At 37.4% G+C, this 57,671-nt stretch carries 57 protein-coding genes, 1 tRNA gene and 2 pseudogenes (2 of these 60 only partly in view); 39 read left to right on the plus strand and 21 right to left on the minus strand.

Annotated elements, in window-relative coordinates:
- The 6 genes in view from tsaD to ABYK18_RS05580 are tightly spaced (at most 53 nt apart) and all read right to left on the minus strand, a layout consistent with a single transcriptional unit that may run on beyond the window.
- On the minus strand, window positions 1–936 hold the 5' portion of the coding sequence (tsaD, locus tag ABYK18_RS05555) for a tRNA (adenosine(37)-N6)-threonylcarbamoyltransferase complex transferase subunit TsaD (protein WP_373035659.1). The gene continues 42 nt to the left of window position 1, outside the view; the window shows 936 of its 978 coding nt (coding positions 1–936); the start codon lies at window positions 934–936; the stop codon falls past the left edge of the window.
- Window positions 937–938: 2 nt separating this feature from the next.
- Window positions 939–1,064 (minus strand): hypothetical protein, encoded by a 126-nt coding sequence (locus ABYK18_RS05560; RefSeq protein ID WP_373035660.1) that lies wholly within the window; start codon window positions 1,062–1,064, stop codon window positions 939–941.
- Complete coding sequence (dxr, locus tag ABYK18_RS05565) at window positions 1,065–2,135, minus strand: 1-deoxy-D-xylulose-5-phosphate reductoisomerase (RefSeq protein WP_373035661.1); 1,071 nt, start codon at window positions 2,133–2,135, stop codon at window positions 1,065–1,067. It abuts the gene before it with no gap.
- Window positions 2,136–2,900, minus strand: coding sequence for a phosphatidate cytidylyltransferase (locus ABYK18_RS05570; protein WP_373035662.1), 765 nt, complete (start codon window positions 2,898–2,900; stop codon window positions 2,136–2,138).
- 28 nt (window positions 2,901–2,928) lie between these two features.
- Window positions 2,929–3,240 (minus strand): hypothetical protein, encoded by a 312-nt coding sequence (locus ABYK18_RS05575; protein WP_373035663.1) that lies wholly within the window; start codon window positions 3,238–3,240, stop codon window positions 2,929–2,931.
- Window positions 3,241–3,293: 53 nt separating this feature from the next.
- On the minus strand, window positions 3,294–4,619 hold the full coding sequence (locus ABYK18_RS05580) for an NFACT family protein (protein WP_373035664.1): 1,326 nt from the start codon (window positions 4,617–4,619) through the stop codon (window positions 3,294–3,296).
- Window positions 4,620–4,688: 69 nt separating this feature from the next.
- On the opposite strand from ABYK18_RS05580, the gene ABYK18_RS05585 reads away from it, so the two are divergent.
- Window positions 4,689–6,599 carry a PAS domain S-box protein gene (locus ABYK18_RS05585; protein ID WP_373035665.1) on the plus strand — a complete coding sequence of 637 codons (1,911 nt, stop codon included), beginning with the start codon at window positions 4,689–4,691 and terminating at the stop codon, window positions 6,597–6,599.
- Here the strand turns inward: ABYK18_RS05585 and ABYK18_RS05590 are convergent.
- Window positions 6,588–8,285: an EAL domain-containing protein gene (locus ABYK18_RS05590; protein WP_373035666.1), complete on the minus strand. Its 1,698-nt coding sequence runs from the start codon at window positions 8,283–8,285 to the stop codon at window positions 6,588–6,590. The genes ABYK18_RS05585 and ABYK18_RS05590 overlap by 12 nt on opposite strands.
- A 104-nt stretch (window positions 8,286–8,389) precedes the next feature.
- Here ABYK18_RS05590 and ABYK18_RS05595 point away from each other — a divergent pair, with 104 nt between their 5' ends.
- The 14 genes from ABYK18_RS05595 to cbiB are packed head-to-tail and all read left to right on the plus strand — an operon-like array spanning window position 8,390 to window position 20,539.
- A complete protein-coding gene (locus ABYK18_RS05595) occupies window positions 8,390–8,542 on the plus strand; it encodes a hypothetical protein (protein ID WP_373035667.1) in 153 nt (50 codons plus the stop codon).
- Window positions 8,543–8,590: 48 nt separating this feature from the next.
- Window positions 8,591–10,489, plus strand: a complete 1,899-nt coding sequence (locus tag ABYK18_RS05600) for a TonB-dependent receptor (RefSeq protein ID WP_373035668.1) — start codon at window positions 8,591–8,593, stop codon at window positions 10,487–10,489.
- Between the two features lie 8 nt (window positions 10,490–10,497).
- Window positions 10,498–11,337, plus strand: coding sequence for an ABC transporter substrate-binding protein (locus ABYK18_RS05605; RefSeq protein WP_373035669.1), 840 nt, complete (start codon window positions 10,498–10,500; stop codon window positions 11,335–11,337).
- Entirely contained in the window at window positions 11,334–12,389 is a 1,056-nt protein-coding gene (locus ABYK18_RS05610) for a nicotinate-nucleotide--dimethylbenzimidazole phosphoribosyltransferase (RefSeq protein ID WP_373035670.1), read from the plus strand. Before ABYK18_RS05605 ends, ABYK18_RS05610 begins: the two co-directional genes overlap by 4 nt.
- Before the next feature lie 15 nt (window positions 12,390–12,404).
- Window positions 12,405–12,899: a bifunctional adenosylcobinamide kinase/adenosylcobinamide-phosphate guanylyltransferase gene (locus ABYK18_RS05615; protein ID WP_373035671.1), complete on the plus strand. Its 495-nt coding sequence runs from the start codon at window positions 12,405–12,407 to the stop codon at window positions 12,897–12,899.
- Window positions 12,896–13,618: an adenosylcobinamide-GDP ribazoletransferase gene (locus ABYK18_RS05620; protein ID WP_373035672.1), complete on the plus strand. Its 723-nt coding sequence runs from the start codon at window positions 12,896–12,898 to the stop codon at window positions 13,616–13,618. The genes ABYK18_RS05615 and ABYK18_RS05620 overlap by 4 nt, the downstream gene beginning before the upstream one ends.
- Window positions 13,615–14,178: a histidine phosphatase family protein gene (locus ABYK18_RS05625; protein WP_373035673.1), complete on the plus strand. Its 564-nt coding sequence runs from the start codon at window positions 13,615–13,617 to the stop codon at window positions 14,176–14,178. Before ABYK18_RS05620 ends, ABYK18_RS05625 begins: the two co-directional genes overlap by 4 nt.
- Window positions 14,171–14,902 carry an ABC transporter ATP-binding protein gene (locus ABYK18_RS05630; RefSeq protein ID WP_373035674.1) on the plus strand — a complete coding sequence of 244 codons (732 nt, stop codon included), beginning with the start codon at window positions 14,171–14,173 and terminating at the stop codon, window positions 14,900–14,902. Before ABYK18_RS05625 ends, ABYK18_RS05630 begins: the two co-directional genes overlap by 8 nt.
- Window positions 14,895–15,860: a FecCD family ABC transporter permease gene (locus ABYK18_RS05635; RefSeq protein WP_373035675.1), complete on the plus strand. Its 966-nt coding sequence runs from the start codon at window positions 14,895–14,897 to the stop codon at window positions 15,858–15,860. Before ABYK18_RS05630 ends, ABYK18_RS05635 begins: the two co-directional genes overlap by 8 nt.
- Complete coding sequence (gene bluB / locus ABYK18_RS05640) at window positions 15,857–16,489, plus strand: 5,6-dimethylbenzimidazole synthase (protein ID WP_373035676.1); 633 nt, start codon at window positions 15,857–15,859, stop codon at window positions 16,487–16,489. Before ABYK18_RS05635 ends, bluB begins: the two co-directional genes overlap by 4 nt.
- Complete coding sequence (locus tag ABYK18_RS05645; protein WP_373035677.1) at window positions 16,435–17,277, plus strand: phosphotransferase; 843 nt, start codon at window positions 16,435–16,437, stop codon at window positions 17,275–17,277. Before bluB ends, ABYK18_RS05645 begins: the two co-directional genes overlap by 55 nt.
- A complete protein-coding gene (locus ABYK18_RS05650) occupies window positions 17,274–18,269 on the plus strand; it encodes an aminotransferase class I/II-fold pyridoxal phosphate-dependent enzyme (protein ID WP_373035678.1) in 996 nt (331 codons plus the stop codon). Before ABYK18_RS05645 ends, ABYK18_RS05650 begins: the two co-directional genes overlap by 4 nt.
- A complete protein-coding gene (locus tag ABYK18_RS05655; RefSeq protein ID WP_373035679.1) occupies window positions 18,256–19,641 on the plus strand; it encodes a cobyric acid synthase in 1,386 nt (461 codons plus the stop codon). The genes ABYK18_RS05650 and ABYK18_RS05655 overlap by 14 nt, the downstream gene beginning before the upstream one ends.
- Window positions 19,634–20,539: an adenosylcobinamide-phosphate synthase CbiB gene (cbiB, locus tag ABYK18_RS05660; RefSeq protein ID WP_373035680.1), complete on the plus strand. Its 906-nt coding sequence runs from the start codon at window positions 19,634–19,636 to the stop codon at window positions 20,537–20,539. The genes ABYK18_RS05655 and cbiB overlap by 8 nt, the downstream gene beginning before the upstream one ends.
- Here cbiB and ABYK18_RS05665 read toward each other — a convergent pair.
- Together ABYK18_RS05665 and ald are read right to left on the minus strand one after the other, a co-directional pair.
- Complete coding sequence (locus tag ABYK18_RS05665) at window positions 20,504–21,331, minus strand: alpha/beta hydrolase (protein ID WP_373035681.1); 828 nt, start codon at window positions 21,329–21,331, stop codon at window positions 20,504–20,506. The genes cbiB and ABYK18_RS05665 overlap by 36 nt on opposite strands.
- A 12-nt stretch (window positions 21,332–21,343) precedes the next feature.
- Entirely contained in the window at window positions 21,344–22,447 is a 1,104-nt protein-coding gene (ald, locus tag ABYK18_RS05670; RefSeq protein ID WP_373035682.1) for an alanine dehydrogenase, read from the minus strand.
- Window positions 22,448–22,545: 98 nt separating this feature from the next.
- On the opposite strand from ald, the gene ABYK18_RS05675 reads away from it, so the two are divergent.
- Both ABYK18_RS05675 and ABYK18_RS05680 read left to right on the plus strand, forming a co-directional pair.
- Complete coding sequence (locus ABYK18_RS05675) at window positions 22,546–23,541, plus strand: MBL fold metallo-hydrolase (protein WP_373035683.1); 996 nt, start codon at window positions 22,546–22,548, stop codon at window positions 23,539–23,541.
- Between the two features lie 22 nt (window positions 23,542–23,563).
- On the plus strand, window positions 23,564–25,153 hold the full coding sequence (locus tag ABYK18_RS05680) for a methyl-accepting chemotaxis protein (protein ID WP_373035684.1): 1,590 nt from the start codon (window positions 23,564–23,566) through the stop codon (window positions 25,151–25,153).
- A gap of 6 nt (window positions 25,154–25,159) precedes the next feature.
- Here the strand turns inward: ABYK18_RS05680 and ABYK18_RS05685 are convergent, their stop codons facing one another.
- Window positions 25,160–27,952, minus strand: a complete 2,793-nt coding sequence (locus ABYK18_RS05685) for an SUV3 C-terminal domain-containing protein (RefSeq protein WP_373035685.1) — start codon at window positions 27,950–27,952, stop codon at window positions 25,160–25,162.
- Between the two features lie 105 nt (window positions 27,953–28,057).
- Here ABYK18_RS05685 and ABYK18_RS05690 point away from each other — a divergent pair, with 105 nt between their 5' ends.
- A complete protein-coding gene (locus tag ABYK18_RS05690; RefSeq protein ID WP_373035686.1) occupies window positions 28,058–28,324 on the plus strand; it encodes a hypothetical protein in 267 nt (88 codons plus the stop codon).
- A gap of 10 nt (window positions 28,325–28,334) precedes the next feature.
- Here ABYK18_RS05690 and ABYK18_RS05695 read toward each other — a convergent pair whose 3' ends face one another.
- On the minus strand, window positions 28,335–29,522 hold the full coding sequence (locus ABYK18_RS05695) for a SpoIIE family protein phosphatase (RefSeq protein ID WP_373035687.1): 1,188 nt from the start codon (window positions 29,520–29,522) through the stop codon (window positions 28,335–28,337).
- Between the two features lie 139 nt (window positions 29,523–29,661).
- Here ABYK18_RS05695 and ppsA point away from each other — a divergent pair, with 139 nt between their 5' ends.
- The 3 genes from ppsA to ABYK18_RS05710 all read left to right on the plus strand — a co-directional run bounded on the left by ppsA (window position 29,662) and on the right by ABYK18_RS05710 (window position 32,842).
- Window positions 29,662–32,049: a pyruvate, water dikinase gene (gene ppsA / locus ABYK18_RS05700; RefSeq protein WP_373035688.1), complete on the plus strand. Its 2,388-nt coding sequence runs from the start codon at window positions 29,662–29,664 to the stop codon at window positions 32,047–32,049.
- An 85-nt stretch (window positions 32,050–32,134) separates the two neighbouring features.
- Complete coding sequence (locus tag ABYK18_RS05705; protein WP_373035689.1) at window positions 32,135–32,632, plus strand: rubrerythrin family protein; 498 nt, start codon at window positions 32,135–32,137, stop codon at window positions 32,630–32,632.
- A 15-nt stretch (window positions 32,633–32,647) separates the two neighbouring features.
- Entirely contained in the window at window positions 32,648–32,842 is a 195-nt protein-coding gene (locus ABYK18_RS05710; protein ID WP_373035690.1) for a (2Fe-2S)-binding protein, read from the plus strand.
- 279 nt (window positions 32,843–33,121) lie between these two features.
- Here ABYK18_RS05710 and ABYK18_RS05715 read toward each other — a convergent pair whose 3' ends face one another.
- The 3 genes from ABYK18_RS05715 to ABYK18_RS05725 all read right to left on the minus strand — a co-directional run bounded on the left by ABYK18_RS05715 (window position 33,122) and on the right by ABYK18_RS05725 (window position 36,367).
- Complete coding sequence (locus tag ABYK18_RS05715; RefSeq protein WP_373035691.1) at window positions 33,122–35,686, minus strand: cation-translocating P-type ATPase; 2,565 nt, start codon at window positions 35,684–35,686, stop codon at window positions 33,122–33,124.
- A 20-nt stretch (window positions 35,687–35,706) separates the two neighbouring features.
- The gene (locus tag ABYK18_RS05720) at window positions 35,707–35,850 is read right to left on the minus strand and encodes a hypothetical protein (RefSeq protein WP_373035692.1); all 144 of its coding nucleotides are present in this window, start codon (window positions 35,848–35,850) and stop codon (window positions 35,707–35,709) included.
- Window positions 35,851–35,923: 73 nt separating this feature from the next.
- Window positions 35,924–36,367: a Mut7-C RNAse domain-containing protein gene (locus ABYK18_RS05725; protein ID WP_373035693.1), complete on the minus strand. Its 444-nt coding sequence runs from the start codon at window positions 36,365–36,367 to the stop codon at window positions 35,924–35,926.
- A 99-nt stretch (window positions 36,368–36,466) separates the two neighbouring features.
- Between ABYK18_RS05725 and ABYK18_RS05730 the strand changes: the two genes are divergently transcribed.
- The 6 genes from ABYK18_RS05730 to ABYK18_RS05755 are packed head-to-tail and all read left to right on the plus strand — an operon-like array spanning window position 36,467 to window position 41,635.
- On the plus strand, window positions 36,467–38,077 hold the full coding sequence (locus tag ABYK18_RS05730) for a Na/Pi cotransporter family protein (protein WP_373035694.1): 1,611 nt from the start codon (window positions 36,467–36,469) through the stop codon (window positions 38,075–38,077).
- A 42-nt stretch (window positions 38,078–38,119) separates the two neighbouring features.
- Window positions 38,120–38,389 carry a hypothetical protein gene (locus tag ABYK18_RS05735; protein ID WP_373035695.1) on the plus strand — a complete coding sequence of 90 codons (270 nt, stop codon included), beginning with the start codon at window positions 38,120–38,122 and terminating at the stop codon, window positions 38,387–38,389.
- Window positions 38,390–38,446: 57 nt separating this feature from the next.
- Complete coding sequence (locus ABYK18_RS05740; RefSeq protein ID WP_373035696.1) at window positions 38,447–39,709, plus strand: TonB-dependent receptor; 1,263 nt, start codon at window positions 38,447–38,449, stop codon at window positions 39,707–39,709.
- 8 nt (window positions 39,710–39,717) lie between these two features.
- Window positions 39,718–40,587 (plus strand): metal ABC transporter substrate-binding protein, encoded by an 870-nt coding sequence (locus ABYK18_RS05745; RefSeq protein ID WP_373035697.1) that lies wholly within the window; start codon window positions 39,718–39,720, stop codon window positions 40,585–40,587.
- Window positions 40,584–41,327: a metal ABC transporter permease gene (locus ABYK18_RS05750; RefSeq protein ID WP_373035698.1), complete on the plus strand. Its 744-nt coding sequence runs from the start codon at window positions 40,584–40,586 to the stop codon at window positions 41,325–41,327. Before ABYK18_RS05745 ends, ABYK18_RS05750 begins: the two co-directional genes overlap by 4 nt.
- A gap of 2 nt (window positions 41,328–41,329) precedes the next feature.
- Complete coding sequence (locus ABYK18_RS05755) at window positions 41,330–41,635, plus strand: hypothetical protein (protein WP_373035699.1); 306 nt, start codon at window positions 41,330–41,332, stop codon at window positions 41,633–41,635.
- Here ABYK18_RS05755 and ABYK18_RS05760 read toward each other — a convergent pair.
- Window positions 41,632–42,657 (minus strand): diguanylate cyclase, encoded by a 1,026-nt coding sequence (locus tag ABYK18_RS05760; protein WP_373035700.1) that lies wholly within the window; start codon window positions 42,655–42,657, stop codon window positions 41,632–41,634. The genes ABYK18_RS05755 and ABYK18_RS05760 overlap by 4 nt on opposite strands.
- A 96-nt stretch (window positions 42,658–42,753) precedes the next feature.
- Here ABYK18_RS05760 and ABYK18_RS05765 point away from each other — a divergent pair, with 96 nt between their 5' ends.
- Genes ABYK18_RS05765 through ABYK18_RS05775 form a run of 3 tightly spaced genes read left to right on the plus strand, consistent with a single transcriptional unit; the run spans window position 42,754 to window position 44,709 of the window.
- A complete protein-coding gene (locus ABYK18_RS05765) occupies window positions 42,754–43,080 on the plus strand; it encodes a DUF309 domain-containing protein (RefSeq protein WP_373035701.1) in 327 nt (108 codons plus the stop codon).
- 52 nt (window positions 43,081–43,132) lie between these two features.
- On the plus strand, window positions 43,133–43,957 hold the full coding sequence (locus tag ABYK18_RS05770; protein WP_373035702.1) for a mechanosensitive ion channel family protein: 825 nt from the start codon (window positions 43,133–43,135) through the stop codon (window positions 43,955–43,957).
- Complete coding sequence (locus ABYK18_RS05775; protein WP_373035703.1) at window positions 43,954–44,709, plus strand: YdiY family protein; 756 nt, start codon at window positions 43,954–43,956, stop codon at window positions 44,707–44,709. The genes ABYK18_RS05770 and ABYK18_RS05775 overlap by 4 nt, the downstream gene beginning before the upstream one ends.
- Here the strand turns inward: ABYK18_RS05775 and ABYK18_RS05780 are convergent.
- Window positions 44,679–45,791 carry an MFS transporter gene (locus ABYK18_RS05780; RefSeq protein ID WP_373035704.1) on the minus strand — a complete coding sequence of 371 codons (1,113 nt, stop codon included), beginning with the start codon at window positions 45,789–45,791 and terminating at the stop codon, window positions 44,679–44,681. The genes ABYK18_RS05775 and ABYK18_RS05780 overlap by 31 nt on opposite strands.
- 93 nt (window positions 45,792–45,884) lie before the next feature.
- Here ABYK18_RS05780 and ABYK18_RS05785 point away from each other — a divergent pair, with 93 nt between their 5' ends.
- From ABYK18_RS05785 to ABYK18_RS05795, 3 genes are all read left to right on the plus strand, one after another.
- Window positions 45,885–46,370: a PAS domain-containing protein gene (locus ABYK18_RS05785; protein WP_373035705.1), complete on the plus strand. Its 486-nt coding sequence runs from the start codon at window positions 45,885–45,887 to the stop codon at window positions 46,368–46,370.
- Complete coding sequence (locus ABYK18_RS05790) at window positions 46,342–47,778, plus strand: methyl-accepting chemotaxis protein (RefSeq protein WP_373035706.1); 1,437 nt, start codon at window positions 46,342–46,344, stop codon at window positions 47,776–47,778. The genes ABYK18_RS05785 and ABYK18_RS05790 overlap by 29 nt, the downstream gene beginning before the upstream one ends.
- 176 nt (window positions 47,779–47,954) lie before the next feature.
- Window positions 47,955–49,454, plus strand: coding sequence for a DUF4080 domain-containing protein (locus ABYK18_RS05795; RefSeq protein ID WP_373035707.1), 1,500 nt, complete (start codon window positions 47,955–47,957; stop codon window positions 49,452–49,454).
- On the opposite strand, the gene ABYK18_RS05800 is transcribed toward ABYK18_RS05795, so the two are convergent.
- Together ABYK18_RS05800 and ABYK18_RS05805 are read right to left on the minus strand one after the other, a co-directional pair.
- On the minus strand, window positions 49,451–49,897 hold the full coding sequence (locus tag ABYK18_RS05800; RefSeq protein WP_373035797.1) for a CZB domain-containing protein: 447 nt from the start codon (window positions 49,895–49,897) through the stop codon (window positions 49,451–49,453). The genes ABYK18_RS05795 and ABYK18_RS05800 overlap by 4 nt on opposite strands.
- Window positions 49,874–50,563 (minus strand): annotated as a pseudogene (locus ABYK18_RS05805) (methyl-accepting chemotaxis protein); the annotation flags it as partial. The pseudogene ABYK18_RS05805 and the gene ABYK18_RS05800, both read right to left, overlap by 24 nt.
- Before the next feature lie 105 nt (window positions 50,564–50,668).
- Between ABYK18_RS05805 and ABYK18_RS05810 the strand changes: the two are divergent.
- The 5 genes and pseudogenes from ABYK18_RS05810 to ABYK18_RS05830 all read left to right on the plus strand — a co-directional run bounded on the left by ABYK18_RS05810 (window position 50,669) and on the right by ABYK18_RS05830 (window position 54,911).
- On the plus strand, window positions 50,669–51,307 hold the full coding sequence (locus ABYK18_RS05810) for a transglutaminase-like cysteine peptidase (RefSeq protein WP_373035708.1): 639 nt from the start codon (window positions 50,669–50,671) through the stop codon (window positions 51,305–51,307).
- On the plus strand, window positions 51,304–53,229 hold the full coding sequence (locus tag ABYK18_RS05815; RefSeq protein ID WP_373035709.1) for a LapD/MoxY N-terminal periplasmic domain-containing protein: 1,926 nt from the start codon (window positions 51,304–51,306) through the stop codon (window positions 53,227–53,229). Before ABYK18_RS05810 ends, ABYK18_RS05815 begins: the two co-directional genes overlap by 4 nt.
- Window positions 53,230–53,652: 423 nt before the next feature.
- Window positions 53,653–54,003: pseudogene (locus ABYK18_RS05820) on the plus strand (methyl-accepting chemotaxis protein); the annotation flags it as partial.
- A gap of 75 nt (window positions 54,004–54,078) precedes the next feature.
- Window positions 54,079–54,441 carry a CZB domain-containing protein gene (locus ABYK18_RS05825; protein WP_373035798.1) on the plus strand — a complete coding sequence of 121 codons (363 nt, stop codon included), beginning with the start codon at window positions 54,079–54,081 and terminating at the stop codon, window positions 54,439–54,441.
- Between the two features lie 86 nt (window positions 54,442–54,527).
- Window positions 54,528–54,911 (plus strand): DUF302 domain-containing protein, encoded by a 384-nt coding sequence (locus ABYK18_RS05830; RefSeq protein WP_373035710.1) that lies wholly within the window; start codon window positions 54,528–54,530, stop codon window positions 54,909–54,911.
- An 18-nt stretch (window positions 54,912–54,929) separates the two neighbouring features.
- Here ABYK18_RS05830 and ABYK18_RS05835 read toward each other — a convergent pair whose 3' ends face one another.
- Entirely contained in the window at window positions 54,930–55,382 is a 453-nt protein-coding gene (locus ABYK18_RS05835; RefSeq protein ID WP_373035711.1) for a hypothetical protein, read from the minus strand.
- A gap of 62 nt (window positions 55,383–55,444) precedes the next feature.
- Window positions 55,445–55,532 (minus strand) — tRNA-Ser (locus ABYK18_RS05840).
- Between the two features lie 132 nt (window positions 55,533–55,664).
- On the opposite strand from ABYK18_RS05840, the gene ABYK18_RS05845 reads away from it, so the two are divergent.
- Window positions 55,665–57,602: a DUF1538 domain-containing protein gene (locus tag ABYK18_RS05845; RefSeq protein WP_373035712.1), complete on the plus strand. Its 1,938-nt coding sequence runs from the start codon at window positions 55,665–55,667 to the stop codon at window positions 57,600–57,602.
- A gap of 13 nt (window positions 57,603–57,615) precedes the next feature.
- On the opposite strand, the gene ABYK18_RS05850 is transcribed toward ABYK18_RS05845, so the two are convergent.
- Window positions 57,616–57,671, minus strand: partial view of a DNA-binding protein gene (locus tag ABYK18_RS05850; RefSeq protein WP_373035713.1) — the 3' end only. 601 nt of this gene lie beyond the right edge of the window; 56 of the gene's 657 nt are visible here — the last part of the coding sequence; its start codon lies off the right edge, out of view — the gene reads right to left on this strand; its stop codon occupies window positions 57,616–57,618.

The raw sequence follows: 57,671 nt of genomic DNA on the forward strand, positions 1-57,671 counted from the left end.
ACTGAATATTTCTTTCTCGTACATCTCCACTGCTACTCTGCCTATCATAGCCGCATTGTCAGAACAATATTTCAGTTCACTTAAAAGCAGTTGTGCGTCAAATGGTTTTAAAAGTTCTTCTATCTGTGAACGGAGATAAAGATTTGCACTTGCTCCACCGACTATGGCAAAAGTTTTAGGCTGTTTTATTTTAAAGTATTTTTTTAGCTTCTGAATCAAATGCTTCGTTGCTATATGCTCAAACGAAGCGGCTATATCTTTGTAATCATCTTCGTTTGATTTTTCAACAGCAAGTCTAACCGCATTTTTTAATCCGGAATATGAAAATGATATTAAAGGAGATTGTGAAAGCGGAATAGTAAAGTTGTACTTTTTTCTATCACCAGTCTTTGCCAGCTCTTGAATCAGTGGTCCACCGGGATAACCAAGTCCCATCATCTTAGCCACTTTGTCAAAACTCTCACCGAAGCTGTCATCCATACTTTTGGCAACCGTCTCTATGTCTTGCAGTGATTTTACTTCCATCACCTGCGTATGTCCGCCTGACACTAAAAGAACAGTGATAGGAAACTGGGTTTCTTTATCTATAAAAAGAGAATATATATGCCCCACCAGATGATTGACTCCAATAATAGGAATACCAAGAGCTACTGCTACAGCCTTGGCCATAGTCACACCTTCTACGAGTGTTACAGCCAAGCCTGGAGTCGATGTAACTGCCACGGCTTTTAACTCTTTAAAGTATGGTTCACATTGTTCTAAAATTTTTGGCAATGCTTCAGCATGAAGTCTTGCCGCTAGTTCTGGAACAACTCCGCCATAAACAGAATGCTCTAACTCCTGAGATATTTTTTTATGAAAAAGAAGTTTTTTGGTTTTTATATCTGTAATAGCGATTGCACTGTCATCACAACTACTTTCTATGCTCAGTATCATCTTTATTCCTTACGACTCTTTATATCCCAATAAGCCAAGCCTCCGGCCACAATGATAAGAACACCAAACATTATACCCCATGTAAGCAAGTCTGCGCTACTTGCAGCTTTCTCTATGCTCTCACCCATTTACAGCTCTCTCCACAGTCTATCTCGAATATCTGCATCTATCTCAAAGACATCATCAACATTTTTTGGCAGATACGTAAATCTTTCAAAAGCTTCTATGATTGTTCTGCTTATATCCATAAAGCCTATCTCTTTACTTATAAATTTCTCAATGGCAACTTCATTTGCGGCATTCATAACAACTCCGCGAGATGGATTTTTTAAAAGTTCTTCTTTGATCTCCCAAACAGGATATCTGTCAGTCGTTATCTCACGAAATTCCAATGAACCGACTTTAAGCAGATCAACATGCTCCAAAATATTTTCATTCATCTTTTTATCAAGAGCATATGCGATTGGAAGCTGCATAGATGCATGAGCAAAGTGTGCGGTTGTTGAACCGTCTTTAAAATCAACCAACGCATGAATAAGTGACTTTGTCTCGATGATGGCATCGTATTTACCCTCACCAAAAAGCCATCTGGCTTCTAGCAGTTCAAACATCTTGTTTACCATCGTCGCAGAGTCTATAGTTATCTTTTGTCCCATCGACCAGTTTGGATGTTTTTGTGTATCTGCCAAAGTGGCATTTTGTAATCTGGCAATATCCCAGTCACGAAATGCTCCACCTGAAGCCGTGATAATCATCTTCTCGACTGCTCTGTCTTGCATCAGATACCAAAGACCGAAGTGCTCAGAATCAATGGGCTGGATTTGGCTTACATCTATAAAGTCACCGCAAGCAACCAAAGATTCCTTATTTGCCAAAGCTACTTTCTTACCGCACTCCAGTGCTTTGAGAGTCGGACGAAGACCCAAGAAACCAACCAGTGCATTTACCACCAACTCGGACTCCGAATCTTCTATGACTTTAAGTATAGCATCTGAGCCTGAGAGCACATTTGAGTGATTTACTTTATGCGCATCATCAGCATCTGCGATGACCACGACTTTAGGAGAGTGTTCTAATATCTGTCTGTTTAAGAGTTCTATATTGTTACCGCAAACCAAGACTTCAACACCTATGTTGAACTTCTTAGCCACTTCGAGTGTATTTACACCTATAGAACCTGTTGAGCCTAGTAATACCAATTACACCAGACCTCTTAAAAGCACAAGCATAACGATAGCGCCAAAAAGGTAGCCGTCTATTCTATCAAGAGCTCCACCGTGTCCCGGAAGTATATCTCCACTGTCTTTTACACCGGCAGCTCTTTTTAGGCTACTCTCAAAAAGATCTCCAAAGATAGAACTAGTTGCCACCATGAAAGAGATGATAAAAGAGACACCTAAATCAACTATACTAAGACCGACAAACATACCACTAAAAGTTGCAACGACGATACCGCCTACAACACCCTCCATAGTCTTGTTCGGACTGGTTGCACAAAAAGGTGTTTTACCGATGCTCTTACCTACTGCATAAGCTCCGACATCAGTCATCGCTACTACTACCAAAAGCCATAAAAGTGAAAGCACTCCGTACTCTTGGTACATGGTAAAGATAAACAGCATCCCGGCTGTCGGATAAATAAACGGAAAAAAGTTGTTCCAGGTAAGTTCTTTGTTAAAAGCCACGGCACTTGCATAAGCAACACCTGCTAAAACAAAAAGATCATCACCGTATGGGTAGATGCCGGCTATAATCCAAATGCCCGCAGCATATATCATAAGCGAATCATTTTTTAGTTCAAAAAGCTTCATCGCTTCTTTAAATGCTACAAGGTAAACAGCTCCAAGCACTGCCCACATTAGAAAAAAATTATCAACAAAACCAATAATTAAGACGACCGCAATAAGCGAAAGACCGGTAACGGTTCTCTCTTTACTTGAGTTAAGAGCTTTTAAAAATCCCATGAGTTTCCTTTAGAGGGATTATACCAAATCACACTTTAATATCTAGTTTGTGTATCGGATACTCTTCATCTTTTGTTTCTTCTTTATCCTCACGCTCTTCATGTTCACTTCTTGCCGTCTCTTGGTCGGCTTCATTTTTTTGATGTTCACGATCTGGGTCTACTGCCTGATTTTCTTCAGTTGGGCGAACCTCTAAAACTTTTTCATCTTTTTCATTTGCCGCTGCTTGAGCCACCATATTTTGAAACTCTACACGGTTATTATGAGCATTTTGTATAGAGGACGCATTAGCAGTCATCTGATTTACAAAAATCGCATTTCCTATAGCACCGATTGCCATAATAACCTCCTTAATTTTATTTCATAAAATGAGAGTAAAGACTATTTAACTTTCTATCTTGTGTCTATCTCAATGGTTTTGTACTTGTTGTAGAGCACATTCGCACCGTTTTGAATAGTTACCTCTCGCCTAGGAGTATAATCGACCAAAAACTTATCTTTTTGAGGAGTTGTAAAATCTACGCACAATCTTGCGGCTCCTTCAATGATGTTCAAGGGTATGTTTTGCTTATCGGTTGTGATTATCACATGGGCGGAGGGTCTCTCTTTCATATGAATCCAGATATCTTTTGCGCGTGCATTTTTTAGGACTTCAATATTACCTTTTTCATTTTTTCCAAGCTGGACTTTGTAGCCTTCAAGCCAAAAGGTTTCTATGGAATCATTTTGCTTTATCTTTTTGGCCTGAAGCTGTTTTGGAAAAAGTAGCTGTATTTTTGCGATATCTTTAGCCTCTTGTACTGCAGACATAAAAAGTTTTATATGCTCTATCTTGGAACTGAGTGACTCTTTTTCTATATGCAGATGCGAAACTTTTTGTTTTGCTTTTTTACTTCTGCTAAATAGTGAATTTGCCATAGAAGAAGGGCTAGAGAGCTCTTTATGAAGCTCTATCTTAACAGAGTTCCCGTCATAATCATTTAGAGTGAGAGTTTTTTGGTAAGGTTTTATATTATGAATGTTTGACAAGACCAGGTTTCCAAAATGCTGACACTCCTGCGCCTCATCTTGCAGTTTTTTTTCATCATCAAGAGAGTTATACAACTTTTGTAGTTTTTTGAGTTTTTTATTCAAAAAAGAGAGTTTTTGTTTTTTTAGCGATTCAAGCTTACTCTCCACATCTTTTGCATACTCATCATACAAAAACTTCTTCACATCTTCTATGGGATACTCTTTTGCTACAAAAGGAGCAGATGGTACATTTAGAAGTTTCTGCCCTACTCTTACTTCACGAAAAGATGAAAACAAATCAACATGGCGCAGAGCTTCAAGCACGATTTCGTTTTCGTCCAAAATAACGACATTTGTATATTTACCCGTAAACTCAAATTGTAAAAGTGTGACTTCTTCTTTATACGCAGAACTGATTGATGTCTTAAACCTTAGGATTTTATCTTCATTTATAAGCTCTACGCTGAGTATATTTGCACGATTAAACCGTTTTGCCAAGACAACATCGAACGGTGCATTGTAAACTTTTGAACGGGCATATGATTGGCATCTGAAGATTTTAGAGTTTGAGCGCTGCATCTCAAAAAAGACTTCATCATCTTTATCGAATGCAATTTTTATTATTGTGTCGCTCACTCTGTATATTGCTGATATTTTTTGAAATTTTTGTAAATAATTTTTTATTTGTTTTAAGTGTGAGAGTTTCATAGTTATGATTGTATCAAATATAAAATAATTTTAAGTACAACATATATATAATGTTTCCAAGGCTAGGTAATGAAAAATAAAATTCAATCTATTATAAATACTCTTCATGCCAGCACAATCATAACGCCTATTCTTTTTGCGGCTGTTATTATTTTTACAACACTCTTCTTTTATATCCCCTATATTACAGAAAAAAACGCTATTGAGATGGCCACTAAAAACTCTATAATATCTCTTGAGCAGATAAAGCTTACACGTGCTTACTATGTAGATGCCGTAGTAAAAGACGTTAAAGTATATGCACCGAATCTGAAATTTTCTTACAATCACAAAGGAGTAAACGGTACTCTTCCGCTTCCAACTACGACTATCCACAACCTAAGCAGGATTTTTAGCAAGAACAGCGGTGTCAAATACAATCTATACAGTGCTTACCCGTTTGCTTTTAAAAAAGAAAGAAAACTAAACCAATTTCAAAAAGAAGCATTAAAACATACTAAAGAAAGTAATGACGGTATGTATATTAAAAAAGACTTTGTAGACAATAAACCTGTTTTGCGAGTTGCCATAACTGACTTTATGACAGACCAGGCATGTGTAGATTGTCACAACACACACCCAGAGAGAACGTGGGAAAAAGGATTTTGGAAACTAGGTGATAAAAGAGGTGTTTTAGAGGTTATTACTCCTCTTGATGAGGTTCTAAGGTCTAACATAAAAGCCAGAAACAATATACTTATCTTCATCTCCATAATCGGCATATTTCTGGTCGCTTACCTAAGCTATATCTTAGTCAAACGAGAGAAGCAACTACTAGACGCAAATAATGAACTCCAAGAAGAGTTAAAAAATATACTTAAAGACTTTGATACAAACGTCATAGCCTCTACAACAGATGCCGAAGGTAACATTATCTATGCCAGTGATCTTTTTTGTAAGATATCAGGCTATACAAGAGATGAGCTAGTCGGAGCAAACCATAATATAGTCAGACATAAAGATACGCCTAAAGAACTCTACAGAGATATGTGGGAAACCATACAAAACAAAAAAGTCTGGAGAGGTGAAATAAAAAATGCTACAAAAGACGGCGGCTTTTACTGGGTAGATGCTATGATATCTCCTGTTATCAACGATAAAGGGGAGATTATTGAATACAACTCCATCAGACATGATATCACGAGTAAAAAAGAACTTGAAAGTCTAAATAAATCTCTAAAATACAGAATTTCAGAGGCCATTACACAAGCAAAAGAAAAAGAACAACATATGCTAAACCAAAGCAAAATGGCTCAGATGGGCGAGATGCTCAGCATGATTGCCCATCAGTGGAGACAGCCTCTTACGGCTATTTCTTCAACTGCATCTGCATTAGAGTTAAAAATTCTCATGGATGATTACGACAAAAAAAACCTTACTTCCAGCATTAAAGACATTCAAGCTTACTCTCAGCATCTCAGCTTGACTATCAATGATTTTAGAAACTTTTTTAGAGACTCCAAAGTCGTTACACAGACTACTTTCGAAGCCATTATAGATAACACGGTTCAAATAGTCAAAACATCTCTCGAAGCTCAAGACATCATTCTTAGCATAGAGAACAACTTCACAGAGCAACTCTATATCTATGAGAATGAGTTTAAACAAGTTACCCTGAACCTCATTAAAAATGCTGAAGATGCAATCATAGAAAGTGGTGTGAGCGATGGTTTTATATCTATAAAAACTTACAAACTGGATAATAATGCTATATTTGAAGTCAGTGACAATGGAAGAGGAATCAATAATGAGATCATGGAAAAGATTTTTGACCCTTACTTTTCAACAAAAGATAAAAAAAGCGGTACTGGACTTGGCCTTTACATGAGTAAGACTATCATAGAAAATCATTGCTTAGGCTCTATTGAGTGTTTTAACACGGAAGAAGGGGCTATGTTTAGAATCATCATTGACCCAAACAAGCTTTCACTAGAGAACTAATCCGGCTTTTGGTTTACCGATATAATATCCTTGAGCATAGTCAATACCGCACTCTTTGATAATGTTATAGATATCTTCATCTTCCACATACTCTGCTATTGTTTTTATCCCTAAAGTTTTAGACAGATTTACTATGGCTTTTGTAATGGTTCTGTTTTTATTGTTTTTCTTTAGATTTTTAATAAAAATTCCGTCTATTTTTATGAAATCAAGGTTGATTTCCAAAAGTCTGCTGAAGTTTGAATTCTCTATTCCAAAATCATCTATAGCTATTTTAAACCCCATCTCTCTTAAAAGATTTAGCTGCTGAGTTATTTTTGCATTATTCTTAGCTAACGTGATATTCTCAAGTATTTCAAACGTAACTCTTGATGGAGCTATATTGTACTGTTTTGTCTTCTCATTTAAAAAATCAAACATATATTCTTCAAGCAAGTCTCTTTCTGTAATGTTTATAGAAAACTGATATGTCTTATCTTTAAAAAAATTAAAACTTTTGTTTATCATCATCCTTGTTACGGACGTAATTAGTCCAAGCTTTTCAGCAGGATGTATGAAATAAATCGGCGCTATTATCTTATCACCCAGGATTCCGCGGGCAAGGACTTCATACTTCAATATCTCGTTTTTTGCAACATCTTTTATTGGCTGAAAATACGGTTCTATCTTTTCTTCTAAAATCATAGTCCTTGTTGTTCTCAGCCATCTGACTGCTTCTTTTTCATCCCTAAAACAGTTTATCTCATTATCAAATATCTCATAATGTCTGCTTCCGAGATATTTAGACTTATCTAGTGCATATTCGCAGTTTATAAGTGTCTCGGACATATCATCTTGTACTTTTGCCACACCAATATTAAATGTTATATGTATCTCGGCATCATCGACTTTTACATTTCTGGTATCAAAAAAAGAAACTATCTGGTCACAATAATCATGCACATTTTCAAGTGAAGCGTCTTTAAGAGCAATAATAAATCTATCTGATTCAATCTTATAAAGTTTAGCTTTTTTGTGTATGTGAAATTCCAAAGCATTTGCAGTTTTTACCATTACATGATTTGCAAAAACTTTACCGTATTCTTTATTTATTGTAGAAAAATTGGAAATATCCAAAAGCAATATGTAGTTAAAATCTTTTTCAAGAATATCCGCTTGAAGTTTTTTAGAATTTGGAAGATCGGTATAAGCCTCATGATAATATCTGTGTCGGAGTTCTCTGGTTTTTTCTTCCACTTTTGCTTCTAAATTGTTTTGATACTCAAAAATAGATTTTTCCAAATCTATTCTTTTTACGACTTTTGAGATAATTGTAAAAAACTGCTCTAACTCTATAGGTTTTAATATATAACCATCAACTCCATATTTAATACTTTGAACAAAGTATTCTCTGTCATCATGTGCAGAAAGGATTAAAATGGGAGTAGATGCATCTTCTAAACGAATTCTTTCTATAAGTTCTATGCCGTTTAACTTGGGCATATTGATATCTGTAAGGATTATGTCGTATTTGGCATTTTTATATTTTAAGTAACCCTCTTCACCATCTCTGGCCGTATCTATCTTTGAGAAAAGAGTTTCTAAAAACTTCAGAGTGGACTCTCTGGCACCCTTATCATCTTCTATGTATAAGATGCTAAGTTTTTTAGTACTTTGCATCAGAGTGCCTAGATCCTCTTTATTCATTTTTCATACCTGCTGTTATTGTTAGTGTCTCGATTTTATCCCAAAAAGACTAAATTAACTATTATTTAACTACAATTTCAAAAAATAAAAGAGATGCCCGTATCATGATGCCTAAAGGTTTTGGTAAAAACTACTTTTCACTAGCAGCAATACAAGCCCATGTTTCACAACAAAAGATTGTGGCATTGTATGCATCTACTTCGACTCTAAGCGGAAAACCTCTTACTATAAAAATAACTTCACCTCCCGCAGCCTAATCTTTAAAATAACAAAAACAAAAACTATACAAAAGATTAAGGTCAACCATGAAAAATATAAGATTATCAATAATATTAGTTGCTTTTTTAAGCTCACTTTACGCCCAAGATGCAAAGACAGTGGTTCTTGAACCACTTAGCATCACATCAACCGCCATCAAGACAGACGAGTTAAAATCTACGGATGCAGTTGAAATATATACACAAAAAGACATAGAAGAAGCTCATGCCCAAAACATATATGAGTTCTTAAACTCTCAAACTTCAATGATAGCAACTCCGAGTTACGGGAACCAGTTTAACCAAAAGGTTGATATGAGAGGTTACGGAAATGACGGTTATCAAAACATAGTGGTAACTATCAACGGTCGTAAGATGAACAACGTAGATATGGTTCCCTCAATGCTCTCTTCCATCTCTCCTTCTTCTGTTAAAAAGATAGAAATCATAAAATCAAGCGGTATCGTTGTCGGTGGCGACGGTGCAAATGCCGGTGTAATTAACATTGTGACAAAACAGAGCAATGACAAGGAAATCTCTTTTTATCTGGGAACTTACGGCACGGCAGATGCTTCATTTTATCTAGGTCATAAAGATGAGAAACTCTCCGTCTCTGCAAGCGGTGAAGCACAAAAAAATTCAGGAATCAGAGATATTGACACAGCAGGAAATAAAGATGAAAACAAATTTTCAACAGGATCTTTCAACCTCTCATATCTTGCTACAGATGCGCTGGAACTTAGCTTTGGTGCTTCATTTGCAAGAACCGATGTCATCTACGGAAGTAGTCTTACAAAAGATGAGTATGAAAGTAACCCGATGCAAAAAGGCTCAGGTTCTGCAACTCACCAGACATATGACAGCGATGTTCTAAGCGGCGGAGTCAAATACTACATAAACGATGATCTCTCTATAAACGCAAATGTCAATCAAGAGAAGAAAAAATCAAACTATATCACTTACTCTTCTGTGACTGATTACAACTACAAATCACTATCTGCATCTGTGGATTATGCAACAGATGCATTATCTATAAAAGTAGGGATTGATGGATTTAACGGAGAACTTACGAGACCGACTCTTGAACTATCAAAGAAAAATCAAGCCGGATATATCATGTCTCAGATTAGGCTTGATGAACTTACCCTAAAAGCAGGATACAGATATGAAACTGTAGAGTTTGACAAACAAGGCGGCGAAAATGTTCGCGATATCCTGCACGGTGTAGAGTTTGGTCTAAATCAGACACTAAGTAAAAACAGCTCAGTTTTTTTCAACTATGCCCGCTCATACCAGTCAGCTTCTCTTGATAGACTATTTAGCTTTTTTACAGGTACTTACAAAGGTTATGTTAACCCTGCAAAAGCCCACAACTACACACTTGGATATAACCACATCACTAAAACAAACAAGTTCAAAGCTGCTATTTACTATGTAGACTTAGTCAATGAAATCTACTACAATGCTCTTACATTTAAGAACACAAACATAGACAAATCGCACAAATACGGTCTTGATCTGTCTGACAAACTTTTAATCACCGACGAGTTCAATGTTGTGCTTAACTACAACTACGTTCAGGCTATTATGGATGATGAAATAGATGGAGCAAGTAATTATTCGGGTAATTATCTTCCAGGTGTATCAGACCACAATGTTAAAGCTACTCTTGGATATACTCCAAACAAGTTCACGACTGTCGCTCTAACTCAAACATACCGTTCAGAAGCTTATTCGGCAAATGACTTTAACAATAACTTGTCTCAAAAACAAGAGCCTTATATGAGTACGGACATCTCTGCTACTTATGCACAAAAGGATTGGGAAGTTTTTGCTAAAATAAACAATATTTTTAATCAGTCAAACGGTTTATGGATTAGAGATGATGCCATCTATCCTGTAAACTTTACAACTACCGCCATTGCAGGCTTCAAACTAAAATACTAGAGGATTTCATGAGTACCAGAATTATCTTATTCATTCTTTTTATTGCACTGAACTCCCCGGCAAATGAGAGGATCATCTCTCTTAGCCCGTCTCTGACAGAGATAGTTTTTGCACTTGGCAAGGGTGATTCTATAGTCGGTACTTCTTCGTACTCTTTGTATCCAAAAGAAGCTCAAAAGATTCCTATTGTCGGAGGCTATGAAAACCCCAACGTTGAAAAAGTCTTGGCTCTCTCACCGACCTTGGTAGTCGGTCAGGATTTCAGCCAAAGCACACTTGAGAAGCTGAAATATTTTAAAATAAAAACATTGATGTTAAACCTGCGAACTATTGATAATATCAAAAAATCCATAACTATACTGGCATCTGAACTCGGTTCAAAAAAAGGCGGTAAGCTCGTAGAGGATATCAATACGGCGATAAAAAAGGCTTCCAAAAACAAGACACCACATAGTGTGATGATAGTCTACGGACTCAGAGACGACCTTCGCTCATCCACTTACATTGCGGGTCACGGCATATTTTTTGAAGATATCATAAAACTCAGCTCAAACACCAATGCTTACACGGCAACCTCGACTAACCAGCCCGTCTTAAACTATGAAAATATCATAGCTCTAAACCCGGACCAGATTATCATCCTGCATTCACATGCAACCGAACCAAACGTAGATGTAAAAAAAGCACTAAAAGCGTGGCAGAGCATCCCTACAAATGCTTCAAGAAACAATAATATATCCATAGTCGATGAAAACTACCTGCATATACCGTCTCACCGTGTAGCACTGACTATCAAAAGACTATCAGACGAGATGAACAAAAATTACAACTCAGGAAATCAACAATGAAAACTTTTAATATATTCACAAATGAACTTGACTCTCTTCCACAGGGAAAAGCAGACTTTTTACTAGCCGCATCTGTTACGCGTACCTGCGAGATAGAAGGCATCACGCAAGCCGGAATACCGGGCAAAATTCCTCTGACTCCTACTTTGGATGCCGAGTTTATAACAAATGAGAAAGTATTTTCAATGCCAGAACTGGCAGAGACTCCAAAAGGCGTTCCGACTCCCGCACTCATGACAAGAGCCGCTCATAACCTGAATCCTTACTCAAACATTGAGATCCTAAATCTGGGTCTGGATGTCATCCCTCAAAACGCTCCGATTCAAAACTTCGACATAAAACCTTCGGACTCCGTTGCAACAGGTGCAAACATTGATGCAAAAGCCGTCTTTGAAAAAGGTATGACTGCGGGAAGAAATTATGAGCTAAAAGGAAACTATCTTATCTTGGCAGAGAGTACGCCCGGCGGAACAACTACAGCTGCGACTACGGCTTTAGCTTTAGGGTATGACTGCAGAGGCGACTTTTCTTCGAGCTTTTTAAACTCTCCCGACTCCATCAAGGAAAAGACTATTGATGAAGCACTTTCACTTATAAACGACGATATGAGCAATTTTGAGAAGCTCTCTCTTGTAAGCGACAACATGCTTATCTTTTGTGCGGGATTTTTGCTTGAAGCTTCAAGAAGATTTCACGTTGTTTTAGCAGGCGGGACGCAGATGGCATCTTGTCTTTTGGTGGCCGACAAACTCAGAGAAGACGTTCTTATGAGAATAAAAAGTGAAAATATCTCAATCGCCACTACCTCATGGGTGGCAAATGACAAAAATTCGGATTTAAAACATATACTCTCGCTTCTTAGCTACACTCCGCATGCACTCCACACAAGCTTCTCTTTCGCAGATGCAGAGATTCCGGTATTGAAGCTTTATGACGAGGGAGAGGCTAAAGAGGGTGTTGGAGCAGGAGCAGCACTTGCTTACGCCAATACTAACGGTGTGACGAACGCAGAACTACTGGATGCTATTGAGCTTCTGATATACAATATGTAAAGAGGAGCGGTTTTTATGAAGACTCTATTCATCGGCGGCATTAAAAGCGGTAAATCCCTGAATGCTCAGAAATATATACTTGAAAACTCCGATGCGAAGCCCATATATCTTGCAACCACGGAGTTTGTAGATGCCGGCATGAAAGAGAGAATAGATGCTCATAAACAAGAAAGAGGCGATGATTTCATCACTCTTGAAGAACCTCTTAAAATACATGAAGCCGTAAAAAACAGCTCAAGCCCTGTACTCATCGAGTGTGTCAGTATGTGGATAAACAATATGTTCTATCACGGTCACACACTTCTTGATATGCTTCAAGAGCTTGAGAGCATTTTAGAACTGGACAAGACAATAGTCTTTGTCCTTAACGATGTAGGTTCCGGGATCATCCCGGACAATCAACTCGCACGCGATTTCATAGATGCTAGCGGAAAACTCTCTCAGCTCATAGCAGGCAGATGCGATGAAGTCTACCACACCATCGCCGGTATCTCTACGAGGATAAAATGAAAAACTTCCTCAAAGGTTTTGCCCTCGCTGTCTCAATGATGACAAGCGTCCCTTTTTTCAAAGTCCATGATTTTAACAAAGGCATAAACGGCTATGCGGTTTTGTTTTACCCTCTTGTAGGTTTCTTACTCGGTCTTATCTTGTATGGAGTTTATTCACTTTTAGAAGGGCATCTTCCGGATTTGCATCTTGGCATCATCATCTTCGCTCTTTGGGTAATACTCACGGGAGCTTTGCATCTCGATGGATTCAGTGACACCATAGACGGACTTTTTGTCTCAAAAGAGCGTGCTCTAGAAGTTATGAAAGACCCAAATACCGGCGGAATGGGCATGACATTCACAGTTACCTTTCTGATATTAAAAGCTTCATCTTTAGCCGTTTTCGACGATTTTTATCTTCTTCCCGTTGTTTTGCTTCTTTCCCGTTTTAACGTCGTCTTGGCCATATATATATTTCCCTATATCAGCAAAGGCGGCATGGGTACTTTGGCAAAAGAAGAGTTAAAAAGCTCTCAGGTTTTTACGGCTCTTATGTACATAACCATTCTCAGCATCTCTACTCTTGGTCTCTTTCTTCTAAGCCTAGTTGTCTTGTTTCTTATCAAGACATTTTTTGTGCGAAGATACGGCGGTTTTACCGGAGACATCTACGGTTTTAGCATTGAGGTGACCGAGCTTGTCCTGCTTAATGCAATACTGCTTGGAATCGTAGTATGAGAATAACTCTTGTTCGCCATGCAGAGGTCGAAGAAAAATATATCGGATGCTATAATGGTCACATAGATATCGGACTCTCAGATAAAGGTTATGCAGATGCAAAAACTCTGAGTAAACACTTCAATGCATCTGAGTTTGATGCCATCTTCTGCTCTGATTTGAAACGTACAAGAGAGACTTTAAAACAGTTTATTGATAGTGATTCTGTCATCTACTCAAAAGAGCTAAGAGAGAAATTCTGGGGAGATTATGAAGGCATGCGTTTTGAAGAGATAATCTCTCAGACTAAACTGAACTATATAAATTTCGAACAGTGGATAGAATCTCTTGGCGGAGAAAGCATAGAAAAGTTTCACTTCAGGCTTAAAAGGTTCTTTTTTGACTTCTTGCTTCAGATAGACAAAGAGGATATTTTAGTAGTGACACACAGCGGAGTTATAAAGACTTTTATACATCTGCTTCAAGGCATAAGCCTCGAAGAAGCCTTTGGCATCTCAGTTCCTTACGCTTCGTATGTAGTGTATAATAGTGAAACTAAAAAGCTGGATTTTCATGATTAGACTAGACTCTCTTAGTGTGAAGTATGACAACAAGACTATACTAAAAGATATCTCTTTAGGCGTTGAGAATCATCTAAGCATCCTCGGAGCAAACGGTTCTGGAAAAAGCACTTTGGCAAAAGCACTTTGCAATCTCATAGAGTATGAGGGAAGTGTTAGCATCGATGGCAAAGACATCAAAGATATGACGCTAAAAGAGCGGGCAAAACTGCTTTCATACATCCCTGCAAAACTCGAAGTCTACGACTCTTTTATCAGTGTTGAAGAGTTCGTGCTTCTTGGAAGATTTGCCCACAAACAAAACTTTTTGGACTACTCCCACAAAGATAAAAAAATCGCTCAAAACACTTTGGAGTTTTTAAAGATCTCGCATCTTGGCAAACACACTCTAAACTCTCTTAGTTCAGGCGAAGCACAACTTGTCTTAATAGCATCTGCCCTCTGCGCACAAAGTAAAGTCATCATCTTGGATGAGCCGACGGCAAACCTTGATCCGCACAATGCCAAAAAAATAGCACAGCACATCAAAGGATTAAAAGATTATCATCAAGTCATCCTCATCACGCACGACTTGCATCTGGCGGCTTTCATAGACTCGCCGACTCTGTTCATAAAAGACTCGGATGCGACTTACTTTGAAAAAAAAGAAGAGTTTTTTAACAACTCAACGCTTGAAGAGCTTTACGGTGTAGAGTTTGAAGATCTGGCGGTGAGATATGAATAAGCTTCTTGTCTGGTCTTTACTCTTTTTTGTGCTTCTTGCATCTCCGTTTATCGGAGCAGTTGATTTGGATGTCAGCAAAGTTTTCAGTGCCGATACACTTCAGCACTCCATATTTTTTGACCTAAGAGTTCCGCGTATTTTGTTCGCTTTTGCAGCCGGGAGCATCTTGGCTCTTAGCGGTCTGCTTTTTCAGACACTCTTTAGAAACGCGCTTATGACTCCCTACACTCTTGGCATCTCAAGCGGTGCGGTTTTGGGCGCAGGTATTGCCATAAAACTCGGTCTTGGAAGTTTTATGTTTGGCATCGCGGCTGTCAGTGTGTTTGGCTTTATGGGAGCAATGATGACAGTCTTGCTGCTTATCTATCTGGCAAGATTTTTAAAGCACTCACACTTTGAATCACTTTTGCTTTTGGGTATAGCACTATCTCTTTTTTACACCTCCGCTCTTATGGTCATCTTCTACCTCGGCGACACAATGCAAAACGATATGCTTCTTCGTTTTACCATGGGTTCACTCTCCATCATCGGCTGGATGCATCCAATAACGGTAGGAATCATCGCCTTTATACTATTTTTGGCAATATATCTTTACCGTTACGAGCTTCAACTTCTGGGCATCTCGGATGAGAGCGCAAGACTTCGCGGAGTAAACACAAAAAAGATAACTCTGACACTTCTCATAGTCTCATCTCTAGCCATAGGAACACTTGTAAGCATTAGCGGTCCCATAGGTTTTGTGGGGCTTATAGTTCCCCACATAGTCGCAAAACTTCATCCTGCAACCGTGAACAACCGCATAACCAAGACTGCTCTGTTTGGCGGTTTTTTTCTAGTCTTTTGTGACACCCTCACAAGAGGTCTGCAGACTCAAAGCGAGCTTCCTATCGGGATAGTCACGGCGCTCATCGGCGGACCGTTTTTCATATACCTGATAATCTCTAGGAGCAAAAGATGACCTTTACAAAAAAGGACGGGCGAAATCTCCTAAATATCATGAAAAGCAGACGAGATGTAAGAGGAAACAACTTTTTAAGCAAAAAAATATCTGATGATGACTTAGAAAGCATACTCAAAGCAGGAATCACGGCTCCATCTGTAGGTTACTCTCAACCTTGGAAATTTATAATCATCAATGATGAGAATATTAAAAATGACATACGAGCCAACTTTGATATTGAAAATGAAAAAGCAAAAGAAATTTTCAAAGATAAAGAGATTTACAAAAGCTTAAAACTTGAAGGCGTAAAAGAAGCACCAATCAACATAGCCGTACTTTATGAAAATCCCAATGAAGCTACCATCGGCATGACAAGCATGCAAAAAATGGGCGAATACAGCGTTGTTTGCGCTGTGCAAAACATGTGGCTGATGGCAAGAGCTCTAAACATCGGTCTTGGCTGGATAAGCATCTTGGATGAGAAAAAAGTGCTTAAACGTTTTAATGCTCCTAAAAACACCCAACTGGTTGCTTATCTGGCTCTTGGATATGTAAATGAGTTTTACAGCGAGCCTGAATTAAAAACTATAAAATGGAAAGAAGAAAAAAGACTTCAAGAGTGTGTCATGGAGAACTCATGGGCGTAAAAACCACCATCACTCTAAAAGAGCTAAACAGGCTTTTTCCCTCCTACGGTTTTACAAAACTGACACCGACCGTGTCTGGCATAATAGACACGACTTACATAGTTTTTGCAGATACCAAAGGTTATATCTTAAAAAAGTATGAGCGGGACATTCAGCACAAAATAGCACTTGATATAGAGCTTTTAGATGATTTAAAATCAGCCGGGTTAAATGTCCCTCTCTGCCTTGATAACAACGACGGCTGGTATATCTACGAAAAACTCGAAGGAAAACACCCAACGAGTGTTAAAAGCTATCACATCCAAGCTCTTGCAAGATTTATGGCTAAGATGCACAAAGAGACTTCAAAGATAAAGTGCACAACAAACATGCTCGTAGAATATGAAGTCACGCAGGCTCTAAAGTATGTAAAAGAAAACTTTTTTGGCTACTACAAAAGATTTGAGTTTTTGAAAAACTTCACTCATAACCACGATGCCATCATCCACGGAGATATCTTTAAAGACAACACTATTTTCAACGGCAAAAAAATAGGCGTGATAGATTTCATAGACTCATCATGCGGAACTTTTGCTTATGACGTTGCAGTTGCACTTGTAGGTTTTGATGCAAGAGAACGCAACGACTACTTCATAAATCTTTTTTTGAAAAACTACAACCAACACGCTCCAAAAAAACTCAGCAAAGCTCTTGTAAAAGAGAAGATGAGATTTGCCGCAAACTTCTTCGCACTAAGAAGAGTCAACGAATATAAAAACACTAAAAGAGCCAGAGAGCTGCTAAAATGAAACACGGTGCTAACATATACAAATACGCTTCACAAATCGGATGCAAGGCAAATGAGATAATCGACTTCTCATCAAACATAAACAGCTATCATCCGCGCATCGATATAACACCCACTAACAACATGTTAGTAAAATATCCTGACTCTAACTACGGCTCTTTAAAGAGTTCAATCGCGAAAAAGTACTCTCTGAAAAAATCTCAGATCGCTCTTTACAACGGTGCAACTTCTGCAATCTTTGAGCTGTTTAAAACATTCAAAAACAAGAAGACCTATCTCTACGCTCCGCTCTATGGAGAGTATGAAAAAGCAGTGCAAAACAAGAGTAAAATTCTAAAGATAAACCGCTTTAAAAATCTCTACAAAAAACCAAAAAAAGGCTCCGTTGTAGTCTTTGTAAATCCATCCACTCCAGATGCAAATCACTACGATTTAACCAGACTTTTTGGCATCTGGAAGGCACAAAAGTGCATAGTCGTACTAGATGAATCGTTTTTGGAGTTTGAAAATCTCCAATCTTTGAGAAACCAAATCAACTATTACAATAAACTATACATAATCCAATCCTTTACCAAGTTTTATGCCTGCGGCGGAGTAAGAATAGGCGCTGTTTTCTCTCATAAAAGCAATATAGAGAAGCTAAAAACACCATTGTGGAACCTCTCGGCTTACGATGCAGAGTTTTTAACAAAAAGGCTCCAAGACAAGAAGTTTGACAAGCAAAGCGCAAAGCTTCACAAAAGACACAAAAAAGAGCTTTTAAATATTCTGCAAGACTCTAAACTCTTTAGCAAGATTTACAAGAGTGATTCAAACTTTATCATGGTAAAATCTAAAAAATCAAAAGAGATATTTGAGCATCTGTTGCGTCATAAAATCCTGGTAAGGACTTGCGGAAGTTTCGACTTTTTAACCAACGACTATCTACGCTTCGCAGTCAAAGACTCTAACGCTCATAACAAACTAAAGAAGGCACTAAATGAAATCTGTTAGCATATTCGGAACAAGCAGCGATGCAGGAAAATCTACTCTATCTTTTGCCATAACCTACCTGCTTCACCATCGTGGCATCTCTGTTGCTCCTTTTAAAGCACAAAACGTCTCAAACAATTCTCAGGTTACGGATGCTGGCGGGGAGATTGCCATTCCTCAGTATTTTGCCGCCGAGGCAATCGGACTTAAGACCACTCCTGACATGAACCCTGTTTTATTAAAATCCGGCGGAAAGTCAAAAGCTCACATGATAGTAAACGGTAAAAGTGTCGGTGACAAAGATGTCTGGGATTATTACCGAGATATCAAAACTCTCCAGCCTCATGTGAAAAAGGCATTTTTGAGACTTCAAAAGAAATATGAGTGCATCGTGGCTGAGGGAGCGGGTAGTCCTGTTGAGTTAAACTTGATGGACAAAGACCTCTCAAACATATACATAGCAGATGAGTTCAACACCAAAATCATCTTAGTTGCAGACATACAAAGAGGCGGTGTCTTTGCATCTATCTACGGAGTCTACCATCTGCTTCCAAAAAAACTTCGCAAAAATGTCATCGGCGTGATTGTGAATAAGTTTCAAGGAGACATGTCACTCTTTGATGAAGGTGTGAAAATCATAGAAAAAGAGTTTAACATCCCTGTTCTTGGAGTCGTACCTTTTAAACCTTTTAACCTTGGGTTTGAAGACAGCGAATCCATCATGAACTACGTTCAAGATACAAGAGATTCAATCATCAAAGTCGGAGTTATCAAGCTTCCTCACATCAGCAACTTTACGGATTTTGAACCGCTTGTGGTCGATAAAGAAGTGGAACTCTCTTTCATCTCAAACGCAGGTGATATGGCATCTTGTGACTTGGTCGTTCTGCCTGGAAGTAAAAGGGTTGTGGATGATTTGGAGTGGCTTAGAGAAAGAGGCTTTGAAGAGAGACTTAAGTCTGAGGAGCAAAAAGTAGTTGCTATCTGCGGCGGTTACGAGATGATGTTTGAGAGGATTTTAGACCCTGAGTGTGTCGAGTCGGATGCAGAAGTCACAGAGGGTTTCGGACGGTTAAAAGGTGATGTGATTTTCCAAAAAGAAAAGATAGTAAAAAAAGGTTCATATAGAGTTTTTAAACACATCATCGAAGGCTATGAGATTCACAACGGCATTGCAAAGAAGAGATGCAAGTCAAAGAAAAACCTATATGGGACTTTCATACACGGACTTTTTGATTCAGATGAGATAAGAGAGATGATCTTCTCAGAAATAAACCCCAATTACAAAGGCTACAACTTCAAAGAGTTCAAAGCAAATGCCATAAAAGAGTATGCATCTCACATAGACAAGCACATAGATATGGACAAAATCCAAAAAGCCCTAAATGACTAATATCTTAACAGCTCTGCTTGCCTACTTTATCGACAGACTCTTCGGTGAGTTCAAGTTCATCAAACATCCCGTCATAATCATCGGTGGGCTAATCACTTTCTTTGAAGAGAGATTTTACAAAAACACTGTTTTTAGGGGTTTGTTACTTGTTTTGTTTGTTTTGGGTTCGGTTAGTTTGATCTCTGTTGGCATCTATCTCTACCTGGCGCAGATAAATATTGCACTAAACATCATCATATCTTCATTCCTTGCATCTATGTTTCTAGCTCACAGGATGCTTTATGACTCTGTAAAAGAGGTTTTAGTTAGCCAAAACAAGAAAGAGGTTATCTCTATGTTAGTATCACGCGATACTGCGCAGATGAATGAGAGCGATATCTACAAAGCATCTATCGAGACATACGCGGAAAACCTGAGTGACGGAGTCATCGCTCCTCTTTTTTACCTCACACTTTTCGGTCTTCCGGGCATCATCATCTACAAAGCTGTAAATACTATGGACTCGATGGTCGGCTACAGAAACAAAAAGTACGAGAACTACGGAAAAGTTGCTGCAAAACTTGATGACATTGCCAACTACATTCCTGCAAGAATAACCGCTGTTTTGATTATGTTTTTGTTTAAACAAAAAGATATTTTCTCATTTTACAAAGACGGACAAAAGCATGACTCGCCCAATGCTGGCTATCCCATAACCGCAATGGCTCTTGGTCTTGGCATCTCCCTTGGCGGAGATACTTACTACTTTGGAGAGTTAAAAAAGAAACCATACTTCGGAGAAGGCACAAAAGAAATAAAAGAAGCTGATGTAAAAAAAGCCCTCTCTATACGAAACAAGACAGATGTTACAGTTCTTACACTTCTAACTCTGGCTTTTGTCTTTATCAAGCTCTTGTAAAAACTTCTTTAAGGCCGGGAGATATATATCTTTTGATTGTAAAAAGCCGTGATTATGATCTCCACTTATCTTTACAAAAGTTTTTGGCTCATTGGCATTTCTAAAGACAGCCTCACCAAACCTGTATGGGATAATGTCATCATCAACGCTGTGAACAACCAAGACAGGGCAGTTTATATCTTTTAAGTACTTTGTCGTCTCATACTTAAAACGAATCAGCATTTTCGGTACATAAGAATATATATCAGACACAAGCTCATTCACCGTAGTAAAAGTAGACTCAAATATTATGGCTTTTGGTTTTAAAGTGCTTCCAAGATTAGCGGCTATCGTCCCGCCTAAAGACCTGCCGAAGATAATGATATCTTCAGGTTTTACACCCTTGTCTTTTAAGAGATACTCCCATGCACTTTTTGCATCGTCATATGTGTTCTGCTCATTTGCACTTCCCTCGGAGTTTCCATATCCTCTATAGTCAAAAATAAGAACATTCATTCCCAATGAGTTAAATAGTTTTATAGAATCAAGACGATGAGAGATATTTCCTCCGTTTCCGTGAAGAAAAAAAAGTGTCGTCTTTGCATCTTTTTTCGGAACATACCAGGCATGGACCTTTACATCTTCATCTACTTTTATAAAAATAGATTCATACTCAAGTCCGATATCGTGAGGATTCATATCTATATCTTTTGTTGGGAAATAGACAAGTTTATGTTGGAAGATATAGATTACGGCACTAAAGACTATATATCCGACCACCAAGGTGAACAGGAACATTTTTATCAGTGCCATAAATACTCCTTTTTAGAGTTTAAGCTCTTTAAAGGCTAAGCCTAATACCTCAGCAACTGCTTCATTAGTTACTTCACCTTTGTATACATTTACGCCAAGTGCAAGCGATGCATCTGCTTTTATGGCATCTACGGTTCCCTCGTTTGCCAGTTTTTTAACATATGAAAATGTGGCATTACAAAGAGCGACAGTGGCCGTTTTGGGATAAGCTCCGGGCATATTTGCAACACAGTAGTGAAGCACACCCTCTTGCATAAATGTAGCATCTCTATGGGTTGTCGGTCTTGAAGCTTCGGAGATGCCGCCTTGGTCTATGGTTACATCCACCAAAACGGTTCCGTTTTTCATACTCTTTAACATCTCGCGCGTTATTAGTTTAGGTGTTGTCGCTCCGCCATGAATAAGCACGGTACTTATGACTATGTCTGCATCTAGAAGTTCTTCTTTGAGTTTTTGCTCAGAGTAAAGAGCTGTTTTTACATCAGGCAGAGTCTCTAGAAGTTTTTCAAGCTTTGGAGATGAGCGGTTGATCACGGTTACGTTTGCACCCATCCCGAATGCAATTTTTGCAGCATTATACCCCACATTTCCTGCGCCGATGACCAGTACATTTGCACTCGACACGCCATCTGCACCGCTTATCAGAAGACCCTCTCCTCCTTCAAAACGACTCAGGTGAAATGCACCGACCAGAGGAGCCATCTTTCCGGCTATCTCACTCATCGGTTTTAGCAAGGGAAGCTGCTCGCCGATCGCAACAGTCTCGTAGGCGATGGCACACACTCTTTTTTCTAAGAGAACAGATACAAGTTCAGGCACGGGTGCCAGATGCAGATAACAAAAGAGCGTATGTGCTTCATCGAGCAAGTCGTACTCTGCCTTTTGCGGTTCTTTTACTTTAACTATGAGTCTTGCACTTGAGTAGAGTTCTTTTGCATCTAAGACTATATTTGCCCCGGCTTTTTCGTAGTCGGCATCACTAAAGCCGCTGCCGACTCCGGCATCTTTCTCTACAAAAACAACATGTCCCTCTTCAACCAGAGATGCTGTATTTTCGGGAGTAAGACCGACACGAAACTCATCAATCTTTTGTTCTTTTGGACAACCTATAGTCATATATTCTCCTCTGAAGGAATTGTGCCTTATATTGAGTAGTATACTATTTATGACTATAATATTCAATATGAAAAATATTTGTCTATTGAGGAAAAAATATGAAGCTGACTTTTTTAGGTACAAGTGCCTCAAAACCTACAAAAGAGAGAAATGTATCTGCTCTTGCTCTGGAATTTGACCAAGACAACAAATGGTATCTTTTTGATTGCGGCGAAGCTACACAGCATCAGCTCCTAAAAAGTTATCTCTCTGTCTCAAAACTAAATACAATCTTCATTACGCATCTTCACGGAGACCATTACTACGGTCTTCCCGGTCTGCTCTCTTCAAAAACACTAGACGACTCTCTTAGTACTCTTAGCATCTACGGACCTTTAGGCATTAAAAAGTTTTTACAATGCAGTGTCGGCATCTCGGAAGAAAAACTGGGTTATAAACTAGACATCATCGAGTTTAAAAGCGGTGATGAGTTTAAGTTTGACAAGTTCTCTTTAAAAGTCCTGCCTCTTGTCCACTCCATAGAGAGTTTTGCTTTTTACATCAAAGAAGATGACATAACAAACAAGATAAACGAAGAAAAACTCAGAGCACTAGGAATAAAACCGTCTGCACTTTACGGTGAATTAAAACGGGGCAAAAGAGTTGAGTTTAACTCTCAAATACTAGAACCAAAAGAGTTTATGCTCAAACCAGTTCCCGGAAGAAGACTCATTATAGCTGGGGACAACTCACAGCCTGAAATATTAGATGATTATCTGAAAGAACTTGACCTTTTGGTTCATGAGTGTACTTACACACAAGAAGTTTATGATAACTTACCCGTAAAGTTCATGCATACTACGGCAAAAGATTTAGGCTCCACAGCGCAGAAGATGCGGGTAAAAAACCTTATAGCCAACCATATCAATCCCAGATTTAACAAAAACTCCGACATGGATATAGATGTGGTGTATAATGAAATAAAACAAAAGTACAAAGGAAAACTGTTTATAGCAAATGATTTTGACGTATATGAACTTAACAGAAACGCTTTAATTAAAAAGCTTAAACATAAAGGAAGTTTAAGTAGTTCTTCTGCTATAATCTTGGATTAAACTATATTATTAGGAACTCGTAATGCTCAAAACAGTAAAGTCTAAAGTAATCACCTCAATCATTTCACTTAGCGTCATCGGTTTGCTCGCTATAACTTACTATCTCTCATCAACTCTTCAACATTTATCCGAAAAAACTGCGAAACAATCTCTCGCAATGCTTAGTGAATCAATCTTTCAGACTATGACTGGCAGCATGATGATGGGTGATAGTGCCATTGTTCAAGATGCTTTTAAAGCAGCTAGAAAAATTGAGGGTATCGAAAGCCTGAATATTTCAAAATCAAAAGCCGTTATGGAGATATATGCTCCAAAAGAAACCTTTACAACAGATGCTTTGATAAGAGACGTTCTGACAAGCAAAAATACAAAAGTAATAGAAACCAATGAAAATGGGCATCACACTATTCGTATGATTAGACCTATGGTTGCTGAGACAAAATGTCTTGCGTGTCATTACAATATAAAAGAAGGTTATGTTTTAGGAGCAATGGATTTAGTCCTTTCACTGGACAAAAATGATGCTGAAAATGAAGCAACGGAAGCTACTCTTCTTATTGCTCTTATTATCGGAGCCATATTATTTACGATCGGTGCAAGTATCTTTTTCACAAAAGAGATCTTCACTCCTCTTTCAAACTTAAAAATTCGTATCGCAGCGCTTGTAGGCGGGGACAAAGATTTAACTAAAAGACTTACTCATAGACATGATAACGAGTTTGGTGACGCTGCAAAAGAAGTAAACAAATTTATAGAGATGATTCAAGATACGGTGAATGAAGTAAAATCTCTGGGTGTTAAAAATACAGCTATTGCATCTGAGATAGAGCAATCAAGTCATGTAATTCGAGAAAGCACCTCTCAAGAACGTGAGATTGTTGCTACGACTACTCAAAAAAGTATCTCTATTAAAGACCTGCTCAGAGAGAACATGCAAGCTTCGGAAGAGACACAGAAAAATGTCAAAGAGGCTCATGATGAACTTACAACAGCAAAAACTTCTCTAAGCGCACTAAGTAACGAAGTAAACTCTTTTGTAGAGATTGAAAATGAACTTTCAGGTGAACTAGTAGGTCTTAAAAATGACGCTGACCAGGTTAAAGAAGTTCTAAATGTTATCAAAGACATTGCAGAACAGACTAATCTTCTTGCTCTAAATGCCGCTATTGAAGCTGCGCGTGCAGGTGAGCATGGACGTGGTTTTGCCGTTGTAGCAGATGAAGTTCGTAAACTTGCCGAGAGAACACAAAAATCTTTAACAGAGATAGATATCAGTGTTGGCACAATCGTACAGTCAATCAATGATGTAAGTGATAAGATGCATGAAAACGCAAAAAATATTGAAAGTTTACTCAATATATCTGACGAAGTAGAACAAAAAATCAGTACAACTTCGGATGCTATAAACAGTTCAACAAAAGTCGCTGACAAATCGGCAAAAGATTCGGTTGAGATTTCAGCCAATATTGAAGAGATTATCGAAGATATCAGTAAAATAGATGTACTCTCAACTGCCAATAATACAAGCATCTTAAGCATTGGTAATGACTTAGAGAAACTTGTATCTGTTGCTCAATCCCTTCAATCTACAATAGACGAGTTTAAAAGTTAAATAACTTTAAGCTCTTCTTCCCCGCCTTGCACCTTTACCGGTGTAGTTTTTCTTAAAACACGACTGGCAGATGCTGTATTTTGAGTTTACAGGAAGCGGTGCCGTACAGATTCTACACCTTTGAACAAAGTGACTTTGCTGCAAAGACTCTTCTATATACTTGTTTAAAATCCATCTGGTTTGCCGTGCTTTTTGCTCATCCAAAAAATAGTCCTTAAAACGGTAGCTAAGCCATAAATAAAGAGATATCTCTTTAACCATGTCTTCCGCTCTTAAAAGCTCATCCGTAGTCCCGGCATAAGTGCCGTTTAGTACAGGTGGGGTATAAATAACCGGCAGTTTTTTCTCCAATGCCAAGATATAACTCTCAAAAGATGCAATGATGTAAGGTGACTTCAAAGTAAGCGGTGCACAGGCTAAATGATACTTCATAGCTATATCCAAGTCGTAAGTATCTACAATCAAAGCGGCTTCCATCATGTCATCTAAGTTAGATGCGCGAAATGGTCCGTTAAACTCCATGTTTTCTACAAAGAATTTTAGTATCTCACTGAGTGAGTTCTCTTCCAAAATGCTTGAAACAAGTTTTATATGTTCCAAGTTTGCCATTACCTTAAACGGAATAGTAATCTCTTTTGGCTCTTTGAAGAAGTTTTTCTTTATGATACGCAGAGTATCCATGTTTAGCGCTCCAACAAAACCCTCTTCGTTCATCCCGTATCGACCGGCACGACCTGAAATTTGAAGGATTTCAGATGGAAAAAGATTTCTCTGAGTGATGCCGTCAAACTTCTCGGCTTTTGAAAAGAGTATGGTCTTTATGGGTAAGTTCATACCCATGGCTATAGCATCTGTTGCGATAAGTATCTGCGTTTCTTTCTCTCTAAACCTTCGAGCCTCTTCACGTCTGACTTCAGGAGATAAATTTCCATATACGACACTGACACTGAAATAGTGTGAAAAATCCTGTTTTAGTCGAAGTACATCTTTTCTGCTAAAGGCGATGATTGCCGTACCTTCTTCAACGTCTTTTGGGTTCGTCGGGAATTCTAAAAGTGTAAGAGGGTTTTTTCTCTCAAACTCGATGATCTCAAGCTCTTCACCAAGATACTCTGCAAGTGCGACTATAGCATTTTTTGAGTTTGAAGAACCGGTCATGATAATCTCTTTTGCAGGCGCTCCGATAATTGCATTTGCCCATGCCCAGCCACGATCGCGGTCATCTATCATCTGTACTTCATCTATGACACAAACATCAACATCAACATCGAAGTTTAGCATCTCAATGGTCGAACTTATATGAGTGGCATCTTCGTTTATGAGCTGTTCTTCTCCTGTTATAAGAGAACTTGCTACGCCGTCAGTTTTCAAGCTCTCATAACCCTCTAACGCTAAAAGTCTCAAAGGTGCAAGATAGTAACCGGTATCGGCTTGTTCTAGTTTTTTCATGGCCGTATATGTCTTGCCGCTGTTTGTCGGACCTATGTGGAGAATGAGTTTTCTTCTCATCCCTCTAGCCATTGGAAAAAGATTTTTAAAATCACGGATAGTACGAGCTAAAAGAGCTTGTCTTTGTTTTTTAATAATCTCATCATGAGTATCTATGACAAATGCTCTTATTGTTTTTCTAGCTATCTTTGAAGTAAGGTTTAGGGATTCCCCAAGTCTGTCCAAGAGAGAGGCATATACTTTTTTATGAAGTTCTTCTTGGTCGAGGTGCAAAAGTGCTGCATAGTGTTCACACTCCTCGACCAAGTCTTTTAAGCTTTTTAAAAAGTCCTCTTCCTGATGTGTTTTTGCATCTGCTATGACATCTTCAAAATCAAGTTTCTCAGACTCCCAGATATCTTTTAAAAGACTCTCCAGATCTATGTGAATATCTAAAATATAACCATGCGTAACGTCTGAATATGGAAGCAAAAAACCCTCGTTTATGTGAACTAAAAGTTCTTCCTCATGCAATTCCAAGTCGACGACGTTTAAGTTGGTAGAAATAATGGAGTGAATAACACTCTCTTTTAAAAGCGGGTAAGATGTCTTTATTTTTGGCGGTGATGCACGAAACGCGGTTACTATCTCTTTTTGAGTCAAATAAGCATGTTTCTCAGGCAGATTTTTTATAAAAGTGTTTATCTCGTTTTGTTTGGCTCGAACTATCTTTTCTTTATCTTGCTCAATCTTGGCAATGATGATTTCATCGTCAGTATTTTGAATATAGTCGTCACCGTATGCTTTTGTACTAAGTGTGAGTATTTTATGAAAACTCTGTCCGTAAAGCACATAATGCAGAGATGCATTGAACTCCAGAGTATCGTCAGTATCAAAGATGCCATCAAGAGCCTTTTGCAGCTTCGCTCTTTTTAACTCGAACCTGATATGTTTTAGTTTTGACTCCATCTTGGCAATGGTAATCTTTTTGCTTCTTACTTCCATAAAGGCATCACTAAGCAGTGCTGCTTCTTCGGGAGTGACATCCAGTTCTTGAAGCATTGCTTCTATCTTCTCATGTCTGTCTAAGTTTGGTTCTTTCACTCTATCTGATTTGTAGACTTTGTTATCTCTTGCAAAAAAGTTTAATATGTCTGAACGATAACCCGCATCTGCTTCACTCCAAAGCATTCGTGCCGCTTTTACAAGAACTTCTTTGGAATGCTCGATATCGTAGATTCCAAGAGTTGAAAACATCTCACTAAGAGTCTCAGAACTTACTCTCTCAACTCCTACATCAAAAGGATCCCCGTCAAAATATTTTTTAATTCTCTGGTTTATTTTACTGTTTTTTTTATTTTTATGTCCCATGTGAAATTGTAGCTATAAATGGGTAAATTGGTGCTGTTGTTTAAATCGTGTTTTAGATATTAAAAGATTTTGCTATAATCAGAAGATATAAAATAAGGATATACGATGCTGCTTTGGAAAATGAAAAGTATTATTAAGTATGCTATCGAACTTGATATCGAATATCTTGAGACTTTCTTGGGATACGAAGGTGACAATGTCTTGAAAATAACTACGAAAAGTAAGCCTACGCTTAATCTGTTAAAGACTTATCTGGATAATATGGAACTAGAATATAAATCTGAATATGAATTAGCCGGAAAAAACGGTGCAAGCTATAGTCTGTTTGTAGGTGTTGAAGATCCATCCCTTTTTAAACTGAAAAGAGATTGACGCTCGTATTTTATACTTGATTTTTTAAATAAATAAGTGTCACATCATCTTCAAACTTCATTGCTTTTGTAGTTTGCTCAGCGCTATTAATCAATCGCGGTTGAGCAATTAAGTTTTGAGGTAAAAATATATTTAACTCTCTATCTTCATGTTCAATAAAACCATCGCTGTAAAGCAAGAGTGATTCAAAATCTTCTATCTCTACTTGACCAATATTAGGAACTTGAGAAAAGTTCATAAAAGGAACATTGTTCGCTTTTATTTCACTTATTTGCGCTCCTTTTTTCTTTACCAAAAACGGATACATTCCACCGGATGCATAACAAAGTTTAGTGGAGTCTGGATTTATCATAAGCATAGTAAAAGAGAGTTGTTCTTCATCTGCTAAAAAAGTCTTTATCACAGGAAATAGATGCTCTACCAACTCTTGAAAATCACTCACTCTGTTTATAAGCTGATTAATAGTAGATGAAACGGCAAAAACAGTTAGAGCAGGAGAGACTCCATGTCCCTGCCCGTCTATAATATATAAAAGTCTAGAACCGTCTTCGCGCTTATATATTGAATAAAAATCTCCGCTTAATATGTCAGAAGGGGCATACAAAACTTTGCACTCTTTGGCATCTAACTCATTAATGATTCCTTTTTCAAGTTTTTCACGTGCTATATGCTGTTGCTGCATGTCATATTCGTGCAATGCTTTTATCTCATTATTCAGCTTTCTTAACTGAGTTATATCGTGACGGATAGATATATACTCTACAATGTCACCATTATCATTAAGAATAGGAAAGATAGAAGCTTCAACCGTATATTTACTGCCGTTTTTATGCAGATTTGTAACAACACCGTTCCAAACCTTCTTCCCTTTAATAGTATCCCATAGCTCTTTAAAAAATGACTTATCTATATCTGCATTTCTCACTATATTATGATTTTTACCAATAAGTTCTTCTCTTGGGTAACCCGATATTTCGACAAACTTGTTGTTTACATAAGTAATAATACCACGTGTGTCGGTTTTGGAGACAATGTTTGTCGCATCTACGATGTGACGGTACTGATTTTGCAGACAAGCTTCACTTGTAAACTCTTCATCTGTACCAATATATTCAGTTTCATCATGTCCAAGAATTGCACACATTTCATTATCTACATTAGTTTCTGCAGTGTCAATATCTTTAGGATTCTCATGCATATAATACGGCTCCGGGTGCTTTAGCTATAGTTTGAAATTTAAAGCATTATCTTATCAAAATTTCTGCACAATTAAAACAGTATAAATCATGACTTTTATGATAACATATGTTAATAATTTTTGTTTAGGAGATTTTCTTATGCAATATATACGGTTTTTCAATGAACTTACAATTGACGACATCGCCACGGTCGGCGGCAAAAACGCCTCTCTTGGTGAGATGTATCAAAAGCTGACTCCTGAGGGAATAAACGTTCCTAACGGTTTTGCAACTACGAGTGATGCCTACTGGCTGCTCCTAAAAGACAACAATATTAAAGCCAAGATTCAAGAGACTCTTAGCGGTCTTGATATCTCAGATACAAACAACCTCCAAAAACGCGGTCTTGCGGTTCGTATACTTCTTTTAAACTCCAAACTCCCAAAAACACTCGAAAAAGAGATACTTGAGGCCTACAAGATTCTCTCAAAAGAGTACGGCTCAGATGCGGTGGATGTAGCCGTTCGCTCTTCTGGAACTGCTGAAGACCTGCCTGATGCTTCGTTTGCAGGACAACAGGAGACATTTTTAAATATCTCCTCTGCAGATGCTCTGCTTCAAAGCGTAAAAGAATGCTTTGCTTCACTCTTTACAGACAGAGCAATCAGCTATAGAGAGAGCCGCGGGTTTAGCCACTTTAAAGTCGCCCTTTCGGTCGGTGTCCAAAAGATGGTACGAAGTGACAACTCATCAAGCGGTATCATGTTCAGCATCGATACCGAGAGCGGTTCAGAGGATTTGGTTCTCATAAACTCAATCTGGGGATTAGGCGAGAACGTAGTCAGCGGAAGAGTAAATGCGGATGAGTTCTTTGTCTTTAAACCTACTCTTAGAAATGGAATCAGCACTATTTTAAAACGCTCTTTGGGAAGTAAAAAAGAGAAAATGTTATACGCACAAGATGGAAAAAACACTCTAAATGTAGAAACCTCTCAGGCAGAGCAAAAAAGCTACTCTATAACAGATAATGAAGTCATCTCTCTTGCAAAGCAGGCTCTCATCATAGAAGACCATTACAAACGTCCAATGGACATAGAATGGGCAAAAGATGCGCTTGATGGTAAACTCTACATAGTCCAAGCACGCCCTGAGACGGTACAGAGCAGGCTTAGTGAAAGCTCACACATAGAAAAATACTCCATAAAAGTACCCTCTGATGCGAAGATTCTTACACAGGGACGCGCAGTAGGTGAAAAAATAGGAGTAGGCAAGGTAAACATTATTCACGACACTTCTGAGTTTAACTCTTTTAACGAAGGTGATATTTTAGTCGCAGATACTACAAATCCTGACTGGGAACCTATCATGAAAAAAGCTTCTGCTGTTGTGACCAACCGTGGAAGCCGTACTTGTCATGCTGCCATAGTCGCTAGAGAAATCGGTGTGCCTGCTGTTGTAGGATGTACTAATGCTACAGATGTTTTACAAAGCGGTGTTAGCGTTAGTGTGAGTTGCGCTCAAGGAGATGAGGGTTATGTCTATGAAGGTGAACTAAACTACGAGCGTCACGATGTAGATATGAGCAGACTCGAACCGACAAAGACAAAACTATATATGAATGTAGGCAATCCGGCAGAAGCGTTTAAGCTATCTAAGATGCCAAATGACGGAGTGGGTCTTGCACGCATGGAATTCATCATGAGCCACTCTATCAATGCTCATCCAATGGCACTTGTTAACATGACCAAAGGTAAAAGCGTCAGAGATGCAGACGAGATATCCTCTTTTATGCTCCCTCATACAGATGCTAAAGAGTTTTTCATAGAGAAGATAAGCGAAGGTATCGGTATGATAGCCGCAGCTTTTTATCCTAAACCGGTTATCATAAGAACAAGCGATTTTAAAAGTAACGAATACAGAAATATGACTGGCGGTCTAGACTACGAAGCTGTTGAAGAAAACCCGATGATCGGCTTTCGCGGAGCAAGCCGTTACTACAATGACAACTACAAAGAAGCCTTTGAATGGGAATGCGAAGCTCTAAAAAGAGTAAGAGATGATATGGGGCTTACAAATATAAAAATCATGCTTCCCTTTGTAAGAACTCCGGATGAAGGTAAAAAAGTCATCTCGATCATGAACAGCCAAGGTCTTATCCAAGGCAAAAACTCTCTTGAAATATACGCCATGTGTGAAATACCTGCAAATGTAATCTTGGCAGATGAGTTTTTAAAAGTCTTTGACGGTTACTCCATCGGCTCAAATGATTTGACTCAGCTCGTTTTAGGAGTTGACAGAGAGAGTGCTCTTATTGCTCATATATTTGATGAAAGGAACAAAGCGGTTACTAGAATGCTGGAGATGGCTATAAATGCCTGTAAAAAAGCCGGCAAATATATCGGCATCTGCGGACAGGCTCCGTCTGATTATCCTGAGATTACAGAGTTTTTAGTGAGACACGGCATTGATTCAATCTCTCTAAATCCTGATTCACTGTACAAGATGCATAAGGTTGTAAGTGACTTGGAGAGTAAGAAAAAACAATAATATTCATTTAAGTCCAAGCTAGTTACAATATACCAAAGGATAATTTTTTTCCTTTGGAAAATATATATCATTAAAAGGAAGTTTTATGTCAACAACACAAGAAAATCTGGATACGGCATTTAGCGGTGAGAGCCAAGCATACCAAAAGTATACTGCTTTTGCTAAAAAAGCGGAAAAAGAGGGGCTTGCAAACATTGCAAAACTGTTTCGTACAACAGCTGAGGCAGAACGCATTCACGCTGAAGGCCACTTAAAAGCTATGGACAAAGTCGGCTCAACTCTTGAAAACCTTGAAGCTGCTATAGGCGGCGAGACTTATGAGTTTGAAGATATGTATCCTCCTATGTATGAACAAGCGGTTAAAGACAACCACAAAGCAAAAAAAATGTTTGGTTATGCTCTTGAAGCCGAAAAAGTACATGCCCAGCTTTACCAAAAAGCTCTGCAAGCTGTAAAAGAAGGCAAAGACTTGGATGAGGTGAATATCTACTTATGCCCTGTTTGCGGATATATCGAATTAGGCACACCTCCTGAAAAATGTCCTGTATGCGGTGTTCAAGCATCCGTATTTGTTCAAATCTGATTTTAGGAGATTATTATGTTGGTATGTGACTGCAATGATGTACATTTTGATGCTATAAAAGAAGCTGTAAAAAAACATGGTGATAACATGGAAGCTATCATGGAAGAGACTGAAGCGGGAACTGTGTGTGAGTGCTGTTTGGAAGAAGATTGCGATAAAGTAGATCTTCCTCTTCCGCTTGCAATCAAAAAAGCCTTAGAAGAGATGTGATAAACTTTAGGCAATCAAGGAGGGATTAATGCACTTTATTTAAATATAATTGTACATTAACCTTTTTGGGAACTTCTATGATTGATATTTTTTCGGATAGCGATTCTATAAATACCGTATCGCACCTTATTCAACTCGCAGTTGCACCGGTTTTTTTGCTTTTGACGGTGCTTATTACATAGCTACCCTCTTTATAGCGGCAATGGCGGCTTTTATACTTGCCTTGAGTCTATTTCTAAAAGAGATATTGATGGCATCCAGATATTTTAGAGGCAAGTTTTAAACTTTAGCTCTTATAACTTTTTCCATCTCCATTACAAGCATAAGAGCTATAGCTACGAACAACAAGGTTCCCCACATTTTGAGACTAACCGGTTGAATATTCAAAACAGACTGCATAAAAGGATTGTACATAGATGCTATGTGCAGACCTTGGGCCACAAGAACTGACATCCATAAGAATCTATTTTTACTATGATTGATTTTAAAGATAGAATAATTTTCGGTACGAGAGTTAAAGACATGTACATTCTCAAAGAGAACCATCAAAAGCAGTGTTATGTTTCTTGCATTATCCTCTTTATAACCAAACTCAAGCAGTGTATAAAAAACCGCAAATGCCGAGATGCCCATATATAGACCTCCGACTACCACCCTGCTAATCATTATCTTATTAAATATAGGCTCTTTTGGATCACGTGCTTTTCTCTTTAGTACACCCGGTTCAGCTTTTTCAAGACCTAGAGCTACATCCTGAATACCGTTAGTAACCAGATTTAACCACAAAAGCTGTACCGGCAAAAGAGGAATTGGCATAAAAAATATCATCGAAAGGACTATAAGGACTATCTCGGCAAAACCTGTTGAAATAAGCAGGTGAATAACTTTTCTGATATTATCATAAGCGACTCTTCCCTCTTCTATACCGTTAACAATAGAACCAAAAGAATCATCGGTTAAAATCAAATCACTCGACTCTCTTGCGACATCGGTTCCGCTATCTCCCATGGATATACCTATATTTGCAAATTTAAGTGCCGGTGCGTCATTCACTCCGTCTCCGGTAACCGCTACAAAATGACCTAAATCCTGAAAAGTTTTTACTATAAGTTGTTTTTGTTCAGGTGAGACTCTTGCAAAAACACGCTTATGCGCAATCTCATCTTTTGGAGCACCTCTTTCTTGCCAGTGAGAGATTTCCAATCCATCAATCACCTCATCCTTATCTATAGCAATATTTAGCTCTTTTGCTATAAAAAATGCAGTATTTGGGTGATCTCCTGTCACCATAACTACCTCTATACCGGCATTTTGAGCTGTTGAGACAGCTTCTTTAACACCTTCTCTGAGCGGATCTATAATAGCTGCAAAACCAAGGTACGTGTATCCATCTTCTGCAATGGCACTTTCATCACTTATTTTGCAGGCTAGAGCTATATTTCTAAAACCTTTACTTGCCCAGGATTCTATCTGTTCGTTTAATCTCTCTTGTGCTTGTAAGTCCAAATCACTTTTGGTAAGTATTACTTCAGGTGAACCTTTAATAAAATGTACTTTTTTACCATCGAGTTCATATACCATTGCCGAAAATTTGTTTTGCGGCTCATACGGCATAGCTTCTATGAGTTTTGCTTTAGTTCTTAAACCATATAGTTTTTCCTTTATCTTAAGCGCATATCTTGCTAAAGCAATATCTACCTGATCACCAATAAAACTGTATCCCTCTTCTTCACGTTCAAAACTTGCTTCATTACATAAAACAGCACAGTTAAGAATCTCATCACTCACCGATTCTAAAGGGGCGTAAGTTTTTACAGGTGTAACAAAATGCTCTACACTGAGACTGTTTTGTGTCATCGTACCAGTCTTGTCACTCGCGATTAAAGTACAAGAACCAAGGCCCTCGATGGCTGAGAGTTTTCGTACGATAACATTACGCTTGCTCATTGAAGAACTCGCTACACTCAGTGCGACGGTAATAGCAACGGGAAGACCTTCTGGAATTGTAGATACCGCTACAGCAACACTAAGAAAAAATATCTCTTTAAGCGATGATTCCTGATATATCCCGACTAATATAATTAATAATACGATGAAACCTATAAGTTTGGCTATCTTTAGTGAGAACCGTTCCATTCTTTGAACCAACGGTGGCTTTGCAATGCTTGTGGAAGCTAAAAGGGATGCAATCTTACCTACTTCCGTCTGATCGGCTACGGCAGTTACTACACCTGTTGCACGACCTTTTGTAACCATAGATCCGGCAAAAAGCATATTTTTTCTATCACCGATGGGTTCATCTATGTCCGTTGATATGTAAGAAGCGTCTTTATTCACATCTATTGATTCTCCTGTTAAAAGAGATTCATCCAAATACAAATCTTGAGCTTCTATAAGACGTATATCTGCAGGCACTTTTATACCTGATTCGAAGAATACTACATCACCGACCGTTACATCTTCACTTAGAAGTTTCGCACGCTTAGAGCTTCTTAGTACACTCACGTAAGTTTTGAGGACTTTTTTTAGAGCATCCGCTCTCTGTCCTGCCGTATATTCTTGATATGTTCCGATTATTGCATTGATAAGAAGCACGGCTAAAATAAATCCGGCATCTGTAAAATCTTTAATTGCGAAAGAGACTATTGCAGCTATTAAAAGTACGTAAATAACAGGACTCTTAAACTGTTCTAAAAGTGTTATAGCGAGTGTCCGTTTTTTCGCCCCGGGCAGGCTGTTTTTTCCGTAGTGCTCAGTGCGCTGCTTCGCTTCACGGTCCGTTAATCCGTCAGATGTACAGCCCAAGGCTTGCAGACTTTCACTGACACTTTTAGTATAGAACATAAAACAACTCTACACTGCGGCTATTTCTTCTTCTTGGAGCTTTTTTCCAACTTTTCTTTTTTCTTATATCCTTTGATGTCCTTTTTTACATCTTGTTTTAGCTCTTTTTTAAGAAAAGCCTTTAGCTCTTTTTTTACGATTTTTTTTACTTCTTTCTTATCCATAACTCCGTCTCCTTTGTTTTACATACTTATATGTTAAATCAAATCAACTTAATCTAACCTATAAAAACCCATGTTATATTTTATTAATCGTAAGGAGCATACGCTTATAGTGATCTCCCTGCCAATATATACGATCACATATATTACATATCTCAAACTCAGAAAAATATTTTTTTACCCTTGGTGGAAGTCTATCTTCAATCTTACTCTTTTGAATACTATTTAATTCTGAGTTACATACTACGCAACGCGGAACAAGAGCATAAGATTTTAAGTTGTATTCACGTTGCAATGCTCTTAACTGCTCTAAATTATCCACAGACTCCAGATAAAAAGTAGGCGAATCTTTTCTATTGTGCAGAACTTTGTCACGTGTTAAAATAATACGTCCGCCCTCCTTTGCAAGTTCAATCAGATCATTATCATCAATCGTACTGAAAAAGAGTGTGTCAAACCCCATTACACGCAGATACTTGGAAAGCTTTCCAAGATGACAATCAGCAATAAATTTCGGCACAATATCTATATCCATAAACAAATTATACCCTATACAAATGTTTAAAGAGTTTTAAAAGTAGCTCGGTGATATACTAAAAGTCATCAAGAGGTTTATAACATGAATATTGACTTTTTACTTGAGAATACAAACTCCATATTTGAGGCTGTCGGAGGATTAGGTCTTTTTCTTCTGGGTATCATTATCTTAACAGACGGCTTACGAAACCTTGCCGGTAATGCCATGCGCTCAGCACTAATGCGCTTTACGCACTCTCCTCTGAGCGGAGCCGTAACAGGCTCGATAACCACTGCTATATTACAATCTTCCAGCGCCACGACTGTTGCTGCGGTAGGTTTTGTGGGAGCTGGGTTAATCAGCTTTGCTGAATCATTGGGTATTATATTTGGTGCTAACATAGGGACTACTGTCACAGGCTGGATTGTCGTGCTTTTGGGTTTTAAACTAAAACTAGAGGGCATTATGATGCTCTTTATGCTTTTTGGCGTACTACTTAGAATATTTGCAAAAAACAGATTGGCAACTGTTGGATATACTATTGCAGGATTTTCACTTATATTTATCGCAATTGCCATGATGCAGCATGGCATGAGTGGTTTTTCAGATTTTATGACTCCGGAACAACTACCATCAGACTCCTTTGTCGGACGACTTCAACTGCTTGCATTCGGCATAATTTTTACAATAATCACCCAATCATCCAGCGCAGGTGTAGCAATGGCGCTAAGCGCACTTTATGTCGGTACTATTAACTTTGAGCAAGCAGCTGCATTAATCATAGGCATGGATGTCGGCACAACAATCACCGCAGCAATAGCTACAATAGGGCAATCAATAGAAGCCAGGCGTACAGGCTTTTCTCATGTTGTATACAATATTATGACAGCAATAGGTGCTCTGTTTTTAATAACCCCGTTTACACTGATTGCAGAATCATTCTTTCCGACTGCGATAAGTTCTAATGCAGAGATAAGCCTAGTTGCATTTCACAGCATTTTTAATCTTTTAGGACTTATGATTATTTTGCCATTTACCAAACACTTTGCAAAACTTATGATTAATCTTATTCCCCAAAAGCAGCAACTATACACTAAAGCACTTGACAACATTCTACTCGAACAACCAAGTGTCGCTCTTACGGCGGTTCAAAACACTATACAAGTCGAAATACTTGCTCTTTTAGAACATATAAATTCTATTTTAGGTGATAAAAACTCTAAGCGGGCCAATATCACAGAACTTCAAGATGCTTTGAATAAGACTCATGCATACATTGATGAGATATCGCTAGAGAGTGAATCAGGTGCGCTTTGGGAGAGACTGGTAGCCATGATTCATACTCTTGACCACATGCAGAGACTGCATGAGAGATGTGAAGAAGATGAAGACCGTGCCATAACTCTGCGAGACACTCAACACTTCACAAAAGAGCGTGATATTATAATAATGGGAATAAAATCAATCATAGAGGATGTAAAATCTAAAAACTGGCATAAAATGCTTAAGCACTCAAATAAGACAAAAGTAACTCTCTATAAACATATGAAGAATTATCGTGAAATTATTGTGACCAAAATTGCCAAAGGAGAGATTGATGTCGAAAAAGGCACAGACTATCTGGAAGGGGTAAGGTGGCTTAAGCGGGTAAGCTGGCATCTTGTACGCATCTCTCACCATTATGAGCAGGCTCTTCTTGCAACCGGTAAATGATACCGCTTCTCAAAGATATAAAAATATGGTAAAATTTCATTTATGAAACTTAGAGTCCTGATATCTATATTATTTATCATTGCTACAACTGCTACAGCTATACATGAGCTTGAGCATATCCATGGGGATAACGACAGCACTTCATGTCAGATATGTATTGTAGACGACCACTCAGTCTCTGCAGACATCGTAGATGACTTTAGAGACTTAGAAGTTTTTAGATTTGATAACATTGCTCTAACCAACTTGGTTTACTCCCTACACAAAAAAGACCACTCCTACCAAAACCGCGCACCTCCATTTAAATCCTAACACTCAAAAATAAAAAAACAACTATTACAAATATAAAAAATATTATTTAGGATAATTATGAAAAAAATACTACTAACAAGCACACTTTGTGCAACTATCGCGTTTGGTGGAGCAGATGTGCTTCCTGTTGAAAAAAGAACTTTTGTTCAGTCAAAATTTATACCTGACATCTCCCTAGTCATGGACGCATCTTATGTGAGTAGAAATATGGCTGATGACAAAGTTGCTCATTTGGAAGTTCCAGGTATTGCTCACGGTCTTTTAGGAAGTCACTCACACGGAGGAAGTACACACACTCCAAACAATGCAAAAAACGGTTTTAACTTAAACTATGCAGAACTTGTACTCTCAAGCTCGGTTGACCCTTTCTTTACTATGGACGGTATTTTTCACTTTAGTGAAGATGCTGTTGAGATAGAAGAACTCTACTTCACTTCAACGGCTCTAGGACACGGTGCCAGAATAAAAGGCGGAAAATTTAACTCAAATTTTGGTTACTTAAACGAACAACATCACCACTCTTGGGACTTTGCCGATATGCCCTTGGTTTATGAGGCTTTTTTAGGAATGCACGGCATCAATGAGAGTGGGCTTCAACTTCAATGGATAGCTCCAACAGACACTTACCTGATGATAGGAGCAGAAATCCTTCAGGGTGAGAACACTCAGATGTTTGGTAAAGATAAAATAGGAACTTACACAACCCAAGCAGATGCACCGGCACTTTTTGTCGGTTACATAAAGACATCTTTTGACATTGATGACACAACAGTTTTAGCAGGACTTTCTTACGCTCAGGGGAGTTCAAGAATAGATCACTCAGATGATGAATCACCTCATGTATTTAGCGGTGAGAGCAAACTTTACGGTGCTGACTTTCTTGTAAAACACTACTTTGATTCATATAGCTTTTTAAAGTGGCAGAGTGAGGTTTTGCACAGAGATATGGACGGAGTTCAGTACAATCTAAATCCGGCTGACACGACGGCTGTCTTAACAAGTCCGACTATAACGAAAAAACAATCAGGACTTTACACTCAACTGGTGTATGGCATCAACAAAAGCTGGCACACAGGAGTTAGATATGATACTATTTTTCAAAATGACATCACATCAAACGGAGTAAAAACAGACACAAAAAACAGTTTTAACAAGTACTCCGCTATGGTTGAATACCACACAAGTGAGTTTGCAAGATTCAGATTACAGTATAATCATAACAGTTCTTTATATAATGAAGACGGGAACAGACAAGATATCAATACTTTAATACTTCAGGCAAACATTTCAATAGGAGCTCATGGAGCTCATGGGTTTTAGGAGAAGTCATGAAATTTCTTTTACTACTTTTACCGCTAACACTATTAGCCCACATGAATATAGCTGTTAGTTATCCGTACATCGGTGCTATTACAAAGAGCATCGGCGGTGAACATATAAACACTGTTGTTTTGGCAAAAGGAAACTGGGATCCACACTTTGTTGTTCCTCGTCCTTCTCTAATTTCTAAGATGAGAAATGCCGATGCTCTTATAATGAACGGCGGACAGTTGGAAATCGGCTGGTTACCCGCTCTTCTTCGCAGAAGTGCAAACCCAAAGGCAAATGTAGGTGCAGATAGTTTTTTAAATCTCTCTCATCATGTTGAGCTTATAAACAAGCCCTCAGATGTAGATCGTGCAAATGGAGATATCCATCCCGACGGAAATCCTCACTTTCATCTCGATCCGCAAAATATTATAATTTTGGCTCAAACAATAAAGAAGTTTCTTATCTCTATAGATGATGAGCATGCTGATGTTTACAAAAAAAACTATGAGAAGTTTGAGAGTGCTTGGAAAGAAAAGATGAGCATCTGGAAAGAGAAAATGGCTAGCAAAAAAGGGATGAAAGTCATACAGTTTCACAATAATTTAGCTTATTTCATTAAAGCCTACTCTCTTGAGAATATCGGTACAATTGAACCTCTTCCTGGAATTCCGCCATCATCAAAACACATTATAAAGACCATAAAACTCATAAATGAGCAAAAACCTTGTTGTATTTTACATGATGTTTATCACTCTACAAAAACAGCTGAGTACATTCGTGACAAAGCAGGTATAAAAATTATTCTAATGCCTCACGACATCGGGGCAATAGAAACAATAGAAGACTTGACTTCGCTTTTTGACTATCTAACAGGTGCTCTGCAATGATGGATATACTCTTAGTTCCCATAGCCTTAGTCATCATACTTGTGATGCTTCATTCATGGTTTGGGATGCGTATATTAAAAAAAGGAATCATCTTCACCGATTTGGCAATTGCACAGTTTGCAGCTCTTGGCTCATCCATAAGCCTTGGCTATTTTCATGAAGAGTACTTCTATCTTCTGACTCTAGTATTTGCACTCTTTAGTGCTTTTTTAATTGCTATTGCATCACAAAGAAAAATAAAGCTCGAAGCGTTCATAGGACTGCTTTATGTTTTAGGGGCTAGCGGGATTATGATGGTTCTGTCTCACTCGGCCGAAGGAATGGAGCATTTTAAATCTCTGCTTGCAAGCGACATACTTTTCACTCCTGCTGATGATGTAATGAAAAGTGCTGTTATTTACTCTGTAATAGCTCTTGTTTTATGGAAAATATATCCGAGAGTAAGCGGCTTTTTAAAAGAACTTATGTTCTTCTCGCTTTTAGCTCTTACGGTTACTTCTTCCGTACATTTGGCAGGTGTTTTAGTCGTATTTGTACTTCTTATTGCCCCTGCTTTGGTATCCATTTCTCTCAAATTTAACAGACCTCTTATAAGCAGTTTTGTTTTTGGATGGTTTTTTAGTATAAGTGCTATTATAATTTCTTACTATTTTGACCTTCCAACAGGTTACACCATAGTATTTTTAGGTGCGCTTCTGAGTTCAATAATAGTACTATTTACTTCAAAAAAAGCAGGTTAATCATGCAGTTTCCTGATGAATGGACACAAAAAGAATTTTTAGAGAATAAAAGAGAACTTGAAAAAAAGGGTATAAAAGTCATTCTTATAGACACCATTCTCTCGCCCATAGAAAAAGCTGATACCGTAGTATACAACCCTTTTGAACTCGCACAAGAACCGGAAGGAAGTGTCTTTGTCTTTTACTGCGACAGCGGTAAAGCAACACTCGATAGACTAAAAGAGTATAAATCAAAATTCCCAAAACACCACTGCATCTCACTCAAAGGCGGTCGCGGTTACTGGCGTAAGAACATGATGCTGCTCTAATCTTTTGAAGTTACCAGATTTCTACCTGCATCTTTGGATGTGTAGAGTGCATCATCTGCTCTTTTTACAGCTACATCTGAATGTGCATCGCCTTGTCTGTACTCGGAGACTCCAAAGCTGCAAGTAATCTTTCCAACAACATAAAAGTCATACTTTTCTATGGTAATCCTTAGTTTTTCAGCCACTAAAAATGCTTCGTCAATATTTGTATTAGAGCATATAATAAGGAACTCTTCACCTCCCCAGCGTCCTAAAACATCTATCTCTCTTATATTTGATTTTAAAACTTTTACAATATCGATTAAAATCTGGTCACCGACATCATGACCGTAGTTGTCGTTTATAGGCTTAAAAAAATCTATATCCATTATTATTACAGAATATGTATCGCCGTACCTTTTGGCTCTTTGCGTCTCTTTATCAAAAATGTTTTCTAGATGGAGTCTGTTATATGTTTGTGTTAGTTTGTCGGTTATTGAAAGTTCCTGAGCAATTTTTTTGTCTGTTATATCTTGACGTATTGCAGTGTAACCCTCTATATCACCTTTTTTATTTATTATGGGTGTTATGGTTGCATCAATCCAGCAAATTGAACCGTCTTTTGATAGATTTTTTATTTCACCTTTAAAAGTTTCACCTCTTGTGATTGTATACCACAGCTCTTCAAAGACTTCTTTTGGCGTTTCAGGATGTCTAAAGATTTTATGATTTTTTCCTATAAGTTCTTCTTTAGTATATCCTGTGAGTCTACAGAGTGCTTCACTGGCATCAGTGATTTTTCCACTCCTGTCACTGTAAGATATCAAAACATGTTCGTCGATTATATTTATATTTTTTTGAAGATTTTTACTATACTTATTAATAATCTCATATCTGTAAAATACGAAAAACAAAACGAAACTCAAGGCACTAAGAATAATCCAATGCAGTTGCACAGGTGCTGTCTGAAAATTATAGGCGTAAATAGGAGTCAGAATTAATAGAAGTGGTATCGATTTCAACATATAGTCATACAATCTCATGATATGATTGTACATCTTATAATCATAAAGTTACTTTAATCCGTTTAGCTCTGTGTTATATTTTTTTTATATAATAGAATAAACTTTAGGGACAAAATGAACAGACAAACACACACACAATTATTAGAAGAGTTTTTAAAATTTTTAAATGACGAAAGATACTACGATGCACACGATGTATTGGAGGAAATCTGGTTTCCTAGACGTTTTGAAGATAACAATGAAATCAGACTTTTAAAAGGTTTTATAAATGCTTCTGTTTGTTTTGAGTTAGAGATAAGAGGAAGAAAAGAAGCCAGTAAAAGAGCGTGGAAAACCTATTTAAAATACAGGCAGCTATTGTATAAAATAAATTCTCCCCACCTCAACAGCTACAACTTTATAATAAGAGAAATTGATAAAATAAAAAGCTTAACTAACTAATACCTCTCCACAATTTGTTATAATTTCACAAAATTCTCAAATAGGGTTGACAATGGATATCTCAAAATATATAGATATGCCTCTTTTGTATGCAAGTGAATACGGACTAAAAATAATTGCTGCTTTACTTATTTTCATAATTGGTAAAATAGCCGTAAAAAAAGTCACTGCTCTTTCTAGAACTTTAATGTTAAAAGCAAAAGTCGACAACACATTTGTCGAGTTTTTAGAGAGTATTATTTACTTTGTCTTATTGATTGTTGTTATCTTAGCTTCGCTAAATACTTTAGGAATCAACACAACATCTTTTCTGGCTATTTTTGGTGCGGCCGGACTGGCTGTGGGTTTAGCCCTTAAAGATTCTCTATCAAATATAGGTGCTGCTGTTTTAATAATCATCTTTCGCCCGTTTAAAGTCGGAGACACCATAGAAGCCGCAGGAGTTAGCGGAACGGTAAAAGATATAAATCTCTTTTCAACGATTATAGAACCCGTAGACAAAAGCATTGTGGTAGTTCCTAATTCATCTCTTATAAAAGGGAATATCACGAATTTTTCACAAAGAACACAGCGTCGAGTTGAACATGTTTTTGGAATCGGCTACGACGATGACTTGCAACTTGCCAAAGAGACTCTGATGCAGATTATTCAATCAGACGAAAGAGTTCTGACTGAACCTGCACCGCTTGTTGCAGTGAGTGAGCTTGGAGAGAGCAGTGTAAACTTTGTGTTTCGTGCATGGGTTGAGACAGCTGATTATTGGGATGTACACTTTGATATGCTTGAAAAGGTCAAACTTACTTTTGATGAGAAAGGAATCTCCATCCCATTTCCTCAAATGGATATTCACACAAATAAAATAGAAGGAAAACAGTGAAAAAAATTCTACTTATAGGCATCTTAACAACGCAGTATCTTTTTGCACTCATATCTATCGCCCCTGTAGAGCTTGGCGAAAAACCAGGACTCTCCGGAAAATTTGAAGCGGGACTTGAGACAAAAAGAGGGAATACGGATAAAGACAATTACAAGGCTTCTGTAAGAATTAATTATGATAACAATGCAAGCTATGTAATATGGGGAGAATTCTCCGGAGAATACGGTGAATCAAACTACGTGAAAGATACCAACAAAGCTTTTTCGCATCTTAGATATATCCACTCGCTTACCGATGACGAAAACTTGAGATATGAACTTTTTGCACAGCTTGAAAGTGATGAATTCAGACGAATAAACAGCAGGCTGTTGGGTGGTGCAGGATTAAGGTACAGAGTGTTCAACTCTCCAAAAAACGGTAAAGGTTTTTTTGGACTTGGCGGATTTTACGAAGATATAGAATATACCAATTCACAAATAGATCCTTCAGAGGATAACGTAAGATTAAATTCATATCTTGCCTACAGCGTTGCTCTTTCAGATATATCTACATTTTCTTATGTACTATACTACCAACCAAAAGTGGATGATTATTCAGATTATGTATTTTCAAATGAACTTGAATTAAAACTCAATATACTGAAAAAACTATTTTTAAAACTAAGCGTCACACTGAATGAAGACAGTAATCCGCCCGTTGGCGTAAAAAAAACCGATTTTACTCAGACAACAACATTTCTTTTTAACTTTTGAGACCAAAGATATAAAAACCAAGATGCCATCAGTGCGATAAAAGCTGCACTCAAAAAGAGGTATCTTGGAAATAACTCGTAAATGTACCCCGCATATAAAGCTCCTATGAATCCGCCTAAACCATAAGTAATTCCGGAGAAAAACTGCTGTGCCAAAGATTTGTGTTTGTACAGATAATACAAGTAACTAATAGCTGCTGAATGAAAAAGCGCAAAACTAAGCGCGTGAAGTGTCTGTGAGAAAAATAGGATGCTCAGATTCTGTGGAAACAAAAACAGCAAAAACCATCTTACACCTGTCACAAAAGTTGTTATTTGCAAAATCAAAAGCAGGTTCCCACGCAGAAGCCTGCCTTGAAAAAAGAGCATAAATATCTCGGCTAAAACACCAAAACTCCAGAGATATATGGTCATATCCAAGCTTATACCGTAGTCAGTCTCATATATGGTAAAAAAGTTGTAAAATGCTCCAAAACTAACCTGCATCAGGGTAAGTCCTATCCATAATCTCAAGTCGGCAAATAAGTTTATATCATTAATGACTTCTGTGACTTTGTCACTTTTTTCATCTGAGTTTTTTACAATCACAAATGCTATCATTGCGGTTAAAAAAGAGAGAACAAGCAGATAATTTAAAGCTATGTCTGCGCTACTTAAGAATTTAACAAGCACAAGAGCCACAAGAACAAAGCCGACAGAACCAAAAAGTCTGATTTTTCCATATCTCTCTTTACCGATAGTCTTAAGAGATATGACTTCAATATATGGAAGAATAATACTAAGTCCAATACCCAAACCTATATTTGCACCGAGTATTTTATAAAAATCATCTAATGAAAAATAAAACATAACACTGCTAAAAAGCATAATGACAAGTGCCGTATTAAAGATTTTCACATTAAGCCTCAAGCCTCTTGTAAAAGCAAATGGAAGTAAGAATCTGACTAATGGTCCAGCTGCAAATATAATTCCTATTTCACTCGCGGAGTAGCCTACCATAGCCAAAACTTTTGGCATAAAGATGATATAAACACCGATTATTGCAAAATAAAAAAAGTAGAAAGAGGCTAGTAATATTGGCATTTATGTTATATCTCCTTGATATATGTTAAAGAATTATAGCAGACAAATGTGTTATAATCATCACAGTGCAACAATACAAAGGGGGGACATTTCATGTTAAAAGAAATGAAAGAAGAAGACTTTATAGTCTCCAAGACTGACCTTAAAGGTCGTATAACATATACAAACAAGATTTTTATGGATATGGCTGAATACACTGAGAAAGAACTGCTTGGCAAGCCTCACAGTATCATCCGTCATCCTGATATGCCAAAAGCAGTTTTTCGCTATTTATGGGAAACAATAGAAAAAAAAGAAGAAGTTTTTGCCTTTGTAATCAACAAGACAAAAAACGACAATGCATATTGGGTATATGCGAATATAACAGCCTCTCTGGATGAAAGAGGCAACATCATCGGCTACTATTCTGTCAGAAGAAGACCTAATCCTAAGGCTCTAGATATTATTATTCCTCTGTATAAAAAAATGCTCGAAGTTGAAAAAAGCAGTGGAGTCGATGCATCATTTAAAGTTTTAACAGATATATTAGAAGAGAAGGGGGTAAGTTACGATGAACTCATTATCGCTATTCAAGAATAAACAAGCCGTTTTACTTTTTACTGCACTAGTAGCAGTAGCTATTTTTGGTCTAATTAGTGCAAATTATATTTTAAGCGGGGCACTATTTGTTGTTTTAATAATTTCTCTTTTTATCCCTACCGCTTCAACGACAAACTCTGAAACAGAGTTATCAAAAGCAATGTTTAGAGTTATTATCAATGCATCGTCTGGTAATCTGGAAGACCGTGTAACACATATACCTGATGACGGTTCATCTCTTTCAGCTCGTGCATGGGCTCTAAATGATCTCCTTGATCAACTAGAAGCTTTTATGAGAGATACTGAGACTACTATAGAAAATGCTGCTGTCGGAAAAACTTATAGAAGAACTTATTCATCAGGTCTGCATGGTATTTTCCGTACTGCATCTGAGAGTCTAAACAAAGCCATATCTTCTATTGCTAGCGGTTATGAAACAAAAATAAGAGGGGAACTGGCTCATAACCTAAGCACTTTAGGCGGAGGTGTCAGCTCCGGTTTAACCGTGATTCAAGAAGACATCAATGCATCTCAAAACAATGCTACAGAGATTGTTGAAGTAGCTCAAAAAACTGCCCAAGAATCATCAAAAAGTTTAGACAGCGTTGTAGAGATAGGTGGAAGATTAAGCAATCTTGTTGAACTTATCTCGTCTAGCCATGAAGGTATTGTAAGTCTTGAACATCGCTCAAAAGAGATCTCAGAAGTTGTAAATCTCATTAAAGATATTGCAGACCAGACAAACTTACTGGCTCTAAATGCTGCTATTGAAGCTGCCCGAGCAGGTGAACATGGTCGCGGTTTTGCCGTTGTTGCCGATGAAGTGCGTAAACTAGCCGAACGTACTCAAAAAGCAACAAATGAGATAGAGATAAACATCTCTACTCTTCAACAAGACGCAAATGACATGAGAACAAACTCAGATAATATTTCTGAGATAGCGCAAAGCTCCACTAATGTTATACACGAGTTTGAGACTACTTTCTCAGAGCTTAACTCTTTAGCTGAGCACTCATCACATGCGGCTATACAGATTCAAAACCGTCTCTTTACGACCTTGGTTAAAGTCGATCATATTATCTTTAAATCAAATGCTTACTCAACCGTGTTGGAGTCAGACAAAACTAGAGTATTTGCAGATCATAAAAATTGCCGTATGGGTAAATGGTACCTTGGAATCGGTCAAGAGAGATTCGGACATACCAAAGCATTTCAAGAGATGGATGCTCCACATGCTCTTGTTCATGATTCAGTGTTTAAAAATCTAGAGTTTGTTACACATGATTCGACTTTAAAATTTGATCATCCGAAGATTATTGTTAAGAACTTTACAACCATGGAAGAGGCTTCTAAAGTTCTTTATGGAAAACTAGACAATATGATAGAAGAGTTTAATGCAAAAGATTAATTATTGTTATTTACTTGACATTAACTTATAATTAATATAATTCTTTATCTCAATTGTGTTTTCCCCCTTTCATAAGCGAGAAAATAGACTCCTATAAATTTTTAAACAGACCAGGTGTTACTTCCCTTTTTTGATTTGGTCTGTTTTATCCTCCCTCTTTATGTTAAAATTGCAAAATGATAATCCTAACAACTCTAAACTCAAGATATACGCATAGTTCTATCGGTCTTAGATATTTATATGCAAATTTAAAAGAACTTCAGACTGACTCAAAAATCATAGAGTTTAGTATCAACGATGCTATCCAGACCGTAGCAGAAAAATTGCTTATTCACTCTCCTGAGATTATAGGCATCGGTGTCTATATCTGGAACGCTAAAGAAGTAAGTGAACTTTTACATATCATTAAAAAAATATCTCCAAAAACAAAAGTAATACTTGGCGGTCCGGAAGTCACGCATGAGCCTTTCAGGGTTAATTTTGATGAGGCGGATTTTATAATCCAAGGAGAAGGAGACATAGCATTTTATGAACTCTGCAGAGATATAGTAAGTAATACGCCTGTTCAAAACAGGATCATCAAGATGTCTCTTCCTTCACTAAAAAACATTGCTCTTCCCTATGAATACTACACGGATGATGACATACAAAACCGTTATCTTTATGTAGAAGTCTCACGTGGATGTCCTTTTGAGTGTGAGTTTTGCCTCTCTTCGATGGATGAAAAAGTTAGAGCATTTGACTTAGATGCAGTTTTGGCAGAGTTTGAAAAGTTGTGGCAAAGAGGAGCTAGAAACTTCAAGTTTGTAGATAGAACATTCAACCTTAATATGCTTACTGCCAACAAAATATTGGACTTCTTTTTAGCAAAAGACCCACCGTACTTTGCGCACTTTGAAGTAATCCCAGACCATTTCCCAGCCTCAATCAAAGAAAAAATAAAACAATTCCCTCACGGCGCTCTGCAGCTTGAAATCGGAATACAAACACTTAATACACAGATTGCCAACAACATCTCAAGACAACTAAAACTCGATAAGATAAAAGAGAATATTAGATTTTTAGAGAATGAGACTGAAGCACATATTCACCTTGACCTTATAGTAGGTCTTCCCGGAGAGTCCATACAAAGCTTTGGAGCAAACCTAGACGAGTTAGTTGGTTTAAGCAGTTGCGAGATACAAATAGGCATACTAAAAAAACTATCAGGAACTTTCATAAACAGGCATGACATAGAACACGGGATGATCTACAGTGATGTACCTCCTTATGACATCTTAAAAAACAATCAACTCAGCTTCAACGACATACAGATTATGAAAAGATTTGCTAGGTTTTGGGATTTGACTTACAATAGCGGTAATTTTAAAAAGAGCGCACCTCTGCTTTGGCAAGAATCTACAGAGGTCTTTAAAAGTTTTTACGATTTTAGTGCGTGGATATATAAACAGACAGATTCAACCTGGAAGATTTCTCTTCAAAGGCTGGGAGAGCTTCTTTTTTCATACTTAAAAGATGTTAAACGAATCACACCTGAACTGATAGCATCTATGATGCTCGAAGATATGATGAAATTAAAAGGAAGAGCCGTTCCAAACTATTTAAAACCCTATAGCAAGAACTTTCAGACAGATGCAAAAATCGGAACGGCAGGATTTAACAAAAGACAGAACTAACGTCTTTGTTCTTTTTCCTCTACTAACATTGCACTAAGAAGAGTCACAACCTTTCTAGAAGCTTTTTCGGCCGCATTAAAGAAAGTCATAACATTTTCACTCTCCGTAGTACAACTGCCTTTTTTCACACAATCTACGGCTTTTTGAATGTTCTCATGAACATCCTTATGCGGAGTGGCCAACTTAGGATAACTAGGACAACTACTAAAATTTTCTTTACCTTTTCCTGTGTGATACCACATTCCTAAGCGACACTCAGTGTCACTTTTAAAGTCACTTGTCACTTCACCTCTAAAAACAGTTTTATACCCGTTTGCTTTAAAGATAAGGTGATCAAGTTTACTTAAGATAATAAATATGGAGTTAGCAATATCTTTACTCTCTTGCTCAATTGCCGTAGCATTATCTGCCAGTGCGTGCATCTCGGTGCTAAAAACGTCCATTGAACCAATTGAGCTAGTAGATAACTCTTCCATGGCTTTTGAGTGTTCATGAACCTCTTGTGTATTCTGCTTTAGACTCTGAACCGTTATCTCAACTTCACTTGTAGCCTTTTGAGTACGTTCTGCAAGTTTACGTACTTCGTCTGCAACAACTGCAAAACCGCGGCCATGCTCACCTGCACGCGCAGCTTCAATGGCAGCATTTAAAGCGAGCAGGTTTGTCTGGTCTGAGATATCTTTAATAAGATTGATAACATCAGATATATTTTCAACATTGTTATTTAAGGTATTGACTTGCTCAAAAGTATTAGTAATATGCTCAAGAAGTAAATCTGACGTTTTATGTAATCTATCTAACTCTTCATTTACTTTAATTGTAAACTCTTTATTTTTATCTTCACTAGACTCCAGCAGATCTAATGTTCTTAAGTTACTCTCCAAGTCACCTCTGATCTCTCCAAGATCGCTATCACAACCATTTACCAGACCATTTGTAAGAGCTTTAATTAAATCAGCCATTGCCTTTTCATTTTTGTATGAAGAGCTCTCTCTTTTTAACTCTTGAACTTGTTCATTTAACGATTCTATCTCTGCTTCTAAAGTCGATATTCGTTTATCTTTCTCTTTAAGTTCCAATGACGTACTTTTATTTCTGTTGAATAACATTTTTAAACCTCATATTTAATCACATAATTGATTATATATAAAATAAGCTTAAATAATGTAAAAATATTTTATTTGATGTCAGAGAAGTTTGGATATAATCATTACATGAGTAATTTGAAGATGCTTTTTTTTCTATCCCTACTATTTATAAATATCTCTTCTGTGTTCGCAGAGCCCTACGCAGACAAAGATCTAATTGAAAAGATAGGTAAAAAATATAAGATATTTGCAAAAAAAAGATTTTATTTTCAACAAAAAACTTTTGATTCTCTAAAAGGCAGCAGTGACTTTGAAAAGCTAAATGGAGTAAATAAATTCTATAATGACGTTCGATACGTAAGTGACAAAACTAATTATGGTGTCAGCGATTATTGGGCTACTCCGTATGAATTTCTCGGAAGAGATAAAGGCGACTGTGAAGATTATGTTATAGCAAAATATTTTGCATTACAATATCTGGGAATGGATGTGAAAAAACTGTTTTTCTTCTATGTTAAATCTACAAAATTTAAAGAAGCGCATATGGTTTTGGCATATTATGAAAAGCCATCGGCAATGCCACTTATTTTAGACAATAACAACTTTAAAGTCCTGCCGGCTAACAAAAGAAAAGATTTGACACCTATTTACAGACTTCAAGCAGGACAAATCGAAAAAATATCAACAGGAAAAAAAGTAAAAAATCAAAAAGTTGGTAGAAAATGGGATCAACTTATAGAAAACATCAAAAGGAAAGTAATATGACACTCTTTAAACAAATAGCATTGATGCTATCAACATTTTTAGTAATCATCTTAATGACGGTTCTCGTCTTAAACTTTAAAAGCGCGAATGAATCGGTACAAGACAGACTTTATACAGATGCAAAAAATACTGCTTCCTCACTAAGTCTATCTCTTGGAACTGCGCAAGGTGACCTTAGTATGATGTCTACTATGATAAATGCAAGTTTTGACAGCGGATATTATCATTATATTACACTTCTGGATATTGAAGACAATGTGATATATAAAAGAGAGATTGAACAAAAGATTCTTGATGTACCCGAGTGGTTTATTAATGCTATAAATATCAAAGCACCTGTTGCATCTGCAAATGTTTCTGCAGGATGGTCTCAGGTTGGAATACTAAAAGTTCAAAGTGATGCCGCTTATGCCTACAAACAGTTATACTCCATCTTGATTGGCTTGCTTGTCTCATTTAGTATTATTGCCTTTATCGGTCTTATCATATTAAACCTTCTTCTTGTAGCTATACTAAAACCTTTAAAAGAGGTTCAAAAACAAGCCGAAGCAGTTATAAGAAATGAGTTTATTATTCAGGAAAATATTCCATATACAAAAGAGTTTAAAGATGTTGTCCTTGGTATGAATAATATGGTATCAAAAGTAAAAGCTATGTTTGACAAAGGAAATGAAGAACTTAAACGTCAAAAAGAGCTTGAGTACATAGATAAAGCAACAAAACTCAGAAACCGTAAATATCTTATTGATAAACTACCGGAATATCTCAAAATCGATGCCAGCTCAAAAGGCGGTATCAATATGATGATAGCACTTAGCGGTGTAATCGAAGCAAATGAGCAAATTGGCCATCAAGAAGTAGATAGATTGTTTTTAGCTGTTGCACATATTTTTGATGCTCATGCTACCAACTATGACAACTCTATTGTTGCAAGAATGAATGGTACAGAGTTTTCTATTTTACTTCCAGACTGTTCAGATAAAGATGGGCTAGATTTAGCAAAAGATATCTATAGCTCTTGTGAAAGAGTTATAAAAGGTTTTGAACTTGACACTAAACAAACATTTGTATCTCTTGGTCTTTATGCATATAACTACAAAGAAAACATCGGGCAACTTCTTTCACACTCTGATAATGCACTTGCACAAGCAAAATTTAACGACGATAATATTCATTTAGCAAAAGCTGAAAATACCGTTGAAGTTATGGGTAAAGAGGCATGGAGAAAAATAATTAACGCTGCCATAGAGACAAATAATTTCAACTTTGTCTCATGGACAGCAGTAGATGCAAAAAGAAGAAAAATTGCACATAATGTTCTCAGCCTTACCCTTAAAGTCGATAAAGATACAACTTACTACTACGGTCAGTTCATGGCTCCTGCAAATCAAGCCGGACTGAGTGATAAGATCTATCAAAATGTTTTAAACATGATGTTCAAGACTCCTGACATGACTTTAAAAGGTTCAACATGCTCACTCAGACTTCCGTATGATTATTTACAACAGCAAGAGACTTTTAATGAGATGAGTGAGTTATTTAGCGTATATGCTCAGAATCTTCCTTTTAAACTTATCATAGAGATGCCGGATAAACTGGTTCGCCAAAATTCTGCTTTTGTAAAAAGATATAAAGCGTTATTCGAAAAATATAACATTGATATGGGTGTTTTTGAATTTATTGGAGAGAGTGTTGATTATCAGTATTTACAAGATTTACGTCCTGTATACATCAAAGGCGAGAGCAGTTACTTCCTAAGCCAAACTGATCAGGCTCTATCTGCACTTAGACTAATCACTGATACTGTCGGAATAACTCTAATAGCTGCAGGTGTAATGGATATGGATACCCTTAACAAACTTCGTGAAAGAGATATACACGTTATTCAAGGTAAAGCTACGGAGATGATTGAACTGACGTAATATTATTTTTACAATTTATCACTTTTTTAATGTCTTTATAATATACTCGGTAGTATCATAGATAAAACAATGCTATAAAGAAGGTGTTAAAATATGTTATTTGGAAATTCTGCCAAGCTCGAAGCTGATTTAGAGACAAAAGTTAAAGAAATAAATACTCTTAAAGGTGAACTTCAAAGTGCTCACACTAGAATTTCAGAACTAGAGAGAGAATTAAGCCATTCAAATGAAGACAGAATTATGAATGAACTTATTCGCTCACTTACACATGGTTTGACACATGGTTGTGATAGAGATCTTAAAATAATACAAGAGGATCTAAGTGACAATCTTATAGCATTAGAAGACATAGATAAAAGAAACTCGACTAACAATGGGCATACAGACAATTGTTCAAACGATGTTAATGAGCTATCACAGACTATGAACACTCTGCTTGAGCATATCACGAGTACTTTTGAGCAGGTCAATACCTTAAATAACAATGTTGAAAATATTTCCAATGTTATAAGTCTTATTAAAGACATCTCGGACCAAACAAATCTTCTTGCTTTAAATGCTGCCATTGAAGCTGCGCGTGCAGGTGAGCATGGTCGCGGTTTTGCAGTCGTTGCAGACGAAGTACGTAAACTTGCAGAACGTACTCAAAAAGCTACAAGTGAAGTAGAAATCACCGTACAAGGCTTAAAGCAAAACACCCAAGAAGTACACGAACACTCAAAAGCCATGGAAGAGTTATCTACAAGTTCAAATGAACAGATGGATATATTTCAAGGAAGGATGCAAGAATTATCAGAAAATTCTCAGGCTATCTCTATAGAAAACCAAGACGTTACCTATGCAATATTTATGGTACTCAGCAAGCTTGACCATCTTATATTCAAAGCTAACGGTTACAAAACAGTATTTAGCGGAGAAGTTAAAGGTAACTTTTTATCAGATACAGAGTGCAGACTCGGTAACTGGTATTTTAATGGAACAGGCAAAGAGAAATTTGGCAATTGTTCAAGTTATTCAAAAATGGCAGCACCACATAAAGATGTTCATGATAATATTAAAAAGGCTGTTGAGTGCGTTACAAACGGAACATGTACACAAGAGTCCCAAAATGTAATGACATATTTCAATCACGCTGAAGAAGCAAGCAAAAAAGTTGTAGAACTATTATCTGCTATGCTAAAAGAAGAAAAATCCACTAGACATCACAACTAGACTCTTCATGAGTTTAGTTTTAACTAATAACTTTCTCACAAACATTTGCTATACTTATCTTAGATTTTATATAAAAAGGATGTAGGATGCTTTATACAATTGAATCAAAAAGTAGTTTAGCTACTGTAAAACAAGAGATGGAAAGTAAAGCCAAAGAGATAGGCTTTGGTGTCCTAAAAGAATACAACTTTAAAGAAATTCTAAAAGAAAAAGGCTTTCCCATTGAAAAAGAGATAACTGTTTTTGAAATATGTAATCCTGTTGCAGCACAAGAAGCACTGAGTATGCATCCGGAAATCTCCGCTTATTTGCCGTGTAGAATTTCTGTATATGAAAAAGATGGTAAGACAATACTTAGCACTATTGCCATTGAAGATATGCTTAATAGTTTTGAATTAGACAGCTCGTTTAAAAATCACATGAATAATATCTTTAACAACCTAAAAAAACTAATCTCTAGTTGGCAATAGATAATGGGTTTGGGTACTTTACTGAACTCTTCTGGAGTTTAGTCCTTTAGTTATAGCCTCGTTTATCTCTTTTTTATACTCAGGATTCAATTGCCCCAGCTCTCTATCAAACTTTATAACGATATCTTTGTTTGTGTTTGGATGCCTGCATATTGTAAAAAGAATGTCCATATATACGTCAAAGTCTGGATGCGCTCTTTGTCCGAGCTTTTCATGGACCTTACCATGATATTTTATGATTAAATCCAGAGCCTCTTCAAGTTCTTTCGTAGTTGTTTTTTTCTTTTTTATTATAGCTCTAAGGGATTGCAAGTCCGTATCTGCAGGTCGTTTTTGAGAAGGGGTTTCATCTTTTGAGGGCAACTCTACCTCCCTTTTTTTGCGACTAGACGGTAAAAATAAAAGAAATATTAAAAGAGCTAAAATTACAACCAAGCCCATAATAGATTTCAACAGCAACGTTATTTCCATAAATACGGCCCTTTAATTGTTTTGTTAATTGTTATATCGGTAAAAACTAGTTTTGAGTTTAATGGTGGACAGCTAGGGATTCGAACCCTAGATAGGTTGCCCTATACCCGCGTTCCAGGCGAGCGCCTTCGACCACTCGGCCAGCTGTCCTTAATTGGAGATGAAAGTGTACCTATAACATACTTAAAATTTCATCATCTCTAGTTAATAGTTTTTTATATTTATCCTTAATTTTAGCAATATTAAGATAATATTTCATTATAATTTACATAAAGGTGACCAGTGTTAAGCATAGCTTCATTTTTAAAACTACTAAAAGAATCATTCAGGGATTTACTTCCTATCATTCTTGTTATTATGTTCTTTCAGCTAGCGATTATTCAAAGTGTGCCTGAGAACTGGCTAAGTACGGCCATAGGGCTGGCTATAGTCGGTGTTGGTCTTGCTGTATTTCTTTTGGGACTTGAGGTGGGAATTTTTCCTGTTGGAGAGGGACTTGCAAGTGAGTTTGCGAGAAAAGGTTCCATAAAATGGATAGTTGTTTTTGCCTTTATGATAGGCTTTGGGACTACTGTTGCTGAACCGGCACTTATTGTAATTGCACAAAAAGCTGCAAGCATTAGTGATGGACGGATAGATGCAAACACTCTTAGACTTGTAGTTGCATTTTCAGTCGGATTTGCCATAGTTTTAGGTGTTTGGAGAATCGTTAAAGGTCACCCGATTCATTACTACATCATTGCCGGCTATGTTATGGTTGTAACGGCTACAGGCTTTGCACCAAAAGAGATTGTAGGTCTTGCTTACGACTTGGGCGGTGTTACAACTTCAACTGTAACAGTTCCTCTTGTTGCAGCACTTGGAATTGGTCTGGCATCTACTATCAAGGGAAGAAATCCTGTATTAGACGGTTTTGGGCTTATAGCTTTTGCATCTTTGACCCCTATGATATTTGTACAGTTTTACGGGATGTTTGTATATGAATTTGTTGATGCCGTTGAAAATATACCTGTTTTAGCTCCGATAACTGAAGCAGTAGCTATAAATAACTCTGTTGAATTTGATTTTAATGTAGTAAATATTTTAAAAGGTCTTATTGGCGTTATTATAGATGTTATTCCTATCTTGGGAGTTATTCTTTTCTTCCAATATGTAATTCTAAAAAAATCTATTGATAATCTGAAAGAGGTAATTATAGGTTTTGGGCTGGTGATCATAGGTTTAGACGCTTTTATTGTCGGTTTGGAGATGGGTCTGTTCTCAGTTGGTGAGACTATGGCTTTTGAGCTTACTCAATATGACAACAATATCATTATATACTCTTTTGGTTTTCTCATAGGTTTCTCGACCACTATGGCTGAACCTTCACTGACCGCCATTGCAAAAAAAGCAAAAGAGATAAGTGACGGCAAAATAAATGACTTTATTCTTCGTCTCTTTGTTGCACTCGGTGTTGCCATAGGCATCTCTTTGGGGGCTTACCGCATCGTTGTCGGTGGAGAAATAGTCTACTACATCATGTCAGGTTATCTGTTTGTTATAGTTCTTACTTTTATGGCACCGAAATATATAGTACCTATTGCTTATGACAGTGGAGGTGTAACAACTTCAACCGTAACAGTTCCTTTAGTAGCGGCACTTGGTCTTGGTCTTGCAACCAATATAGCTGGACGTGACCCTCTTATTGACGGCTTTGGCCTTATCGCTTTTGCTTCACTTTTTCCAATGCTAACAGTTATGCTTTACGGGATTATAACTGAGAAAATGGGTATCAAAGGAGAACATGAACGTGAAGAAAGGCACATGGATGAACTTCGTCAAGCAATCGAACATGCTAATGATATGGGACTATCAACAGTTCATATACACGGAACCGGACAAAGACACTCATACAAAATGCCTTTTTCTGCCGTTCATGTTATAGTACCGAGGAAAAATCAGGACAAAGCACTGATAGCAGCCCGTGATGCAGGTGCCGGCGGTGTAACCATCATGGATGCCCATGGTATGGGACTAAACGAAATGGACAACTTTTACAACCGTCTTCACAGTGAACCTACTGATGTGAACCTGATGTTCATTGTTCCAACCAAGAAAGTTGACCATATTATCTTTAGCGTCATGCATAAGTTAGATATTATAGGTCGAGGAGATGGGATATCTTACTCTTATCCCATCTCGCATCTTAAAGGTTTAACACTTAAAAGCAGTGATTTATAGTATTAAGATTTGACTATTTATGTAAAAGATCACTATAGTCAAACTTAGCTAGGTTTATATAGTATTTTT

Source organism: Sulfurimonas sp., from assembly GCF_041563495.1.
In the GTDB taxonomy this organism is placed as follows: Bacteria; Campylobacterota; Campylobacteria; order Campylobacterales; family Sulfurimonadaceae; genus Sulfurimonas.

Excerpts from the sequence above, each read along its gene's own strand:
- ABYK18_RS05635 (WP_373035675.1), top strand. The coding sequence starts at position 14,895 with ATGAATAAGCTTCTTGTCTGGTCTTTACTCTTTTTTGTGCTTCTTGCA.
- ppsA (WP_373035688.1), top strand. The coding sequence starts at position 29,662 with ATGCAATATATACGGTTTTTCAATGAACTTACAATTGACGACATCGCC.
- ABYK18_RS05605 (WP_373035669.1), top strand. The coding sequence starts at position 10,498 with ATGAGTACCAGAATTATCTTATTCATTCTTTTTATTGCACTGAACTCC.
- ABYK18_RS05575 (WP_373035663.1), bottom strand. The coding sequence starts at position 3,240 with ATGGCAATCGGTGCTATAGGAAATGCGATTTTTGTAAATCAGATGACT.
- ABYK18_RS05790 (WP_373035706.1), top strand. The coding sequence starts at position 46,342 with ATGAACTCATTATCGCTATTCAAGAATAAACAAGCCGTTTTACTTTTT.
- ABYK18_RS05665 (WP_373035681.1), bottom strand. The coding sequence starts at position 21,331 with ATGGCACTGATAAAAATGTTCCTGTTCACCTTGGTGGTCGGATATATA.
- ABYK18_RS05765 (WP_373035701.1), top strand. The coding sequence starts at position 42,754 with ATGAACAGACAAACACACACACAATTATTAGAAGAGTTTTTAAAATTT.
- ABYK18_RS05620 (WP_373035672.1), top strand. The coding sequence starts at position 12,896 with ATGAAAAACTTCCTCAAAGGTTTTGCCCTCGCTGTCTCAATGATGACA.
- ABYK18_RS05585 (WP_373035665.1), top strand. The coding sequence starts at position 4,689 with ATGAAAAATAAAATTCAATCTATTATAAATACTCTTCATGCCAGCACA.
- ABYK18_RS05750 (WP_373035698.1), top strand. The coding sequence starts at position 40,584 with ATGATGGATATACTCTTAGTTCCCATAGCCTTAGTCATCATACTTGTG.
- ABYK18_RS05740 (WP_373035696.1), top strand. The coding sequence starts at position 38,447 with ATGAAAAAAATACTACTAACAAGCACACTTTGTGCAACTATCGCGTTT.
- ABYK18_RS05590 (WP_373035666.1), bottom strand. The coding sequence starts at position 8,285 with ATGAATAAAGAGGATCTAGGCACTCTGATGCAAAGTACTAAAAAACTT.
- ABYK18_RS05735 (WP_373035695.1), top strand. The coding sequence starts at position 38,120 with ATGAAACTTAGAGTCCTGATATCTATATTATTTATCATTGCTACAACT.
- ABYK18_RS05835 (WP_373035711.1), bottom strand. The coding sequence starts at position 55,382 with ATGGAAATAACGTTGCTGTTGAAATCTATTATGGGCTTGGTTGTAATT.
- ABYK18_RS05745 (WP_373035697.1), top strand. The coding sequence starts at position 39,718 with ATGAAATTTCTTTTACTACTTTTACCGCTAACACTATTAGCCCACATG.
- ABYK18_RS05560 (WP_373035660.1), bottom strand. The coding sequence starts at position 1,064 with ATGGGTGAGAGCATAGAGAAAGCTGCAAGTAGCGCAGACTTGCTTACA.
- ABYK18_RS05770 (WP_373035702.1), top strand. The coding sequence starts at position 43,133 with ATGGATATCTCAAAATATATAGATATGCCTCTTTTGTATGCAAGTGAA.
- ABYK18_RS05720 (WP_373035692.1), bottom strand. The coding sequence starts at position 35,850 with ATGGATAAGAAAGAAGTAAAAAAAATCGTAAAAAAAGAGCTAAAGGCT.
- ABYK18_RS05825 (WP_373035798.1), top strand. The coding sequence starts at position 54,079 with ATGGTACTCAGCAAGCTTGACCATCTTATATTCAAAGCTAACGGTTAC.
- ABYK18_RS05650 (WP_373035678.1), top strand. The coding sequence starts at position 17,274 with ATGAAACACGGTGCTAACATATACAAATACGCTTCACAAATCGGATGC.
- ABYK18_RS05755 (WP_373035699.1), top strand. The coding sequence starts at position 41,330 with ATGCAGTTTCCTGATGAATGGACACAAAAAGAATTTTTAGAGAATAAA.
- ABYK18_RS05615 (WP_373035671.1), top strand. The coding sequence starts at position 12,405 with ATGAAGACTCTATTCATCGGCGGCATTAAAAGCGGTAAATCCCTGAAT.
- ABYK18_RS05685 (WP_373035685.1), bottom strand. The coding sequence starts at position 27,952 with ATGGGACATAAAAATAAAAAAAACAGTAAAATAAACCAGAGAATTAAA.
- ABYK18_RS05815 (WP_373035709.1), top strand. The coding sequence starts at position 51,304 with ATGACACTCTTTAAACAAATAGCATTGATGCTATCAACATTTTTAGTA.
- ABYK18_RS05830 (WP_373035710.1), top strand. The coding sequence starts at position 54,528 with ATGCTTTATACAATTGAATCAAAAAGTAGTTTAGCTACTGTAAAACAA.
- ABYK18_RS05710 (WP_373035690.1), top strand. The coding sequence starts at position 32,648 with ATGTTGGTATGTGACTGCAATGATGTACATTTTGATGCTATAAAAGAA.
- ald (WP_373035682.1), bottom strand. The coding sequence starts at position 22,447 with ATGACTATAGGTTGTCCAAAAGAACAAAAGATTGATGAGTTTCGTGTC.
- ABYK18_RS05570 (WP_373035662.1), bottom strand. The coding sequence starts at position 2,900 with ATGGGATTTTTAAAAGCTCTTAACTCAAGTAAAGAGAGAACCGTTACC.
- ABYK18_RS05645 (WP_373035677.1), top strand. The coding sequence starts at position 16,435 with ATGGAAAGAAGAAAAAAGACTTCAAGAGTGTGTCATGGAGAACTCATG.
- ABYK18_RS05630 (WP_373035674.1), top strand. The coding sequence starts at position 14,171 with ATGATTAGACTAGACTCTCTTAGTGTGAAGTATGACAACAAGACTATA.
- ABYK18_RS05795 (WP_373035707.1), top strand. The coding sequence starts at position 47,955 with ATGATAATCCTAACAACTCTAAACTCAAGATATACGCATAGTTCTATC.
- ABYK18_RS05800 (WP_373035797.1), bottom strand. The coding sequence starts at position 49,897 with ATGGACGTTTTTAGCACCGAGATGCACGCACTGGCAGATAATGCTACG.
- ABYK18_RS05695 (WP_373035687.1), bottom strand. The coding sequence starts at position 29,522 with ATGCATGAGAATCCTAAAGATATTGACACTGCAGAAACTAATGTAGAT.
- ABYK18_RS05655 (WP_373035679.1), top strand. The coding sequence starts at position 18,256 with ATGAAATCTGTTAGCATATTCGGAACAAGCAGCGATGCAGGAAAATCT.
- ABYK18_RS05715 (WP_373035691.1), bottom strand. The coding sequence starts at position 35,686 with ATGTTCTATACTAAAAGTGTCAGTGAAAGTCTGCAAGCCTTGGGCTGT.
- ABYK18_RS05780 (WP_373035704.1), bottom strand. The coding sequence starts at position 45,791 with ATGCCAATATTACTAGCCTCTTTCTACTTTTTTTATTTTGCAATAATC.
- ABYK18_RS05680 (WP_373035684.1), top strand. The coding sequence starts at position 23,564 with ATGCTCAAAACAGTAAAGTCTAAAGTAATCACCTCAATCATTTCACTT.
- ABYK18_RS05810 (WP_373035708.1), top strand. The coding sequence starts at position 50,669 with ATGAGTAATTTGAAGATGCTTTTTTTTCTATCCCTACTATTTATAAAT.
- ABYK18_RS05625 (WP_373035673.1), top strand. The coding sequence starts at position 13,615 with ATGAGAATAACTCTTGTTCGCCATGCAGAGGTCGAAGAAAAATATATC.
- ABYK18_RS05610 (WP_373035670.1), top strand. The coding sequence starts at position 11,334 with ATGAAAACTTTTAATATATTCACAAATGAACTTGACTCTCTTCCACAG.
- ABYK18_RS05690 (WP_373035686.1), top strand. The coding sequence starts at position 28,058 with ATGCTGCTTTGGAAAATGAAAAGTATTATTAAGTATGCTATCGAACTT.
- ABYK18_RS05705 (WP_373035689.1), top strand. The coding sequence starts at position 32,135 with ATGTCAACAACACAAGAAAATCTGGATACGGCATTTAGCGGTGAGAGC.
- ABYK18_RS05785 (WP_373035705.1), top strand. The coding sequence starts at position 45,885 with ATGTTAAAAGAAATGAAAGAAGAAGACTTTATAGTCTCCAAGACTGAC.
- ABYK18_RS05580 (WP_373035664.1), bottom strand. The coding sequence starts at position 4,619 with ATGAAACTCTCACACTTAAAACAAATAAAAAATTATTTACAAAAATTT.
- ABYK18_RS05730 (WP_373035694.1), top strand. The coding sequence starts at position 36,467 with ATGAATATTGACTTTTTACTTGAGAATACAAACTCCATATTTGAGGCT.
- bluB (WP_373035676.1), top strand. The coding sequence starts at position 15,857 with ATGACCTTTACAAAAAAGGACGGGCGAAATCTCCTAAATATCATGAAA.
- ABYK18_RS05600 (WP_373035668.1), top strand. The coding sequence starts at position 8,591 with ATGAAAAATATAAGATTATCAATAATATTAGTTGCTTTTTTAAGCTCA.
- ABYK18_RS05760 (WP_373035700.1), bottom strand. The coding sequence starts at position 42,657 with ATGAGATTGTATGACTATATGTTGAAATCGATACCACTTCTATTAATT.
- ABYK18_RS05595 (WP_373035667.1), top strand. The coding sequence starts at position 8,390 with ATGATGCCTAAAGGTTTTGGTAAAAACTACTTTTCACTAGCAGCAATA.
- cbiB (WP_373035680.1), top strand. The coding sequence starts at position 19,634 with ATGACTAATATCTTAACAGCTCTGCTTGCCTACTTTATCGACAGACTC.
- ABYK18_RS05675 (WP_373035683.1), top strand. The coding sequence starts at position 22,546 with ATGAAGCTGACTTTTTTAGGTACAAGTGCCTCAAAACCTACAAAAGAG.